The sequence below is a fragment of the Candidatus Beckwithbacteria bacterium genome, assembly GCA_012797845.1.
Lineage (GTDB): Bacteria > Patescibacteriota > Microgenomatia > UBA1400 > UBA1449 > JAAZOH01.
The window spans coordinates 1-46,730 of record JAAZOH010000015.1 but is presented as its reverse complement, the minus strand read 5'-3'; the positions used below and the strand labels follow the sequence as shown (position 1 = coordinate 46,730).

Genomic DNA, 46,730 nt, shown 5'->3' with positions numbered 1-46,730 from the left:
ACGCAATTTACTTTTAGACAATGTTGATACCCCATCAGAAGTGATAACTTATAATCCACAATTGATCTATAACCTTGCAAACTCAACGGCCTTGCAAGATCTTAAAGACTTTGATTACTCATGGCGGGAAGTGGCTCCATAATATTAAACACTCAATTTTGTTTGTGAATTTTTATCTTCTAAAGTATAGTTTGAGCTATGAAGTTAGTCGTTTTTTCTTGGCTACTACTTATTGGTTTTTGCTTAGTTTTATTGGCTCAATCTTTTCGACTACAAGTCGTTTTAGGAAAAGAGCAGTGGAAACGAGCCCAGCAAAATCGATTTCGGATCGTTTCACTGGAAGCTGATAGAGGTTTATTTTTTGATCAAACTGGTCAAGCCTTAGTTAAAACCCAAGATGGTAAGAGAACCTATCTATATCCTGAATTATTTGCTCACGTTTTGGGTTATGTGGCTGAGGCTGACAGTAAAGAATTGGAATTATTTGGATTGGATATTGGTAAAAAAGTGGGCAAGATGGGACTGGAGCGAGAAGAAGATGGTTTGCTACGAGGTAGTGATGGAGGCTTAGTTGAAGAATATGCAGCTGATGGCACAAAAATCAGATCTTTTTCCAAAGTTGAACCTATTGCTGGCCGAAATTTACAGCTTAATTTAAGTATAACTTTGCAAAAAACTGCTTATGAAGCTTTAACTAAAAATAATTATCGAGGGACAGTAATTGCTTCAACTCCTGATGGTAAAGTTTTAGCGATGGTTTCAACTCCTTCATTTGATCCTAATGTGCTGATGTATGGCTCTAAACAAGATCAATCAGTTATCTTAAATAATCAGGATCGGCCTCTTTTTGATCGTGGTATTGCTGGTTTGTATCCACCAGGCTCGACTTTTAAAATTGTCACAGCTTTGGGTGCTTTAGAAACTGGCAAAATAGATGCGAGTTGGGAAGTAGAAGATACTGGAGAAATTCGAGTAGGAGCATTTCGCTATGGTAACTGGTACTTTGATCAATATGGTCAAAAAGAAGGATGGGTCAATTTAATTAAAGGATTACAGCGCTCAAATGATATTTATTTTTACAAAGTTGGGGAAGAATTAGGAGCAGATCAACTCGCCAGCTGGGCGCTTAAGTTAGGTTTCGGTCATAAAACTATGATTGGTTTGGATGGGGAAGAACGGGGTTTGGTCCCAGATCCACAATGGAAGCAGCAAGCTAAAAATGAAGGCTGGTATTTGGGTGACACGTATATTACTGCCATTGGCCAGGGAAATTTGCAAGTTACTCCTATTCAGGTTCAACAGATGATGGCTATGGTAGCTAGCCGGGGCTACCTATGTCAACCTAAATTAATTGCTGCTACTGTCGACCGACCCAAAAGTAATTTTTCTTGGCAAAATTTGCAATATCAGGCTTGTAAACAAGCTCCAGTTAGTTCTGAACACATCAACCAAGTAATAACTGGTTTGCAAAAGGCTTGTGAACCAGGAGGGACAGGATATCCGCTTTTTAATTTCAGAGTTAAAAACCCAAATTCCAAAATTAAAGAAGACGGAATTAATTTTATAAAAGAAGCTAGTGGTTCGGCCCAAATGTTGCGAATTCCAGTGGCTTGTAAAACAGGCACTGCTGAAACCGGAGCTACTAATGACAAAGGTGAATATGTCAAAACTCATGCTTGGTTTACCACTTTTGCGCCAGTAGAAAAACCAGAAATTGTGGTGACCGTTTTATTGGAAGAAGCGGGGCAAGGCTCAGACAAAGCAGCGCCTATTGCTAAGGCAGTTTTGACTAAATGGTTTGAGGAAGTAAGAAAGTAATAATAGTAAATATTATATTGCTTTAGCTTAGATGACAGTGTCACAATAGAATCATGGAAACATGGAACGAATCTGATTACCATTTAGCTTTTCATTACTGTGAAGGAATTGGGCCAATCCGTTTACAACTGATTAAAAAAGTTTTTGATTCATTACAATCAGCCTGGCAAGCAGACAGTAAAACTTGGCAGGCTTATAATTTTCAACCCAGCTTAATTAAAGCTGTTATAACGCATCAACAAACTTTTAATTTAGATGAAACAAAAAAAGAATTGTCCAGATTGCAAATTAATTACATTAGTCAAAGTGATGAAAATTACCCCTATCTTTTGAGCCAAATCCCCAATCCTCCCATTGGTCTTTTTATAAAAGGTTTATTACAAGCTCAAGATAATAAAGCCTTAGCCGTAGTTGGAACCAGAAAAGTCACTCCATATGGTCGAGAAGTTACTCAGAAATTAGTCTCAAATTTAGTCAGTTTTGGCTTTACGATTGTTTCTGGTTTAGCTAGGGGAGTGGATGGTATTGCTCACCGCAGTTGCTTAGAACATGGTGGGCGGACAATTGCAGTTTTGGGTTCAGGCCTAGATAGTATTTATCCACCAGAACATCGCGGTTTAGCCGAAGAAATTATTAGAAACGGCGCGTTGGTATCAGAATATCCACCCCAAACTAAACCAGTGCCTGGCAATTTCCCGGCCCGTAACCGGATTGTTTCCGGACTATCATTGGGAGTATTGGTCACTGAAGGTTCTGTCAAATCTGGTACTAAGATTACGGCTTCACTGGCTTTAGAACAAAACCGGGAAGTCTTTGCTGTGCCTGGACCAATTACTAATCCGATGTCTGAAGGTCCAGGAGAACTGATCCAAATGGGAGCCAAGCTAGTTATGAATGCTAAAGATATTTTAGCTGAGCTGCAAATTGATGCTGCCAACAATACGGCTCAGACATCAGCCAGTGCTTTAAATGGTAACAATGACCCAACATTTGAAAATCCGGCTCAACAAAAAATATGGCAATATTTGCTTTCCGGTACTCAGCATATTGATGATATTTGCCGCTCAACTCAAATTCCTATTATTCAAATTACAACAGCGCTGACCTTATTAGAGTTGCGTGGGTTGGTAAGAAACTTGGGAGATGGAAACTACATGGCAATTTAATTTTTCCTATTTTGAAGTTGATAGTTTTAGTTTATAGTAACAACATTACATCTAGCCTTATGTGACCTAGATTTAGTAAAATAAAAATTTGTTATAATCAACAACGTCTTTTTTTATGCAACTTATTATTGTCGAATCACCAACCAAAGCCCGAACCCTAGGCCGCTACTTAGGCGATAAGTATAAGGTCGAAGCTTCTATGGGGCACGTTCGTGATTTACCCAAATCTAAAATTGGTGTGGATACCAAAAACAAATACGAGCCGACCTACGAAATTTCTGAAGGTAAAGAAAAGGTTATTAAACAGCTTTCAGCTGCTGCTAAAAAAGCCGATCACATTATTATTGCTACTGACCCGGACCGTGAAGGGGAGGCTATTGGTTATCATGTGCAATGGCTGCTGGAAAAACAAGCTAAAGTTGGTAAATCTAAATTTGTGCGAGCTACCTTTCATGAAATTACCAAAGATGCTATTTTGCATGCCCTCGAAAATACCGGCTCAGTCAATATGGCCTTGGTTGATGCTCAGCAGGCACGTAGAGTTTTAGACCGGTTGGTAGGTTACAAACTTTCACCAGTACTTTGGAAAAAAGTCCGACGGGGTTTATCAGCTGGCCGGGTGCAATCAGTGGCAGTGAAATTGATTTATGAGCGGGAAAAAGAAATCGAAGCTTTTAAACCAGAGGAATATTGGGAGATTGGCGCCAAACTTAAAAGTCAGAAGATTAAAGGTAAAGCTGGCGAATTTATCGTTGATCTTTATAAAATCAGCAATAAACTAGCAAAAGTTGGTAATACTAAAGATGCTAAAAAAATTGTAGCTGATCTTAAAAAAGCCAGCTACCAAATTGCCTCAGTTGCCAAAAAAGAACTGTCTCAAAATCCACTACCACCATTTATCACCTCAACGCTGCAGCGAAGTGCGGCCAACTTATTTGGTTGGTCATCCCGCAATACTATGCGCCAGGCTCAACAGCTTTATGAACGAGGCTATATTACCTACCATCGTACTGACTCACTGTCTTTATCTCAACAAGCTTTAGCCATGGCTGGAGACTATATTCCCAAAGAGTTTGGTGACCAGTACTACACTGGCCCCAGAGGTTATAAAACTACTTCTAAACTAGCTCAAGAGGCCCACGAAGCTATTCGGCCTACCAAAGTTGATCGGTCTTTAGATTTGATTGAAAAAAAATGTGGCGCTACTGGTAAAAAACTCTACCAAATGATTTTAAACCGCTTTTTAGCCAGTCAAATGGCTCCGGCTAAAGTTTCTAAGACGACCGTATTAGTTCAAGCTGGTAAAAACTACCAGTTGCGGGCAGTAGGGGAAATCCAAATTTTTGATGGTTGGCGTAAAATCTATGGCAAATATATAGAAGGTAATTTATTACCTGATCTTAGTGAGGGTGAACAAGCAGATTTAATGGAAGTGCTATCTCAACAGAAATTTACTCAGCCACCAGCCAGATACACCGAAAGCACGCTTATTAAAGCTTTAGAGCAGCGAGGGATTGGCCGGCCATCAACGTATGCACCCACTATTTCTACGATTCTAAATCGGCGTTATGTCGAAAAGCTGGAAAAGAAATTTTATCCTACTAGCGTAGGTATGGCGGTGACTGAATTTTTAGTTAAAAATTTTGACCAAGTGATGGACTATGATTTTACGGCTAAAATCGAAGAAGAACTGGACGAGATTGCCCAAGGTAAACGCAAATGGTATCCGGTGGTAGATGAGTTTTACAAACCATTATCTTCCAAAATTAAAGATGTAGAAAAAAATGCTGAACGAGTTAAGATTGCAGTCGAAAAAACCGGTGAGAAATGTCCTGAATGTAAAGAAGGCGATTTAGTCATTCGAGTGGGCCGTTTTGGTAAATTTTTATCCTGTTCCAGATTTCCGGACTGTAAGTACACTAAAAACTTTGTAGAAAAAGTTGAAGGCATGAAATGTCCGGATTGTGGTAAAGGTGACATTATTGTGAGGCGAACTAAAAAAGGTCGACAGTTTTATGGCTGTAGTGCCTATCCCAAATGTAAGTGGGCTAGCTGGACTAAGCCAAAGAAGTAGGCAAAAGAAACTACCACTTTGGAAAACGGTCTTCAAGAAGACTATTTTGTTCATAACTATTGTCTTCTAAGTTTCCCTCAGAGGAATACAGAAGACACTTTATTAAGGTATTCACAAAACAGCTTCTTGATAGCTGCGTTTTAAAAAAGTGGACAAAGATAAAACAGAAAGCAAAAATAAAATTTCAAGTCTTGAATTTGGGTCAGTCAAAGTAGTATAAAAGTAACACTCGTTTCTCAACTAATTTTTAAGTAAGGAAAATCATGTGGCAAGTCTCAAAACGATCAGGTAATCTTCAACCATTTTCTCAAGGTAAAATCGTTCGTTCCATTATTAGAGCTCAAGAAAACATCAGTAAAATTGATGAGGTTTTGGCTGATAAAGTTGCTAAATTAGTTGGTAAAGATTTAAAAAGTAAATATAGCAAAGAAACCGTGATTGGTAGTGATGATATCGGTGATTGCGTGGAACGAACCTTAATAGAACATAGCTACTACGATATTGCTAAAGCCTACATTATTGCCCGCGAACGCCAGCGCCAGGAAGCTCGAGCTGGTCGAGGTTTGGGAGTGACCAATGATCTAGGTTTGTCTTACAACCAATTAGTAGTAATCAGCAATAAATATCTGCAACGTGACGACGACGGCAATATTATCGAAACTCCTAAAGAAATGTTTGAGCGGGTGGCTAAAGCTTTGGCTAAAGCTGAACCAGCTAAAACGCGCAAAGAACATCAACAAGCCTTTTTTGAGCTCATGACCCAAATGCGCTTTTTGCCAGGTGGACGGACGCTAGCTAATGCTGGCACGATCAATAACCAACTAGCTAACTGTTTTGTCTTGCCCATGCCGGATAGTGTAGAAGGGATTTTTGAAGTGGTTAAAGAATCTTCAATTTTGAAAAAAAATGGTGGGGGAGTGGGTTTTTCCTTGGGCCGGATTAGGCCCAAAGGTGATAAAGTGGCGACTACAACTGGCCGGGCAGCCGGACCAGTGGCAGTTATGCACATTTTAAATCATGCTTCTGATATGCTCTTGCAAGCTGGGGGTCGGCGATCAGGTAATATGATCGTGATGCCGGTTTCTCATCCTGATATTTTTGAATTTTTAACTTGTAAAGAAGAGGAAAGTGCTTTGCCGCATATCAATTTTTCTTTGGGAGTAACTTCTAAATTTATGCAAGCGGTGGAAAAAGATAAGGTTTGGGATCTGATTAACCCCCGTGATGGTGAAGTAGTCAATCAAGTTGATGCCCGCTCAATTTTTGATCTGGCTACAACTATGGCTTGGAAAAATGGTGATCCGGGCATGGTCTTTTTAGACAAAATCAATCAGGATAATCCCACACCTCAAGTTGGACCGATCGAATCAGTCAATCTGTGTGGCGAGCAACCATTACTACCTTATGAGGCTTGCAATTTAGGCAGTATCAACTTAGCTGCTCACTTAAAATACCGACCTAAAGAAAAACCATCTCGAACTATTAAACTCCCTAAAAATACCAATTTGCATTCTCACTCAAATGTAGAAGTTGATTGGGATAAGTTAAGCCAAACTGTACAAACTGCTGTGCGGATGCTGGATGATGTAGTAGCTATTTGTACCTATCCACTCAAAAAAATTGATGATGTAGTTAAAGCTAACCGTAAAATTGGCTTAGGGGTTATGGGTTGGGCTGACTTACTGGTTCGTCTGGAAATCCCATACAACAGTTCTGAAGCGTTAAAACTAGCTGAGAAAATTTCTGCATTTATTCACGAAGAAGGCGTCAAAACCTCTCAAAAACTAGCTCAAGAAAAAGGCGCTTTTCCCAATTGGAAAGGCAGTGCTTTAGCTTCGAAAAAGCTTAAACCTCAACGCAATGCCACCATTACTACCATTGCGCCTACTGGCTCTATTGCCATGATTGCCGGCTGTTCGTATGGCATTGAGCCGCATTTTGCTTTAGCTTTTTACAAAGAAGCAATGGGTGGTTATAAGCTGCCGGAAATTAATCCAGATTTACTGAAACAACTGCAAAAAATTAAACTGGCAGATAATGGCTTGGTCGAAGAAATTATGGAAGCAGGATCCATTCAGCACATTTCCGAAATTCCTAAGCGAATCCAGGATATTTTTGTCACCGCTCATGATTTAGCCTGGGAAGATCATATTAAAATGCAGTCAGCTTGGCAAAAAGGAGTTGATAACGCAGTCTCCAAGACTATTAATCTACGCCATGACGCTTCAGTTGAAGATGTGGCTTCAGCATACAAACTGGCTTGGAAATTAGGCTGTAAAGGTATTACGGTGTATCGTGATGCTTCTCGTTCAGTACAAGTTCTCAATGTGGGCAATGTCAAATCAAAAAGCAAAACCCAGCTTAATAAACCTAAAATAAAAATACCAGATATAACTGGTAAAATGAAAAGTAGAGCAGCTGAAAAATGTCCACAATGCGGAGCTACTTTACAAATTCATGAAGGTTGTAAAACCTGTCCGTCCTGTGCTTTTTCGGCGTGTAGTTTGTAATAAATCTGAATAAATAACTTCTTTTCAAATATGGTTGAGATGGCTAATATTGCTCAGTTTGAAATTGTTGAAAGAGTTACAGAGGATAGAGCTGGCTCAGAAAAATCTGTCTGTAAGATTACTGATGGCAGAGCTTTTTTTGCTGCAAAGTTAATAAGAAAAGTTAATGAAAATGGGACAGTAATTCCAGACAGAGAAGCAGTTGCAAAAAAAGAATACGAAGCTTATTTGAGATTTAGGCGTTCAGAATTAGGTGTTTATACACCAGCTCCAGCCTTTTTGATTAAAGATAGAAATGATCAAGTAATGGGGCTTGCTATTGAATGGATTCGAGGAAAACTTTTGAGTCAATTTTGTCCCAAAAAACCTTTAAGAACAGAAGATATTGATTTATTAGAAAACGCACTTCTTTTATCTAGAAAAAAGGGATTAATTCCCCATCCTGATGTTTATACTGAATCAAATTTGCTTTTATCAACAGAAGGAAGGTTGTTTTTTGCAGAATGTGAAGTAGTTGAAGGAGAAAGAGCCGAATCTTTCTTTGATAGAACAATATCTGATGATATGAATTATTTAAGACAGGAATATTGTAATGTTTGAATCTCAATCCAAAATCAAAACCACCCCATTGCCAGTGGATTTATCCCACTGGCCAATTTTATATAAAGACATTTTAGTCAAAGGCGATATTAATTCATCGGTGGCAGTGTGTACGTTATGGACGGAGCGAAAGGTAGTTGAGCAACTTATCAAAAACCCCAAACTTTATTGTGTGATTGGTAATCTTTACTCTGGTCAGGGAGTCAATGCTATTATCCGTAACGTACTAGCTAATCCTCGAATTCGGACTATTATCCTCTGGGGGGCTGAGCTGTCTTTATCGGGTCATGCCTTGCTGCAATTTATGAAAGAGGGAGTGGATAGTAAGCGCAAAATCAAAAATGGACGAGGGGAGATCGAAGTAGAAATTAGCAACGAAGCGATTGCACTTTTTCGCAAAAGCGTAGAAGTGATTGATTTTAGAGGTAAAACTGCCAAAGAATTGATTACCAAGCTTAAACAAATCAAACAAAAACCACCCTTTGCTGCTAAGGCGCAAATTTTCCCACCCAGTGAGCCTAAAGTTCAAGTTTTACCATCAGAACAAGTTGGTTTTCGAGTAGAAGGTAAAACTGTCGCTCAAACTTGGCTAAAAGTTTTAAACGAAATTTACAAATATGGCCGTTATAAACACACTCGCTATGCTCAGCAAAACCAGCTGCGGGAAGTTTTAAATATGGTAGCCGTAGTGTCAGATGAAGACATGAGCGAGCCTTATTTTCCGGCTTACTTACCGTTTAGCAAGGAAGAGCTGATTGCTTATCTGCCAGAGATGACTTCAGCTCGTAAAATCCCAGGCACAGCTTACAACTACGGTCATCGGATGATGGAGCATTTTGGGGTCAATCAAATTGATAAAATCAAAGAGCTTCTCAAAAAACGCCCGGATTCTAAAAAAATGATTGCTTTAACCACGGATGTGGAGTTGGACTGGTCACATTCAGACACTGGTGATACACCATGTTTGGTGATGATTTTAGGTAGTGTCCAGGATCATAAATTTTTCCTCACCGCTCATTTTCGCTCTCAAGATATGGTTCATGGCTGGCCGCGCAATGCTTTTGGTTTGCGTAAATTGCAGGAAGAAATTGCCCAAAGCGGTGGCTACAAACTAGGCAAACTCACGCTCATTACCCATTCGGCTCATATGTATAGTGACGACTTTAAGATGGTCGAAGAGATTTTGAGTGATTTTTATGAGCAAGAACTGGGCTTTACACCCGCTGTCCATTTTACTTTTGATCCCAAAGGAAATGTCGTCATTGAAATTGATCAAAAAGCTAAGCTGATCAACGTTACCTTATATGAGCCAGATGGGGGACCGGCTATTAAAAGCTGGCAAGGCAAAAAAGCCCTTGAGCTAGTATGGAAAATTAGTGATTGGGGCTATATTTCTATGGCTGATCATGCCATGTATATTGGAACTGAACTCCAGCGGGCGCAGTATTGTTTACAACATAATTTGCCATATCACCAGGATCCAGCACCAAATACAGCGGATTTGTAAAATTAAAACCCACCTACCACGGTAATCTCGCCTTTGATAGCTGGGTGAGGGTTATAGCCCACAATTTCAAAATCTTCGTAGGTAAATTTATCAATATCTTTGATTTTAGGGTTGATTCTCATAATGGGTAGTTTGCGAGGTTTACGCTTCAACTGTTGCCGAACTTGTTTAAAATGATTGTGGTAGACATGAATATCGCCAAAGGTATGGACAAAATCTCCGGGCTTATAACCAGTAACTTGAGCCAGCATCATAGTTAGTAGAGCATAACTGGCAATATTAAATGGTACTCCCAAAAAAGAGTCAGCGCTGCGCTGATACATTTGTAAAGATAGCTTATGGTTGCTCTCATCAATATTGATATGGAAAAACGTATGACAGGGGGCAATTACCATAGAATCTTCGCGGGTTTTAGCCATTTCATAGATATAAGCTGCATTCCAGGCTGAAATGATGTAGTGCTTTTTATGAGGCTTTTCTTTAATTTTATCAATAGCCCATTTGAGTTGATCAATATGTCGACCGTCGCCAGTTGGCCAACGCCGCCATTGAGCACCATAAACTGGGCCAATCTCGCCCCATTTTTTAGCAAAAGCATCATCATCAACTATTTTTTGGACAAATTCCGGCATCTCCATTTTTTTGACCTTACCTAGTTCCATAGCCACTTTGTAATTTTTATACGCCCAATCATCCCAAATATGGACATTGTTCCGAGTCATGTAGGTAATATTAGAACTGCCAGAAATAAACCAAAGCAGTTCATGAATAATCCCTTTTAAATAGACTTTTTTAGTGGTTAAAAGTGGAAAACCTTTAGATAGATCAAAACGAATTTGGCGGCCAAAAACACTGCGCAAACCCATGCCAGTTGAGTGACTAATCTTCTCAACTCCATGTTTCATAATGTCGTCTAATAGATCGAGATATTGATATTCAGGGTGGCGTGGTCTGGACATAAGTTTTTTTGTAAAAATTTGTAACGGCCTAAATGTAACAAGTTAGCAAGATAAGAGCAAGAGGAAAAGAGTTGCTGTGTAAATTAACAATTGCAAAATTATGATGCTTGTGCCATATTGGCTCAAGTTAAAAGTGAATACCTTGTCATTTCGACCGAAGTGGAGAAATCTTATTGATAAGATCCCTCGACGTTGCTCGGGATGACAAAAAAACCATGTCGGACAAAATCTTTGACCTGATTAAGCAAGAAGCTAAACGCCAAAAAGAAATGATAGGCTTGATTCCTTCGGAAAATCATATTTCTCCAGAGGTTTCTCAAGTGTTATCTTCGGTTTTAAGCTCAAAATACTCTGAAGGTTATCCTGGTCGACGTTACTACGAAGGTAACCAAATTATTGATCAGATCGAAACCTTAGCTCAGAACCGACTCAAAAAACTCTTTGGCGTGCCCTACGTTAATGTACAACCATATTCTGGTAGTCCGGCCAACTCAGCCATCGAATTTGCTCTGCTTGAACCAGGAGATACGATCATGGGTCTTAATTTAGCTGGAGGAGGGCATTTGACTCACGGCCATCCTAATGTGACTTTTTCAGGCAAGTATTTCAAATCAGTGCAGTATGGTTTAGACAAAAACGCCCGAATTGATTTTGACCAAATGCTAGCTTTAGCTAAAAAAGCTAAACCCAAACTAATCATTGCCGGTACAACTGCATACCCATTTGTTTTAGATTTTAAAAAATTTAGACAGGTGGCTGACCAGGTTGGAGCTTGGCTGATGGCTGATATTTCCCACATTACTGGTTTGGTAGTAACCGGTGAACATCCTTCGCCAGTTCCATATTGCGATGTCATTATGAGCACGACTCACAAAACCTTTAGGGGGCCGCGAGGAGCTATGATTTTGGTAACTAAACGGGGACTGAAACAAGATTCCGAGCTGGGTCACAAAATTGATATGGCCATTATTCCCGGTCTACAAGGCGGGCCACACAATGCCACTACTGCCGGAATTGCTATTGCAGCTCGTGAAGCGATGAGTCCTAAGTTTAAAAGCTATGGCCATTGGATTGTCAAAAATGCCCAGACTTTAGCTACAGCTTTAAAAGATGAAGGTTTAAAACTAGTTGGTGATGGTACGGATAACCACCTGATTTTAATTGACTTGTCACCACTAGGATTAGGACTTGGTAAACAAGTAGCTTATGCTATGGACCTAGCTGGGATTTATTCCAATTTTAATTCTATTCCCAATGAACCTTGCTCACCTTTTTATCCATCGGGTGTACGAATTGGAACACCTTTGGTGACCACTCGTGGTATGCGAGGGATGCAAATGAAACAAATTGCCAAATGGATTGCCCAAATTATTGACCACGTCAAAGATTATCCTTTGCCAGAGAAAAAAGAAGAGCGGAACGAATTTATCAAAAAATTCCGAGCTAAAATGAATAGAGATCAATACCTGGTAAAAGTTCGCAAAGAGGTCAAAGAGTTGGCCAGTAAGTATCCGCTGTTTAAATGGTAGAAATGTATATTAAGCCTATTTTCTTTGACAGCAAAGCAAAATAAAACAAAAATTAATTAGATATGCGGGTTAAGGCTATTAAAACTAAGCTGGTTAAACCAGGTGATGATTTACTGCAAATTATTGAGCAGTCTATTGCTCAAATTCCGGAACAAAGTGTTTTGGCAGTTACTTCCAAAATTATCAGCTATGCCCAAAACCAACTAGTTCCCATTGCTGCTACTAAAAAAAAAGATAAAATTGCTTGGGTAAAAAAAGAAGCCGAATTGTATTACGGTCCTTATTCCAGTTATAAATTAATGTTAGCAATCAAAAACAACACGCTGTGTGTCAATGCCGGAATTGATAGTTCTAATGCTCAAAATCAGCTAGTTTTGTGGCCTAAAAATTTACAGCAAGAAACCAACCGAATTTGGCAATTTTTGAGAGACCATTATCATGTAAAGCAAGTTGGAGTGATTGTAACTGATAGCAAAACTACACCGCTGCGTTGGGGAGTGACAGGAACCTGTTTGGCTCATTGCGGTTTTAAAGCACTGCGTGAATGTCGGGGGGACAAAGATTTATTTGGATATACTCTGACTATGGTGCAAGTTAATGTGGCTGAAGCTTTGGCAGTTGCAGCCACTTTTGAAATGGGGGAAGTAGCCGAACAAACACCCTTGGCTATTATTAATAGTCCTAGCCAGGTTGAGTGGCAGGATAGAGTGCCCAGTAAAAAAGAGCTGGATGAGCTTCTTATTTCTCTTGATGAAGATGTATATGCACCAATGTTAACCGCTATTCCATGGCAAAAAGGTGATAAACTAGGATAGTTATGAAAATTTTTTTAATCGCTGCTATCACTCTTGATGGTTTTATTGCTCGAGAAGCTGGGCAATCTTCTTTTGATTGGACATCACCAGAAGACCGAACTTTTTTTATCAAAAAAACAAAAGAAGCTGGGGTAGTTATTATGGGAAAAACTACCTATCAAACCATCGGAAAACCTCTCAAAGATCGGCTTAATATTATCTACACCTCAAAACCCTTAAAAAGTAATTATGATAATCTCGTCTATACCAATCAAAAACCTCAGGCTTTGCTATCTGATTTTAAAAAACAAGGCTATAAAAAAATAGCTATCTGCGGTGGAGCTTCGATTTACTCTTTGTTTATGAAAAGTGGCTTAGTTGACCATATGTACTTGACAGTCGAACCGCACTTGTTTGGTCAGGGGGTAAAGCTGTTTAACGACCAACTTGACTGCAAATTAAAATTATTAAGCTCTAAAAAACTTAACGAAAGAGGGACTATGCTTTTAGAGTATCGAGTAATTTAATCTTTCTTTCACTCAATCTTCATAGACATTTAATTTCCATTTTGTATATTTTAGGTTCTTGAATAAAGTAATTTTTTGGTGTTTGGTGTAAAATAACGTTTTTCCGAAAGCAAAATAATATATTTTTATGAGTAAAGAAAGAAGTGCAATTACTGATTCCAATGCTACTGCAATTTTTCCAATAGGAAAACATACAAATTGGGAAACAGGCCATTTATGGATTAATGTTAGTGGAGAAATTCCTGATGATATCGAGGCTTTTGTACAAAGAGCTCATGATTCACTGCTCAATTCAAAATATTCAGGCGAATTGATGGTGGTAGATTTTTCCCAGGATAAAAATTCTGTTAAAGAAATTACAGATGATTTAATTTCTGAAGGATATGAAGCTGAAATTGTAACCTCTCTCTTTTCATATTTTAAGGAAAAGAAAGTAAAAGCTGTACACCTTTTTGCAAATAATAGTGTGAATGCTGCGCTGTTTTTAGTTGAAGGATCTAATCAAATCCCATCTTCCTTTAATAATCCTGATTTATTTGTTTTAACTAAAAAAAGGACCGAATTTTAAATCGGTTTATAATAGGTCTATGAAACTTTTAGTAATAGGCTGTGCAATCTTTATTTTAGTTATAAGTTGTTGTGGAGTTTATTTTCTCTCTAAATCTAATAGCGAAAAATCTCTTCTTTCTCCAGGAGGATTAAATTCAACCCCTCAACCAACTCCTAAACCACTACTTACATATACATTTACTAACTTAGCTAAAAGAAAATATCAGGCTAGTCAAATTAAGCTTGGGGAAACAGTGACTGAAAATAGCGCTTATATTTCTCAACTTTTTACCTACCAATCAGACAGTTATACCATTTCTGGTATTGCTAATTTTCCAGTAACTCCTGAGAGTAAAAAACGGCCAGTCATTATTATGATCAGAGGTTATGTTGATCAGGAAATGTATCGGCCCGGAATTGGGACAGAAAAAGCAGCTGCCATCTTTGCCCAAAATGGCTATATTACGTTAGCACCTGACTTTTTAGATTATGGCAGTTCAGATAAAGGTAAAGACGATGTGTGGTTTAACCGCTTTCATAATCCAGTTGACGTGCTGAATTTAATTGCTTCAGTAGGCTCTATTGGTATGGCAGATCCTACTAAAATTGGAATTTGGGCGCACAGCAATGGTGGTCAAATTGCGCTTTCAGTTTTAGAAATTTCTGGTAAAAACTACCCAACTACCTTATGGGCACCGGTTAGCAAACCATTTCCATACTCGGTACTTTATTACACTGATGAGTTTGATGATGAAGGCAAATACTTACGCCAAGAACTAGCTTACTTTGAACAGGATTATGATGTTACTGACTTTTCCATTACCCAGTATTTTGATCAAATCCAAGCGCCATTACAAATTCATCAGGGTGATAAGGATGAAGAAGTCCCAGTGTATTGGTCAAATACTCTAGTGGATCAGTTGAAAGGTTTAGATAAAGATGTGACTTATTTTGTTTGGGTAGGAGCCGATCATAATATGGTAGGAAGTTGGGGAGAAGTGGTAGAAAAAGATGTAGAGTTTTTTGATAAACACCTTCAGTAAATAATTTTTTTAGTATAAAATCTTGATGTTATAAAATTGATCACAAAATTATGGTGAAACAGAAAAAAGGCTATTTAATTTCATTTGAAGGTGGTGAGGGTGGTGGCAAAACTACTCAAGTTACTAAACTAGCTGAGTACATGAGCAAATTAGGTAAAAGTATTATTACGACTCGTGAGCCTGGCGGAACAAGAATTTCCGAGCAAATTAGAGAGGTAGTATTGGATACACAAAGCACTAATATGAGTATGGCAACAGAGGTCTTATTATTCCAAGCTGCACGGGCGCAAATATTTGCTGAGCTTATCATCCCAGCTCTTAGCGAAGGTAAAGTAATTTTGTGTGATCGTGGCCCTTATACTTCGGTTATTTATCAGGGTATTGTGCGAGGTTTTGGTGCCAAGATGATTGAAAAACTAAATGATTTATCTACTCAAAAAACCTATCCCGACCTTGTTTTCTTACTCGATGTACCTGTGGAAATTGGCTTAGCTCGAAGGGCACAATCAGGAGAGATGAACAGACTTGATAATGAAACCAAAGAATTTCATGAAAAAGCCCGGCAAGCATATTTAGAAATTGCTAAAAATGATAAAAGTGGCAAGTGGGTAATTATCGATTCAATGCAAAGTATTGAACGAGTATATACGCAAATTACAGAAGAATTGAAAAAAAGGAGAGTTATCTAGAGCTGCTTTCTGTATCTAGATATTCTTTAAGTTTTCCAGAAGCTTCAAAATCGCGATCAGTTACTATTTCCAGAACCTGACTTAAAGTCATGGTTATAACTATCTAAAAAACATTGGTAAAAATAAAAATTATTTAACTCCTAATTTTTATTTGCAATTTAAATCTCTTATTTAAGGAAATTATTTTTTAGTTATAATATCGAGGCTATGTCTACTTCGAAAGAAATCAGGGATAGAGAACCAGATTTTAGTAATGCTATTGAAATACTTTCAAGATATAGATTTGTACAGGTAGGACAAAATAATATTTTGTATGCTAATTTAGAACGTAATAGTCAACTTGAAGACAGAGCAAGAACTGCTCAAAATTTAGCATTGATTATCACAGGACCATCTGGCGTTGGTAAAGATGCGGTTGTTAATAAACTTTTGTCTCTAGATACAAACCCTCCTTTTTCCAGAGTTAAAACTGCTACTTCTAGAAAACCAAGAGATGAAGAAAAAGGATTAGGAAAAGTAAGACCTTATTTTTATATCCCTGGTCCAACTGAATTTATTGCAATGGTTGAAGAAGGTAAATTGATCGAATATGTTTCATATGGGGGGAATTATTATGGGTTACCTTGGCGGAATTTCAGAAAAGCTCATGGAATTCCTATTATAAGAGTTGATCCTAAAGGAGCAGAAACTTTAATGACTAAATGGCAAAATAGAGAAAATCTTTTTTCTAATTATCTTTTATTAGAATTTTTTATCCTTCCAGAAAGTAAAAACAGTTTAATTTCTTGCCTAAGAAATAGAGAAGGTTTTAATGCTGGAGCAAATGAAATGATTGCTAGGAGGCTTGCAGAGTTTAGCTCTGATATCTCTAGAATGCCTACAACTAGTTATGCAGTAATCAATAAATATGGATATTTAAACGAAACAGTGCAGGCTATTACTCATATTGCTAATCTTTGGCAAGGTGAATTAATAATCTAGGCTTTTAAAGGTATTTTAAATTAACGCTTGACAAAGCATATTAGGTGTGTAACAATTACTTATGGTTGGTAACTTTAAAGATTATTACCAAGCTTTTTTTGTAACCCGCAGGATTTTGGCGGGTTTTTTTGTAGTCAAAACCAAAGCATTAAAAACTATTTGGCTACTTGGTAGTCATCAACAACTTGCTTTGGCAAACATAAAAAATAATAGAACTCGGCTTTAAAGTGCCGAGTTTTGTGTATAAGGAAATATTTATGGGAAATGAGCAATTAGTAAGCCAAGGTTCAGATCAAATCACTATTGCTGATCCACAAGTAGATATAGTTACTGGCGGATTTGATGTAGCTACATCAATGATTCTAGCATTAGAATTTCTGGCTTCACAAGATTATCTTGATGGTTTAAGAGTAAAAAATTTACCAGAGTCATTAATTTTACAAACCGAAGAACTAGTTGATAATCCAAAAGCATTGCTAATGAGGTCTGAAGAACTTTTTAACCAGGCCTTTGATGCTTTAAGAGAATTCTATAGAGAAAGCGAAGGACCGATTTTGATTCCATATTCTGGGGGACGAGATTCAAGTTCAATTTTTGCTTTAACACTTCTTTTGAATAGCTTAGAGTTTGATAATAGTAGACGGATTATTTTAGTCACTGCTTTAACTGGATTTGCAGGTAATTTACAAGCGCCAAGAGAACAGGCAGAAAAAATAGTAGAGCAAATTCGAAGCTTAGGTATACAAACAAACATCGATTTAAACACAGATCATTATTATATGGATCTTTCTGGACCTTATAGTGAACACGTAGTTAGGTCTTCTTTAGAAGATAGAGATAAACTAGGCCATCCAGGATTGTGTTCTTCTTGTAAAATTACTATGGAAGCACATTTGGCCCAAGCTGCAAAGCAATTAGGTGCAGGAGCTGTTGCTTTGGGTTATACAGATTTACAAGCAATGCAGCAATGGCCAGAACAATCAGAGGCTCAACAAGCTGAAATGCAAACTTGGTTTAGAGATAATTATCCTGGTATTGTAATTGGTTCACCATTAAATCATGTCATTACTTTACCTCCGGATACTACATTATTACTTGCCGCATTAGGTTTGCCAACAGATCATCATAAACAAGAAATGCCTTGTGCGGCAGCACGAACAAATCCAATATCTATGGATCATCAAAACCACGCTGGTTTTGTGCGTGGTAAATTAAAAAAGATGTATCCGGGAGAAATATCATTATCAACAGAAATTCCTAAGAGAACTGACGTGGATCATGCGGCGGTAATAATGTCTTTAAAACAAGATTCAAATTTTATGAGTGGTGTTTTCCCTCAATAACCTTATGAAAAGAAAAAATATTCTTGTTAGTGCTTGCTTAGTGGGAGTAAATTGTCGTTATGATGGTAGTAATAAGCTAAATGAAAAAATAATTAAACTTTTAGAAAAAAAAGAACTAATTATTGTTTGTCCGGAATTATTGGGTGGTTTTCCTATTCCAAGAAGTCCTTGTCAAATTGTAGGTGGAGATGGGTATGATGTCTTGCAAAAAAAAGCCAAGGTGATGGGGGAAGATGGTATTGATTACTCGCAACAATTTATCAAGGGAGCAAAAAATGCTCTTAGAATAGCTAGAGAAAATAATGTATCAGTAGCTTATTTACGCGAAAAAAGCCCTTCATGTGGGAGTGGTGAGATTTATAATGGCAAGGGTCTTAAAAATGGCGATGGAGTATTTGCCGCTTTATTAAAACAGAATGGAATCAAAGTAGTTAGAATTTAACGTTTAAACATGACAGAAAACCCTTCTTCAAAGGAGATCTTCGAACCATTGCAAGAAAATAATAGTATTTTGTTTATAGCAGGTAATAATCAAAAAGCTGACTTATTATGCTTGCTAGGAGTAGGAGTGGTAAGAACTACTCTATTTCCTGATACTTTTAGTGAAGCAGATTGGCAAGCAGCATATGAACATGGGCCATTTTATGAATATGGTTATATACCTGAAGTTTTAGCCTGGCAAAAGGCAGTAGCTGCTCATCATGAGTTTCCGGATAGTCATGTTATAACCTCAGATACTTTAAAAGTAATTAGAAATAATGGAACTGTAACAGTATTGGAAAAACCTGCAAACAAAGAAGAAGCAGTAAAACAAATAATGGCTCAGTCAGGAAAAGAAATTATCCAAAAAGGAGTTTTAGTATATTGGGATGGTGTAAATTGGAAAATTGGTATAGTTGAAACAAAAATGAATATTGCAGAAATATCAGAAGGTAGGGCGCAAGTTTATGTGGAAGAGTATTTTGATAAAAAACTACACAATATTCCAGGTTCACTTCCCATTATGCATGAACCAACAAGAATTGAATTTTATGAAGATGGATTCGAGGTCTCTATGAGTTGTGCTACAGGATTTGAGCAAAATAGAGCTAGTGAGCCAAAATGGCAACGAAAATCACATATTTCATTGTCTGAAGATGGTTTGAATACAGTTTTTGCATATATTAATGGCTTTGCTCCTCCGCTTTTGGAAGAAATGGGACTTTTTTCATAGAAAACAACCTTGGATTGAATTTTTATTTTAGTAGGATATTTATAGTTTATATTTAAAATAAATGACTTATAAACCAATAACAGTGATAGGTAATGTAGGTTCTGGCAAGAGTACTGTGTGCGAACTTTTGGCAAAAAAGCTTCATGCCAAACTTATCCCAGCTGATGAATTTTATAAAACTAATCCATTTTTCCCATTAGCTTTACAGGATCGTAAGCGTTGGTCGTTTACTAGTGATTTATGGTTTCTAAAAGAACGTGCTAAGTTATTATCTAAACTAAATTCTGAACTCAATGATCAAAATATAATTATTGATAGCGGAATTGTTATGAGCTATGTGTATGCTCACAGCAGAATTAAAAGCGGTTATTTTACAGATGAAGAGTGGAGTTTATATCAGGAAATTTATACATTTTTAACTAAAAATATTAGCAACCAAGGAATCCTCATTTATTTAAAAGCACCGGTTAATTTTCTTCTCAAACGAATCAAAAAAAGAGGAAGAGAATTTGAAATAAAAAATCATAGTAAAGATTATTTAACCAGTTTGCAATCCAGTCTGGATTTTGTAGTTAAAAATTCTAATGTAAAAGTTATTACTATCAATATCTACGAAAAAACAGACATACATAATTTGATTAAAAAAATTATTAATAAGTTGCCTAATTTTTAACTGAAAACATAATATTGGAAAAGTTTTTAGTTTATAATTTAAACCATGAAACTTACACCCATTCAATTTTCCAATGAATCAATTACCTATATTGCTCCGAGCTGGAGCCAACTTGAAGATTTGAGCTTTATACTTGCTCAAAAAATTTTGAAAGATAAGCTCAGAATTGATCGTATTGTGACGTTAGCTAAAGGTGGTTGGCCACAAACCTGTAGTCTAATTGATTTTTTAGGAATTGATTATGTTGCTAGTATTGGTATTAAGTTTTATTCAGGGATTGGTAAGATGATGGATAAACCAGATATTTATCAAGATATTCCTCCTGTAATTCGTAACGAGACAGTTTTATTGTTTGATGATATTGCCGATACCGGCAAGTCTTTAGTTTTTACTAAAGACCACTTACGGGATTTTGCTGTCAAAAAAGTGTATACGGCCAGTTTGTTTTATCGTAACCATTGTAGTTTGACTCCAGATTATTATGCTCAAGAAGTGAATTCATGGATTGTTTTCCCTTTCGAAGCTCGGGAAACGATTGAACAACTTGGGCTAAAATGGGCAAAACAGGGACTTAACAAACAAGAAATTATTAAAAGGTTTAAGAAATTTAATTTCAAAGATGAAATTATTAATTACTATCTAAAAATATGATTTTAATTGTTGATTTTGGTTCACAAACAACTCATTTAATTGGTAGGAGGATTAGGGATTTAGGGGTAGAAGTTAGGATAGTTGATTCGGATAATGCTTTAGCTGGAATTTCTAAATATAAACCTGCAGGTATTATCTTGTCTGGTGGTCCAGCAAGTGTTTATGAAAAAGGTTCTCCTAGTATCGATCCCATAATATTTACATTTAAAATTCCAATTTTAGGAATATGCTATGGTTGGCAACAAACTGCAAGATTACTTAAAGGTAAAGTAATTCAAGGTCATAAAGAATATGGTCCGACTGAAGTTAAAATAAATCATAGAAGTCCTTTATTTGAAAATATAAAAGCCAGAGAACTTAAAGTTTGGATGTCTCATGGTGATGAAGTGGTTAAATTGCCTGTTGGTTTTGATTATCATGTATCTACTCCGACAGTAAAGGCAGCTGGGGTAGGTGATTTTGAAAGAAAAATTTTTGGAGTCCAATTTCATCCAGAAGTAGAACATACCCAAGAAGGTAAAAGAATTTTACAAAATTTTGTAGAAATTATCTGTGGTTTAAAAGTTTCTAAAAGAAAAATCAATGTTAATGACATTATCAAGCAAGTAAAAGATATAGTTGATCAAAAAGGAGAAAATGCCAAAGCAATTGCTGCGGTCTCTGGAGGAGTTGATTCGACGGTTGCTAGCACGATTGTGGCTAAAGCAATGGGCAAAAAATTTATTCCTATTTATTGTGATAATGGTTTGATGCGTGAAGGAACTACTGAGGAAGTCAAATATATTTTTGAAAAATTATTGAAAATAAAGCCAGTTATATTAGATTCAAAAAAAGAATTTTTAAGTAAATTAAAAAAAGTAACTGATCCAGAGAAAAAGAGAATCATTATTGGTAATTTGTATATAGATTTATTTCAACAAGAAGCTAAAAAAATAAAAAATACAAAATTTTTGGTTCAAGGAACGATTTACTCTGATGTTATTGAAAGTAAGGGTAGTAAAAATGCCAGTAAAATAAAAAGCCATCATAATGTTGGTGGTTTGCCAAAAAAAATGAATTTGGACTTACTTGAACCTTTACGCAATTTTTACAAAGATGAAGTTAGAGAATTAGGTAGACAGCTAGGTTTACCAGAAGATATTTTGATGAAACAGCCTTTTCCAGGCCCAGGCCAAGCGATTAGGATTTTGGGAGAGGTGACGGAGGAAAGATTAGCTAAGCAACAACAAGCTGACAAAATTGTTTTAGAAATTATAAAATCAAGTGGTTGGTATAACAAGATTTTTCAATCTTTTCCTATTATGACTGGAACGATGAGTACAGCAGTTAAGGGTGATGGTAGAGTTTATGGAGAAATAGTTGGATTAAGAGTTTATGATAGTAATGATATTATGACAGCTGGTTGGGCTCATTTACCATATGAACTGTTGCAAAAAATTTCTTCTAGAATAGTAAATGAAGTGCCCGATGTGTCTCGAGTTGTATATGATATTACCACTAAACCTCCAGCTACTATGGAGTGGGAGTAATTTTTATGTTTCAAGTTGATGAAATCATTGCTAAATTGCAAGCTTATCAGGACAAAGCTCATGTTTTAATGGTTTTAGGTTCTGGGTGGAATAGTGTGGTTGAAGGAATGAAAGTTGAGAAGCAGTTTGATTTTGCTCGAGTTTTTGGTGAAGGAGCTGGAGTGCTAGGTCACAAAGGCGCTTTACTTTTAGGCAAACTTAATAATAGGTCGGTTTGGATTATGGCTGGCCGTTTTCATACCTATGAAGGTTATAGTAGCGAAGAAGTAACTCGGCCATTGCAAGCCTTGGCCAAATTAGGGATTAAAATGGTTGTTTTAACTTCAGCTGTTGGGGGACTAAATAAAAATTATCAAGTTGGCGACATTATAGTTTTAAAAGATATACTGACTCTTTTTTGCCAAAGTCCTCTAACTGGTTCTAATTTTCAGGATCTGTCTCAAGCTTTTGATAAAAATTTACAAGATATTGCTTGTAATGTTTGCCAAAAATTTAATATTGCTTATCATCGAGGTGTTTACACCTATTACAAAGGACCAAATTTTGAAAGCTTTGCAGATAAGATTGCCTTAGAAAAGCTAGGGGCAGATGCAGCGGGTATGAGTACTGTACCAGAAACTATTATGGCTAATCATTTAGGAATTAAAGTATTGGGTTTGTCATGTGTGACCAATTTGGCTTTTGTTAAACATAATCATCAGGAAGTTTTAGCTAATGCTCAAGCTCAAAGTGAAAAAATGAGGAAATTGTTAGAAGGGATTATAAAAGAGATAAAGTAAATTTTTTTAAGCAGGAATTTTTCTCTAAATATTGAAACCTATTTTCTTTGTCTTGCCAAATGCTATTCCTATTTTTTCTTTCCTGCCTGCCGGCAAGCAGGGCTTGTCCAAAGTTACAAAAGCCTATTTCTTTGTGCCGACAAAGAAATAGGCAAAAGAAAACTCTCGCTTAGGTTAAAAAATGTTCAGGAAACAATTTTTCTCATTTTATGTCATCGAACTTGCCTTCTCAGAAAGGCAGCAAACATTGCGATGACATTATTAAAAAGAATTCGAAAAACAGTTTCTTGACTATTTTTTAAAAAAGCGATTATAAAGCAAGAATAAAATCTTAGTCTTTCACTTCTTCTACTACAAATCTAGGGCGATTAGGAGTAGGTTTAGATTGGGGAATTTGACTATTTTCTACCTGTTGATTGCGATTTCTTTTATATGGTTTATGGCGGTTTTTTGATTTTTTAGTTGCTTTTTGAGTTTCATATGTTGGTGAATTTACCTGATTTAGATTATGACTTTGACCGATCAGTTTGGCCATTGCTGCTTCAGCCTGATCTCGATGTTGAGTTGGTCTAGTTAATGGTTTGATAGTTGGAGCTTGGTTAGGTTGAACTGGCACTGGAACTGGCTCAACTTTTTGCTTGTCAGGTTTGCCATAGCGCTCAGCTGAAAGACGAATGGCTTTTTCCCGATTCTGATTGCGACAGTTTGGTAGTGGTAATGTTCGGGCTGGAAAAGCAGTGGAGGTTCGGTTATCAATTGAAATTTTGGTAATCGTTTCAAAATTATCCAAGCCGACTAAATCAGCTTCTTCATATAAATTGCCAAATTCTTGGTTGAGCATAGTAGCATCTGCGGCACCAACTAAAAATGAAATCAAGGTGCCAACATTACCAAAAATAGCTTTTTGAACATCTTCTTCGACTTGGCCCATATACTGATTAGCGACCATTAAATTGAGCCGGTACTTACGAGCTTCGGATAGGATTTTAATAAACGAAGAAGTGGCAAAATTTTGAAACTCATCAACATAAAGATAAAAATCACGGCGTTTGTCTTCGGGAATGCCAACACGGTTCATGGCAGCTAACTGGATTTTAGTGATAAACATGGCACCAAGGAGGGCGGCATTATCTTCACCAAGGCGGCCTTGGGCTAAATTAAGCAGTAAAATTTTGCCGCTGTTCATAACATCTTCTAGATCAAGACTGGAATGGGGCCGCTCCAGAATTGTCCTAATTTTGGGTGAGGTGATAAACTGACAAACTTTATTTAAAATTGGAGAAACAGCTTCAGTCCGAGCCCGATCATCAAGTCGACCAAACTCATCCAACCAGAAGTTTTTCAAAACCTGATCGTCAATTTTTTCAACTATCTGTTTACGATAGGCGCTATTAGTTAGCAGTTTAGGCACATCCAAAAGCGTGCTATTTGGTACAGCTGTAAGAGTTAGTATAGTATTGCGTAAAATGTACTCTAGCCGTGGTCCCCAGGAGTAGCCAAACAGTTTATGGAAAATAGAAACAATCCCAGAAGCTACCAACTCGGCCTGCTCAGGAATAGTAATTTCTAGAGGATTCATCCGAAACGGATACTCAACATTAGTTGGATCAAGATAAACTACATCATTAAGTCGAAACTTAGGAATATAGTCGAGCAAAGTTTCACACAGATCACCATGAGGATCAATGACTGCCAAACCTTCTCCATTACGCATGTCATTAATACCCATATTGGCAATCAAGGTTGATTTCCCAGTACCAGTTTTTCCGATCACATAGATGTGTTTACGTCGGTCAATGCGTTTGATCCCAAACACCGTTGGTTTGTTTTTGAATTCGGTTTTTGCAAAAAAGTTGATATCCCGCTTTTGTTCATCTGTCAAACCAGCAGCAATAACTAAATTTTCGGGGGGTTCGCCTTTAAGGGTGCCGCCCCAGGCAATATTTTTAATATTGATTAAATTTTGGTTAGGTAGATGAAATAAGGTAGCTAGTTCATCGCTGGTAAAAACTTGAGCATTACTACCATAAGTCGGCATACGACTCATAATACTGGTAAACCAGCCGGTTTTATCCCAAAACATTGGTCTAGATAGCTTTAGACTATTGCCTTCACCATGAGACAGGCTAGCAAAGGCTCCAGCTAAATTGGTCAAAACTAGTTCTGATTGGTATTTATTTTTGCTGTGGACCAAGACATTAATATCAACACCAAATCCAGTTTGACTGCATTTTTGCTCAATCAGAGTTTTTTGGGGATGAGGCATAACTTTATCTGGTTCGCCAGTAGAAAAGGTTTTATTAGCTATACTTTGGCCATGAACTTGCCAATTGCCTTTGGGAGCACTGATAAGGTATTGAATCAAAACTTTGTCAGTTGGATCAGTTTTAGCCAGTGTTCCTAAAACGGTTGATAGGGGGTCAACATCCTTAAAGTCAGCATACGTTTTTAAAGGCAAATAAAACGGCTTTTCCAGCCTAATTTTGCCAAAACTGGCATGATCCATTTGATCTTTAAAACTGCTTTGTTTGCCAAAAAAGAAAGGCAGAAAATCGCCAACTGGAGAAATCAAAGCTTGAGGATATTGTGCAGTTAACTGACTAGTAAAATAAGAGCCAAAGGTAGTTGGACAAGCTGCCATAAAATAAATGCGTTGATTCCAAGCAATAATTTCAAAAGACAAAGCTTGAGATTTTCCGAACAACCGTTTGAGTAAAGAATTTTTAATCCGAGGTAAAGCTTTGAGACAAGCGGCCATAGCTTCAGGTGAAGTTTCAGAGGTTTTGGGAACGCGCAGCTCAAAAAAAGTTAAAACTGGAGCTAGTACTTGATTGGCAGCCATACGTTAGTTATTCAAAAAAGCACATCTATGCTTCTTATACTTAGTAATTATAGCGGGTTGGGAAAAGATAGTGTAGAGAAGTAAATCTTTATTGACCGAATCATTCTTGTATTACATTTTTATTTGTGTCTACAATAATATAATTATCAATTTTTGAAATATATGGAAAAAAATTCTATCCAAAGCGAAATCGTAAATCACAATACTATAAAATCTGAAGAATTCATGTCTATTGGACAGCTTTTATCAGAATCTTGGCTTACCTTTAAAAAGAGTATTTTGAATTTGTTTTTAATATCTCTGCTGTCTTTTGTTTTAAGTCTAATTTCAATTGGAATTATAGGGTTAGTGGTGATAATAAGTATTGGTGTTAAAATCTCTTCTTTGAGTTCCTTTAATTTTAGTAATCTGTTAACAAGTAATTTTTCTACATTGCTCGTTCCTTTTATAGCTTTAGTTTTAGGTTTCTTGCTTTTTGTGATTATTCAAGCAGCTCTACAAATTGCTTCAATTATTGTCATTGATAAAAAGGGAGAAGAAGGAAGTTTTGGAAAAGCACTTGGAATAGGGTTTAGTCTAGCGATTCCTCTTATAGCAACTCTAATCTTAACTCAAATTATTATTTTAGGTGGTTTGTTTTTGTTCATTATTCCTGTTTTAATTTTTGGCTTGATGTTGATGTTTGTTCCTTATGAAGTAGCTCTATCTGGGAAAAGTCTTTTTAAAGCAATTAATGGAAGTTTGAAAATAACTATCCAACATTTTGGCGAAATTTTAGTACGTTGGTTGGTTATGGTTGGGATTGTATTAGGAATAATGATTTTCTTACCTTTGTTGCTGGAAGCTGTGAATAAAAACTTGGGATTGATGTTTAGGTTTATTATGATTTTTGGAAATATGTTAGTGTCTTGGTACTTTATGGCCTATTCGGTAACTTTGTACAAGGATGCTAAAGAAAAAACTGATTGGACTAAAAAAACTAACACTATCTGGGTTTGGCTTATTGCTATTTTCGGTTGGATAATGGCAGTTACATTAGGAATCCTGCTTTATAACACAATTCAAAGCAAGATTCCGGATATCGAGAAACTCATACAGAATAAGGAAAAAATTGAAAATCTTGAACAAAAAGAGGCAGAAAGGATTACTTCATATATACCCTCAGCATGTGGTTTATCTGTTCCGGTAACTAATACTAGCGATACTTATGAAGGAAAAGACAGAAAATGGATCTTTAAAGAATATCCCTTAAAACCAGAAGCCTTTATTACGTTAGATCAAAATGTTTTACCTCATGAAGTAGCTTGGGGGTCATTTTTATTTTATAAATCACAAGATGATGAAAGTGGTATCAACCCAGGTTTTGAAATTATTTGTGTTGATAATACTAAGTCTTTAACACAAGAAGATTACCTAGCTTTGGCATTAGCTAATAAAGATTATGAAGTCAGTCATGAAGATTCGCTGAAATGGGGAGAAGTACCATTAGATTTGGTTTATGTAAAAGGAACGAATTCTGAAGGAGAAGAATTTAGAGATGTACAATATGTAGGATTGAGCAAGGATGAAAAAAAACTGTTTTTAATCAAGTGGTGGGGAGTTGACGAGGAAAAATTTGCTACTATCAGTGCTCAACTAGATGAAGATATGCTGATGATGAGGAAAAATTTAAAATATCGTGATGTAAATGAAACTATATCTGATTTAACAACCCAGTTTCTTAATAGTAATAAAAGCAACAATCAGCAATCGACTAATACAAATTCACAGGTTTCCAGTTGTACTCCATTTAATATTCGAGAAGGGGAATTTGCCAGTAATAAATGTTATAGCCAACAAGATTATGATGATTTGCAATATTATCTGCAACGATTCAATAGCTCTGCTGCAACGTATAATGGAGCAGTAGCATCGATGAGTATAACTTGTAATGGAAGTGATTTTTTTAAAGATCAGTGCGAACAGGATAAAAAAGATAAAGAACAAGCTGAAGCAGATATTAATAATTACCGTAATACCATTAATGGGATTATTGCTAAAGGAAGATAGTTTTTTGCAAAACCCCGTTTTTTAGGCTATAATTCCATCCATTACTCACACACCTTGAAAACTCCTTGACTCATTGTGTCATTTCGAGCGAAGTCGAGACCTGCCTGCTGGCAGGCAGGAATCTTATTAACAAGATTCTTCGACTTGACTTTCAGTCAAGCTCAGAATGACAAAATGGTTATTTTGTCAGGTGTGGCGGCAACCCGAACAAACATTATTATTTTATTTCGGGATTAAAGGAGATTTACTATGTCTTCAGACAAGACTGATAAATCTGTGGTTTCATTAGAAAAAATGCTGGAAGCTGGGGTTCATTTTGGCCATCAGGCTAAAAGATGGTATCCCAAAATGGCTCCTTACATTTGGCAATCCAGAGATGGAGTGCATATTTTTGATCTTTTAAAGACCCAACAGCTTTTACAGGAAGCTTGTGAAGCAGTCAAACAAGACATGATTGCTGGCAAAACTATTGCTTATGTAGCCACTAAACGTCAGGCTGCTGCTATTGCTAAAGAAGAAGCTAAACGAGCTGGAGTTCCCTATATTGTTTCCCGTTGGGCTGGAGGAACTATTACCAACTGGCAACAAGTTAAACAAAGTATTGATAGGTTAAAAAAACTTAAATCTGGTCTCGAAAGTGGTGAATTTAAACAATATACTAAAAAGGAACGAGTTTTGCTGGATCGAGAAGTGACCAGATTGGAACGACTTTTTGGCGGAATAGTTGATCTTGCTCAACCACCCCAAATACTTTTTATTATTGATATTAATCGGGAAAAAGCTGCTGTAGCCGAAGCTAAACACAATGGAGCTAAGCTATATGCTCTAGTTGATTCCAATGTTGATCCTGAACCAATCGATCATCCAATTCCTTGTAATGATGATGCCGTGCGCTCAATCAAACTTATGACTGAAGCCTTTACTAATGCGGTGATTGAAGGCAAAGAACTAGCTGCTAAAGCTAAAATTGAAGTTACAAAATAAATAGTATTGTCATTTCGAGCGAAGTCGAGAAATCTTATTGATAAGATCTTTCGTTCTTCGATAAACTCAAAACTCAAGATGACAAGAGCATATGAGCATTTCTGTTGATCAAATCAAAAAATTACGAGCCCAGACCAAGGCTGGAGTGATGGAAGTTCGCCAAGCTCTAACTGAAAGTAATGGTGATATTGCCAAAGCTAAAGATTGGCTTAGAAAAAAAGGTTTAGATAAAGCTGCCAAAAAAGCTGATCGGGAAACTGGCGATGGTTTGGTAACGGCTTATATCCATGCTGGCGGTCAAATTGGAGCTTTAGTTAAACTAGGTTGTGAAACCGATTTTGTAGCTAAAACTTCTGAATTTCAAACCTTGGCTTCTGAAATTGCAATGCAGATTGCTTCGATGGAGCCAAAAGATGTTAAGCAGCTTTTAGCTCAAAGCTATATTCGGGACAGTAAAAAAACGATTGATGATCTTATCAAAGAAGCTATTGCCAAACTAGGAGAAAATATTCAAATAATTGAGTTTAAACGATTGGCAATTTAATACTTAATTTTTAAATAAATATAATAAGCACACCAGAAAAGTGTGCTTATTATTATCTCTCCTAGAGACTTTGTTTAAAAAAGATTATTGTTGTTGATTTGGTATTTCCTTATCCTCTTTTTTTGAAGAGAGGGGAAATTCATTAGCTATTTCCCCTAATAGTGCAAACAGATCTGCTCCAAAGTGAGCTAAACTTTCAGTCATTTCTTTTCTTTTGACCGGATCTTCAATTGCACCTCTTATTTCTTCTGCCATTTGTCTAAAAGTGCTGGGACTTGTCATCCATTTCAATACGTTTTCCCATTGCGGCTTGCCATCTGGTCCAAAAAGCTGATCTCTATCATTTCCAGTTTGTTCTGAAGTTTGTATTTGGGGAGCTGCTGGCACACTTTCTATTTCTGGGACACCTGATGTAAATTCACTCATAGAAAATACCTTTCATGAATAAATATTTATAATATTTAAAATATAACATAAAATTCTTTTTACAAAAACAGAGCAACCTGATAAGATAAAACCAAACTTAAAAGTCTAGTTTAAAAGTTGGCATCTTATATATTTTAAATCAAAATTTATCGCTCTAACTTTACAACTTTGATTTTTAGTTATACTTATGAATCCTATTTTGACAAGCTTCCAAGAAAAAGCTGAAAAAGTTGTTCAACTTTTGACTGATGATTTAGCGACTATGAAAACCGGTCGGGCAAAACCCAGTCTAGTCGAGCATATCAAAGTAAGTGTATATGGCGGCACTTGGATGGAAGTGCGCGAACTAGCTTCAATCTCAGCGCCTGATGCCAATCATATTATAATTTCACCTTGGGACAAGAGTGTTCTAAAAGATATGGAAAAGGGATTAGCAGCTTCGGAGGCCAGACTCAATCCGGTGGTTGATGGCGATATTATCCGGATTAATATTCCACCACTGACAGAAGAAAGACGTCAGGAATTTGTCAAACTGGTTCACCAAAAAGCCGAATCACACCGAGCAATGGTACGTAATGAACGCAGACAAGCTAAAAGTGATATTGAAGCTCAAAAAGATCAGGCTGGAGTGAGTGAAGATGATATTCATAATGATATTGAGCAATTACAGAAAATTACCGACGATATTATTGCTAACATTGATGGCTTAGCCAAAGCCAAAGAAGAAGAATTAATGCAAGTCTAAGATTCTCAATTCTCAATTTTCCAATCATATTTATTGGTAATTGGCGATTGATTATAAACTGTCATGATTCCATCAATCATTATTTTTCTTATTGTTCTTTCTATTGTAGTTTTGATTCATGAACTAGGTCATTTTGTGGCAGCCAAACTGGTTGGTATTAAAGTTGAAGAGTTTGGGTTTGGGTATCCGCCAAGAGCAGTGGGTAAAAAAATTGGCGAAACTATTTACTCTTTAAACTGGTTGCCATTTGGCGGTTTTGTCCGGATGTTTGGTGAAGAAGAAGGGCAAATGGACTCTAAACAAAAACTATCAGCCAAACTTTCCAAAAGAGCTTTTTATCACAAAAGCAAACGACAGCGGTCACTGGTTATTTTAGCTGGTGTTGCGATGAATTTGCTTTTAGGTGTTTTCTGTTTTTCTTTAATTTACTCAACCGTTGGTATTCCTCAAGAAGTTGACTATATTACAGTTCAAGGTATAGCTGCCAATTCTCCAGCTCAAGCTGCTGGGGTTTCCGAAGGTGATAGAGTATTGGCTATTGATGGTATTGCTATGGATCAAACATCAGATTTTGTTGATTATCTGAAAGATAAAAAAGGGGTTCAAGTTACTGTTACTTTAGAACGTGATCATAAAACCTTACAAATCCCAGTTACTCCTCGGACTTCCTATCCACCAGAAGAAGGAGCAGTGGGAGTACTGGTTTCCAATTATGACAATGTTTTTTATCCAGCTTGGCAGATGCCGTTTCGGGGTGTTTGGGTAGGAGTCCAAGAAACGTATGCTTGGACTAAAATGATGCTTGAAGGATTGGGAACGATGGTAAGTGGTATTTTCAAAGGAGCAACTCCGGAAGTTACTGGCCCAGTGGGAATTTATCAAATTACCTCAACAGTAGCCGAACAAGGGATTTTGCCGCTGATCAAGTTTATCGGGATTTTATCGATCAATTTAGCAGTGGTAAATATCTTACCGCTACCGGCTTTAGATGGCGGTCGATTTGTCTTTATTATGATCGAAGGCATCATTGGCCGAAAGATCAAACCAGCTATTGAAGCATATATCAATATGGCGGGAATGGCAGTACTTATTGGCTTAATGGTTTTAGTTACTATTGGTGATGTGATACGGTTGATAAGAGGATAAAGTAATTTTAATAATTCCTATTTTTTCTTTGTTTGTCCAAATAAAAAATAGGATAAAAAAGAAAAGACAGCTCGTTACAACTTAGCCAGTAAATTATAGATTCGAAAAACTGGGAAAACCCTTCTGAAATTTACCCTCGACAAGCTCGGGTTCAGTTTCAGCTTTCCCTTAGTTTTTCTCATCAAATTTAGCTGGCAAAAGTTGCAAAAGAGCAATAAATAAAACATGAAATATTCGCAACTCTTTGGCAAAACGGTCAAATCAGTTTCTAAAAATATCAAGCTTGATTCGCACCGTTTACTAGTTCAAGCCGGTTTTATTCGCGAAAGCGTAGCTGGCCGCTATTTTATGTTGCCTTTGGGGATGCGGGTACGAAACAAAATCATTGGGATTATTCGAGAAGAGATGGATAAATCTGGCGCTCAGGAGATGATCACTCCAGTTTTACATCCGCTGGAGCTGTGGCAAGAGAGTAACCGCGATAATGCTGGTAATTTTGGACTGATGTTAGTCGAGGATAGACGCGGAGCTAAATTTGCTTTGGGTGGGACGGCTGAAGAAATGTTTGTGGATGTGGTACGTAAATTTCCGCTTTCTTATAAAGATTTACCTTTCAATATTTACCAGTTTTCTCAAAAATTCCGTGATGAGCTGCGGGCTCGAGGAGGGCTGCTCAGAGTTCGAGAATTTTTAATGAAAGATGCATACTCTTTTGATAAAAATGCTGAGGAATTTGCGAAAACCTATGAGACTATGGGGCAGACGTACCAAACAATTTTTAACCGGATAGGTTTGGAAACAATCAGAGTTGCCTCAGACAATGGTTATATTGGCGGCGAATATTGTCATGAATATGTAGCTGAAAGTGAAATTGGCGAAAGCACCTTTTTAGTGACTGAAGATAGCAGTTACTGTGCCCATCAGGATGTAGCGACTTTTAAACTGGAACCAGTTAATCCTGATGATCCTGAAAAACCCATGGAAATTATTGACCAGCCTGAGTGGGTTCATACCATGGAAGATAATTTAAAACATTACCAATTGCCGCAGGAACGGTTTTTGAAGAATGTGGTGTATAAAAATATCACTACTGGCGATATTATCATTGCTGTTATTCGTGGGGATTTAGACGTTAACGTCAAAAAACTGGAACATGTTGTTAATGCAGTTGAGCAGCTGGAAGAGGCTAAGCTTGAAGATCTGGCAGCTATTGGGACTAAACCTGGCTATGTGCATTCTTGGGGACACAGCTTTAAGTCAAAAGGCAAAAGCAAGAAGGCAAAAGTGATTTATGTGGTGGATAAGTCACTTTATACAGTTAAAAATTTTATTGGCGGGCAAAAGGAAGAAACTACCGATTCTATTAACGTCAATTATGGTCGGGATTTTAAACACGATTTAGAAGCTGATATAGCTTTGGCTAAACCAGGCTTAAAAACTCCAGATGGAAAAGTTCTAGTAGAGAAAAAAGGCATTGAAGTTGGTAATATTTTTCAACTTGGCGAACATTACAGTAGGCGGATGAATGCTACCTACACGGCAGTTGATGGAAGTCAGGCTTATTACTATATGGGTTGTTATGGAATTGGAGTAGGTCGGAGTATGCAGGCGGTAGTGCAAATCCATCACGATGAGCGGGGTATTATTTGGCCGGAAAGTGTGGCTCCATTTCAAGTCCATCTTATTAGTATTCAAAATGCTGAAAACAGCATCCAAGCAGAAGGCATACATCAAAAGCTAATTGAAGCAGGGATTGAGGTTCTTTGGGATGACCGTGAAGATGTTTCCCCAGGCCAAAAATTTGCCGATGCCGATTTGATCGGTTGCCCGGTTCGTTTGGTAGTTTCTGCTAAAACTGGAGATAAGATTGAACTCAAAAAAAGAACGGAAAAAGAGGTTGAACTATTGAGCCTGGAAGAAGTAATTGAAAGACTTAAATAATTTGAAATTTTAACTTTTCAATTTAAAATGAATTTGAAATGAAAAAATTTGAAAACAATTATGATTTGGAAGATAGAACATTAGATTTTTCTAAAAAATTGATAAAACTGTTACAAAAAATCCCCAAAAATCTTATCTCTTGTCCACTTATAGATCAATGTTTACGATCAGGTACAAGTGTTGGAGCTAATTACCGAGAAGCTAATGGAGCTTCAAGTAAAAAAGATTTTCAAAACAAAATTTACATCTGTAAAAAAGAATCCAAAGAAACCCTGTATTGGCTAGAACTAATTGCAAGTACTGCAAATTCTGATGAAATAAAAACCGAATTAAGAGAACTTTGGCAAGAAAATAAACAATTTATCTTAATATTTAGTAAAATAGTGTCCAGTATTAGAAATAAAAATTAAAACTTAAAAAATTGAATTCAAATTAAAAAGTTTAAATTTAAAATTAATTGATGTCGGATAAATTGATTATTACTCACACCAACCCTGATCCAGATGCAATTTGCAGCGTGTGGTTGCTGCGGCGCTTTGATCAAGAGATGATTGAAGCTGGAGTAGCTTTTGTTTCAGCCGGTAAAACCTACCAAGACCAAACGGCTGACAGTGATCCAGACGTTATCCATGTTGATACGGGGATGGGCCAATTTGATCATCACCAGACTGGAGAGCGCACTTGTGCTGCTTTACTGGTGTTGGAACAGCTTAAAATCAAATATGACTATTTACAGGAAGATGAAGCTTTGGACCGACTAGTTCAAGTGATTTTGGCTGACGATCATTTTGATGAGTGCTGTTGGCCGGAAGCTTCGGCTGACCGCTACCAATTTATGTTTGGGGAAATTCTTGATGGGCTTAAACACAATAATACGTTAACTGATCAAGGTCTTATTGATTTTGGTTCAACTTGTCTGGATGGGATTTATACGATGATGAAGCTAAAAGTTGACGCCGAAAATGAAATTAATTCTCAGGGCAGAGAGTTTCAAAGCCAGTGGGGAAAAGCTTTAGCTATTGTTTCTAAAAATGACGAAGTTTTACCAATTGCTCAGAAGCTCGGCTATGTTTTAGTGGTTCGTAAAGATCCCGATGGTATGGTGCGGATCAAAGCCAATCCCAGTTCGGAAGTAGACTTGGCTCAGGCTTGTCAAAAAGCTAAAGAGCTTGATCCGGAAGCCACCTGGTTTTTGCATGCTAGCAAAAAAATGCTTTTAAACGGCAGCTATAAAAATCCTGACTCTAAATTTTCTAAACTAAGAATTGAAGAACTAATAGGTTTATTTAATCATTAGTAGCCATTTTCCTCATAGCAATTTCAGCGCTTGTTTAGTACAATAAGCCTCATAAATAAGTTTGCATGATTAATACCTGGAGAGGAGGTGTTTTTTGCTATGGCAACCGTAGTTGTTGCTGGGCCACAAGATACAAACGATCAAGTTATCAAGAAGTTTAAGAAAAAAGTTCAGCAGGACGATATTTTAAATAAGCTCAAAGAAAAAGAGTTTTTCAAAAAACCATCCCTCATTCGTAAAGAAAAGAAAGACGAATACCGGAAACGGCGCAAACGCCGTCTTCAAGCTGCTAGAAGGGGATAAGCTATGCTAAGAACTACAATACGAAATAACTTTTTGGAAGCTGTTAAAGCTCGAGATAAAAAACGGGCTGATGCCTTGCGGTCTTTAGAAGTGGCTTTAAAACAAGTAGAAATTGATAGTAGAGCAGAAGTAACTGATGAAATAGCTGTCAAAATTTTGCGTGGTGAACTCAAAAAACGAGAAGAGTCTATTGCCATGTTTACAAAGGCTAATCGTCAGGATTTGATTGATAAAGAAAGCTATGAAGCCGAAACTATCAAAAACTATCTACCAGCTCAAATGGATACGTCTCAGATTGTCCAGCTCGTTGATGAGACCTTAGCTTCCTTAGGTGATCAGGCTAATTTTGGAGATGTTATGAAACAAGTCATGGCTAAAACTAAAGGTCAGGCTGATGGCAAATTAGTAAGTGATGTAGTTAGAGAAAAATTGGGTTAAACATGCTTCATGTCCTTATTACCGCTAGTTCCAGGTACCCTATTCGCCGCCGCCAAATTAAAGAAGTGGTGGCTCGGGTTCTTTCCGAAATGAAGATAAGTTTTGATGTGGAAGTAGAAATTAATGTCATAGGTGATCGCAAGATGACTCAACTACACGTTAAACACCTACATGAACCTGGAACTACTGATGTTCTATCTTTTCCTCTCAATGAAAAACTAAACAAAAAAGATAATTTTGTGAGTTATCCAGATAAAACCCTGCGTTTAGGGACGATTTTTATTTCTTATCCTCAAGCTAGACGCCAGGCTAATAAACACAAACTTCTTGTTGATCAAGAAGTGGCTCAACTAGTTGAGCACGGCATGTTTCATCTTTTAGGAATTCATCACGAGTAAACTATTCCCAGTTTGTATTTTCCTCAGATATTTTGTAGTATGTCATTGGATTTGAAATAGTATTTTGATTTCATTTTTCTATGACGTTTTATCTTAAATACCGACCGCAAACCATTGACGAACTGGATTTAGCAACCGTTCGCAAACAATTAGGTGATGTTTTAAAATCAGACAGCATTCCCCATGCCTTCTTGTTTTCCGGAGCTAGAGGTTTAGGTAAGACTTCAGCAGCTCGGATTGTAGCCAAATCTATTAATTGTACCAATAAGAAAAAAGGAAGCATCGAACCTTGTAATCAGTGCGATGCTTGTACCTCAATTACCAAGGGTATGGCTGTTGATGTAGTTGAAATTGATGGAGCCAGTAACCGTGGCATTGATGATATTAGAGCTTTACGCGAGACCATTGCTCAAGCCCCCTTAAATTTAGCTAAAAAAGTGTATGTGATTGATGAAGTACACATGCTGACCAGAGAAGCTTTTAATGCGCTTTTAAAAACTTTAGAAGAACCGCCGGAGCATGTGGTTTTTATCTTAGCGACCACCGAACCGCAAAAACTACCGGAAACCATCATTTCTCGATCCTTTCATGTCCAGTTTCAAAAAGCCAGCCATGATGAACTAAAGCGGTCGTTACAACGGGTGATTATAGGGGAGGAGCTACAAATCTCTGATGAAGTGCTTGATAAAATCATTGTCAAAGCTGATGGCGGGTTTCGCGATAGTACTAAAATGCTGGAGCAACTGTCTTTTGCTGGGAAGAAAATTGATGAGCAGACTTTAATAGCTGTTTTTCCTCAAGTTAGCAGTAGTGAATTTTTACAGTTTTTACAAAAGCGTCAAGCTAATTCTGCCTTTGACTGGATTGCCCAACAGGAGAATCAGGGAACTGATTGGGAGAATGTTATCCGAAGTTTACTAATAGAATTAAAAGAATCATTGTTGGCAAATTACGGTGTTAATTCAGGTAAAAAATCTTTATTCTCTGAAGCAGAACTACAGGAATTGATCACTTTACTTCTCCGAGCTGGTTGGCAACTTAAGAATGCTTTGGTCCCAACTTTACCTTTGGAGTTAGTAGTAGCGGAATGGTGTCATCAAGAACTAAAAACTAAAAGCGAAAAACTAAAAATTGAAGAAGAGTTGGAAATTAAAATGCAAAAGCCAGAACATAAGTCAGAAATCAAAGACCAAAATTCAGAAGAACAGGTAGTAGTGGCTATAAAACAGACAGCCTCATCAAAACAAGAACCAGCAACTACTAAAGCAGTTAATTGTAATTTTTCGTTGGATGATCTGGTTGGTAAGTGGGAAACATTACTAACTATCATTAAACCTCAGAATCACTCAGTTGAAGCGCTGTTGCATAGTGCCAGGCCACACCAGGTTAGTGGCAACGAAGTCCAGATTAAAGTTTTTTATGAATTTCATAAGGGTAGATTGGAAACTGATAAAAGTTTGCAAATTGTGGAAGAAGCTTTTATTAAGCTTTATCAGAGTAAACCAAGAATAGTATATGTTTTGGGAGAAAAACAAGAAAAACAGGAACTGGACGAGAAAAAAGACCAGAATTTAGCTAAAATGGCAGAAGAAATATTTACATAATAAATTTGAAATCCGCAAATAACAAATAGTAAATTAGTTTCTAATTTTCATTTGTAATTTGTCATTATTTTATGGGTATTTTTGACACAGTTAAACAAGGTGGTGAACTAATGAAGATGCGCCAACAGGCTATGCAAATCCAGAAAGCCTTAGCTGCTGAAAAAATTGAAATTGAAGAAAGTGGAATCAGAATTGTGGTTTCAGGTGATCAAAAAATCCAAGAACTTCAAATTGACGGAGCCAATAACCAGCGTCTTGTTGATACGATAAATAAAGCCTTGAAAAAATCTCAGGAAGTGGCGGCTAAGAAAATGCAAGAAATGAGTGGAGGTTTATCTGGCATGCTAAAAGCAATGGGGCAATAGTAATAATTTATTATTTGAAATTCACAATTTTTAATTGCTTGTAAATTAAAATTTCAAAATTTCAAACCTGTCTATGCAAATTATTGTTTCTGGGTCACTGGCTCATGACCAGATCATGAATTTTCCCGAGGCATTTAACGATCACATTATGCCGGACAAACTTCATGTCATGTCGGTTTCTTTTTTAGTTAATCATTTGCAAAAAAATTTTGGTGGTACAGCTGGGAATATCAGCTATAATTTGGGGATTTTAGGAGAAAGTCCGATTTGTATAGCCACATTAGGGAAAGATGCCCAAGAATATATTGAACTTCTGAAAAAACATGGCGTTAATGTTGCTTATATTCAACAATTGGAAAATGATTATACCAGTAGTTTTGTAGTGATTACTGATATTAAAGACTGTCAAATTGCCGGTTTTTATCCTGGAGCTATGCAGAAAGATGTGGATTTATCAATAGAGCCCATTTTAAAAGAGCAAAAACTGCAAGCCTCAGACGTTTTTTGGGTAATTGCCCCAACAGACACTAAAGCTATGGCTAAGTTTGTCAAACAGGCTCACGAACTTGGAATTAGATATCTTTATTCACCAGCTCAGCAAATTCCCCAACTGACCAAAGAAGAACTGCTGGAAGGGATTAGTAAAGCTGAAATTTTGATAGGTAATGATTATGAATTAGCGCTTTTAGAAAAAAAGATTGGTTTAAGCAAGGAAGAAATTTTATCTCAAGTTAAAATTATGATTACCACGCTCAATGATCGTGGCTCCATGATTGAGCAGACTGGAAAAGAAGAAACTATGATTGGAGTAGCTAAGCCGCGGGCTTTAAAAGATCCAACTGGAGTAGGTGATGCCTATATTGCCGGATTCTTATCAAGGTATCTTAAGGAAAAATCTTTGGCAGAATGTGGCCAAGCTGGGGCAATAGCAGCTACTTATGTACTTGAGGAATATGGAACTACTTCTCATTCTTATACTCTGGATTTATTCCAAAATCGGCTCAAAGAGAATTTTGGTTAAAACTCTCTTGATGTCAGTTATGTAGGACTGAAAATGTGTTATGATTTTGAAAATTAAGATTTAATTAACTATCTGTCATCATGAAAACTCCCAAGAGCATTGAACGACTCACTAACGCTTTTCAGCGCTTACCAGGTATTGGCCCTAAGTCAGCCCAGCGGCTAACGTACTATCTACTTCATGTTCCTCAAGAATATTTGGATGAATTTGGCGAGGCGATAAGTTCACTTAAAAAACAGACCAAAGTATGTTCAATTTGTGCCAATATTAGCGAAAGTGATCCTTGTCCGATTTGTGCTGATCAAAATCGCGACCATGCTCAGATTTGCATTGTTGAACAGCCTCTCGATATTTTGGCTATTGAACGTAGTGGGACCTTTAATGGCGTATATCATGTGCTTCATGGAGTTATTAATCCTCTAGACAATATTGGACCTGATCAGCTTCATATTCACGATCTACTGCCTAGGCTAAATAATGGCATTAAAGTTAAAGAAATTATCATTGCTACTAATCCAACCATGGAAGGTGAAGCTACAGCTCTTTATATGCAGCGCCTTTTACAAAAACATAAGCTAGATGTTCAAGTCACCAGAATTGGTCGGGGATTGCCAACCGGAGCAGATATTGAGTACGCGGATGAAATTACCTTACAGCGGGCTTTTGAAGGACGGAGGGAATACTAATTAATGAAAAAACAAAATTTAAAATTTCTTCGAAAGAATATCTACTATGATTCCCAATTAGATGAATATTTAATTGGAGAATATTGTAGAAAATCTCCAATTCCTTTATCGGTTTGTCTTGAAGTAACTCGAGCATGTAATTTCAGATGTAAACACTGTAGCGAAGTAGGATCGATGAATGATATGAGTACTAAAAATATTGTTAAAATCATTGACGATTTAGCAGACAATGATATAAAACGAATTAGTATAAGTGGAGGTGAACCTTTGATGAGGAAAGATTTATCTGAAATTATTCAAATTATATCTGATAAGAAAATGATAATTAGCTTATCTACTAATGGATATTTACTAAATGAAGAAATTATTAAAAAGTTAAAGGGTAGAGTTGCTAATCTAAGAATTAGTTTACATGGTAAAGAGAAATTTCATGATAACTTTGTTGGTGTAAATGGGGCATATAAAAAAGTAATACAAAATATTAAACTTTGCGCTAAACATTCAGTACCAGTAGGACTTGTCTGTACTGTGATGCAAAGTAATCTCTCCGAACTAGTTGATGTAATAGAAATTGGAAAAGAAATAGCAGTTAATAAAATCACTTTTTATTCATTGTTTAATAAAGGTAGAGCAAAAGAAATATTTGACACAGAGAAAATTGCTATCAACACAATTAATCAAGTTCTTGGACAATATAAACCTAATCTGAATTCTAAAAATAGTGAATTATGTATTAAATTAGTTAATTGGGAAAATGGCTTAAGAAAATCATTAATCATATTACCCAATGGAAATCTTATTGCTTCGCCTTTTTTAGAAAAATCAAACTTAGTATATAATATTGGAAATTTATTAAATGATAATTTTGCTAGCTTATGGAAAAAATTTCCTTTTAAACAAGATTATTATGCAAAACATTTTTCAGATACTTATTATTAAATTTAAAACCGCCTTATGAAAATTTATTTTTCTGCGTCAATCTCCGATAAGAAAAATTTAATAAATAATTATAAGTTTATATACAAAACACTTGAAGAGATAGGGGTTGAAATTATTAGCGATCATGTTTTAAAGGATACGGCAGAAACTATAAAGTTAAAATCTCATGAAGAAGTTGTCTTGTTTTATAAAAAAATTGTAAAACTTATTAATAGTAGTGACATAGTAATTATTGAATCATCGGCATCTTCTACAAACTTAGGGCATGAAATTTCACTTGCATTAGAAAAAAATAAACCAACTATTGTTCTAGTTGAAGAGCAGGCTAAGACACCAAGATTATTAGAGGGAAGCAATGATGAGAAACTAATCATGGTTCGATATCAAATGAATACTTTGAGAAGAGAATTAAAATTTGCACTTGAAGAAGCAAAATCACAATCAGATGTACGATTTAATTTTTTCGTTTCGCCAAAAATTGTTAACTATCTTGATTGGATTGCTAAAAAGAAAAAAGTGCCGCGGGCAGTCTACTTACGTAGATTAATAGACGAAGATATGAATAAAAATAAAGAGTTTTTAAATGAAGAATAGTAATCTCTTCCCATTTGCTGTAGCATATTGTACAAACAAATAGACTATGAAAATCTACTTCACCGCCTCAATCTCTCAAGGTAAGGATCTAGAAGAAAATTATAAAAAAATTTGTCAGACTATCAAAAAATTAGGCCATACGCTTTATGGCGAAGATATTTTAGATGATATTAAACTATATGCTAACAAAGTCAGAGATCCGAAAGAACGAAAAAAATGGTATACCGTGGCCATGAAAAGTATCAATTTAGCTGATGTAGTGGTTGTAGAAATATCATATCCTTCAACAGCTAATGTTGGCCATGAATTAACAACTGCCTTAGAAAAATCCAAGCCAGTAGTAGCTCTTTATAGAGAAGATCGCGAGCCGGCTTTTTTAGAGGGTATTAAAAATGACCGTTTATTTTTAGTACCTTATGAAGAACATGATTTAGAAAAAGAGTTAAAATATGCTCTAGAGGAAGCTACTAACCAAATGGATGTGCGATTTAATTTTTTCGTTTCGCCAAAAATTGTTAACTATCTTGATTGGATTGCTAAAAAGAAAAAAATGCCAAGAGCAGTCTACTTACGCAGGTTAATTGAAGAAGATATGAGGATAGATAGAGAATTCGAAAAAGAAAAATAATAGGAATATTTATGTCTAATATAATTTAAAAACCCAGCTGCTAGCTGGGGTTTTGTGTATGAAAGTATTTTTTCTTGCCTCTCCTTCAAAGATAAATATATATAAATTAAATTATCAGAAAATTGCAGAGTTAATTAAAAAACTAGGCCATGAACATACTTGTCAGTTCATTATTAATTTTAATAAATCATTTTTCAATCTCCCTAAATCCGAATGGTCAAAGCATTATCAAACAGTAATAAATAGTCTTCTAGTATCAGATGTAGCAGTTTTTGATATAACAGTATCTTCTTTAGCAATAGGCCAATTATTGCAATATGCCCTTATTAATGGGAAACCAGTGATTGCGCTTCATACAAAAGCTTATAATCCAATCTTTTTATCAGGAGCAACTGATTCTGAATCAAAATTACAATTTTTAGAATATTCTTTAGAAAATATAGACAGTGTTTTAAAAGAAGCTTTAGTCTATGCACAAGAGTGGTTAGAGTCTAGGTTTACATTAATATTAACCCCAAGTATAAAAGGATATTTAGATAAGATGAACCAAAAAGGAGTGTCTCGTTCAGAATATATTCGTCAGCTAATAATCAAGGATATGAAAGAAGAAAAGATATGAAAGTTCATTTTATTGGTCCACTAGAAGGTGATCAACAGTATTACAAAAGCATCATTAAAACTATTAAAGATTTGGGTTATAAAGTTATTACTAATCATTCAGCGACTAGGGATTTAAATTATGTTCATCAAGAACCAAAAACAGAAACAGAACTGTATGTCCAGAAAATGCAAAACTGGATTAGAAAAAGTGATATTGTGGTAGTCGATGTAACATATCCAGGGTTTGGAGCTGGTTTTGAGATAGCTATTGCTTTGCAATATGGCAAACCAGTAGTTGTTATCTATCAGCCAAATCCCAAAAGTGGAGCCCATACAGTGCTAAAAGGCATAAACTTTGATCGGCTTCAAGTTTTAGCTTATGCTAAAAATACGCTCAAACAAACTCTTAACATTGCATTGAAATATGCCAGCGAGCAAGTTGACACTCGGTTCACTATGGTTTTGCCCGCAGATATTAATAGCTATCTCAATCAGTTGGGACAAAAGGGAATCAATCGGTCTGAATATATTCGATCTTTAATTAGAGAAAAAATGGAAGAGAAATGAAATTTCATATGTTTGCTTCATTGTATGGAGATAAACAGGCTTACAAAAACATTTTTAATGTATTAGAAAAATTAGGCCACAAAGCAATTACATACCATCTTTTAAAACGGGAAGTTACAGATATTAAAGCGGAAACTCCAAGGCAATCTCGGCAATATTTTGTAAAAATGCAAAATTGGATCAAGAAAGCTGACTTTATTGTATTTGATGTGACCATAGAAGAAGTTAGTATTGGTTTTGAGCTCAATTTGGCCTTGGAAAATAATAAGCCTGTCATTGTGTTATATGAAAAAAATCATGGAATTGTTCCATTTACTCTAAAAGGAGTGGTAATGCAGAAATTACAAATTTATGGGTATGATATTCATGATATCAAAGATTTAGAAATAACTTTGAAATTGGCAATTGAGGAAGTAAAAAATCAAATTGATAAAAGATTTACCATGTTAATGCCACCAAAAATTATTACCCATCTCGAAGCAGTAGTTAAAAAAGGAAAATCTCGGTCTGAGTATATTCGAGAATTAATTGAAAAAGATATGAAAAAAACTAAATAGTAGGTATCAACTCCCACATAGTTTTATGCAAATTTACAAAACCATCGTAGAGATGTTTAGAATAAATTAAGATTGCTCTAACTTTCCGCGGTTCGAGTTCTATTAGAGCAATTTTATAATTATAAAACAGATAATCAGCGTAATTACCAGCAAGCAAAGCATTGCTTTGTGGTAAAAATTTATAATGATAACGTTTGACTTGTTTCATAATCGGCTCTAGTTCTTTTGCAAAATTAGTATTTAGCGTAATGTCCCAGTACTGTCTTGTCGAATTAGTGATATAAGAATCTACCCAATTAGAAACACTATCAGGAAAAACTTCATAATATTTTTCTAAATTTGAGAATGAAAAAACTAGCTCTGAATTCAAAACTTCCTGATAAATTGATCTTTGAATACTATCTTTGCCTTCAAAAACTTTGACTTCAAAATCAGATTCATAATCAAAGGTTTGAGCTGATAAGGAGCTAATAATACTGGGAAGCTCTTTTTCTAAATCAGCTAATTTTTTAGTTTGGTTTTTAAGCTGAATTTTTTGGTCAAACAACAATTTCTCAAATTGTATCGGGTGTTTAGCTAATACTTTTTTATTAGACTCTTTTACAAGGTAATTCACTAATCTTTTATGAATTAGTTTTTCAATATTTTCGTATGTGGTGGTGCGGGGTATATGACATTTTTTGGCAAGCTGGGTTATTGATATGGGGCCAGTTTTGAACAAGGTTTGATAGAGAATAATTTCAGTGTCAGATAAACCAAGTTTTTTTAGAGTTTGCATATTTATTAAAATAGTGTTGACTCTGGAATCATCTGCCAAATAAACTCAAATAAAGATTTAGCGTTTTGATAAAAAGGTTGATTGTTTATAACAATACAAGTTGGGTTTTCAACTAGATTTATAACTGCAACTTTTTGATCATAAATCAAATAATCAATTGAAAGTGGTAGTTTAAGGTTTTTGGGAGCAAGTTTGTATTTATATCTTTTCATATCAAGTTTGCTGAGGTAGATTTTATAAAAATCAATTGGAGGAATTATAATTTCCCACATAATCATTTGTTTGTTTTCTTTGTGCGCTTTGGTAAATAAGTCATAGTTTTCTGGAAAAAACTCACTTATTCCCTTAGAATCACAATAAGCTCTAATTTCAATAGCTTTTAAGATATCCAAATATACTTTTTGAATTTGGCTTTTGCCTTTATAAATTTTGACATCAAAGTCAGTATTTTTTTCTAAATCTGAAACTGAATTTTGAATAGATGAAATTAGTTTAGGCAAGCTTTTTTCAATACTGCTAATATCCTGACTTTGGGATTTGAGCTTTACTTTTTCTTCAGCTAGTAGCAGTTCTAATTTAGTCGGTTTTTCAGCAATCAATTTTTTCCTAGCTCCAATGATTGTTCGACTGACTAAGCCTTTTTCGATCAATTTTTCACTGTTTTCATGAGTTGTGGTTCGGGGAATGCACACTAATTTAGCCAGTTCAGTGATAGAACTTGGACCATTTTTAAGAAGAGCTAAGTAGATTCTGGTTTCGTTGGGAGAGATATTGAGCTTTTGTAAAGCCTGAGTAATACCATCCATATTTGTTGATATAAGTGTGATTATACAATATCGGATTATTCCGATACAAATTTTAAGATACAAACTATTTTTAAAGTATAAAAATTGTTGTTTCTAGACCGATATGAGGAAGATATATATCATACATATGTAATATGAAAGTCTACTTTTCAGCTTCGCTCTCAGGCTTGGCTGGTAAGGAGCGGGCACTAAAGCTCATTAATCTCATTGAAAAATCTGGTCATACTATTTTGGGAAAAAAACAGTTGCTTGACCAAAATACCTCTTGTTCAGTTTGTTTTAGTCAAAAAGATCACCATATGCAATGTTGTGAATTGGCTGTTTTAGAAGGAAGTATGCCAGTTTCGATAGCTGTCAGCTATGATTTGGGACGGTTGATTGAACGGTCAAAACCAATCATTTTTTTGTATGAAAATGAAACTGACAGGCGATTATTAACAGCTCGGGATAAAATGGTAGTTTCTCAATACAGTCAGGAAGATTTAGGAGAGGTTTTGGATTGGGCTTTTAGTGAGATAAAACATAATCTTTATAGACGATTTACTTTTTTTATTTCTCCTAAAATTGATACTTTTTTGGATTTTGTAACTAAAAAACAAAGAATTTCCAGAAGTGAATATATTAGAGATTTGATAGAGAAAAACATGCTTGATTCATATCCGATATGAATTGCAGATCCTAGTTTTTCATTTTACGATTAATATCGCAAAGTAGAAAAAGTAAACTCTGGCTTTGGACGGCGCAAGATGTTTGCTTTTCTACATAACGCAGCTGGGTGAGCTTTTTTGCACATTTAAAACAAAAAAATAGAATCAAACTTCTTCCTCCGCAGCGGGCGGAAACTACGCTATCAATCCTAATGGCTTAAAGTTGAGCATGGTCAATCGTTAGGTGATAGAAGTAGACTAACTTTGTTGTAGGCAATCCGTAAGTGTTGGGTAATTACGAATTGCATTCTCTTGAAGGAGAAATGTCATGGATGAGGGAAATCTTCCTGATAAGATCCATTTCAATATCACTCCTGACGGACAACACATTGTTGAGGATTATTCTGGCATTGGTCGGACTTCTTACGACCTGGATCAGTACGGTAATCCGATCAATGTTCACTCCACTCTCTATGGAGTTGATCCCCGTCGCCATGGTATTTTCCCAGGCCACATTGACTTCGACCAATTTCGTCGATAACCCCAATGTATCCTGAGAAAAGCTAGCTGCAAATAAGTGAGAGAGGGAATATTTCCCAACAAAATAATTTCCTCTCTCGCGACTTTTTTTGTAAAATAGTTAAAATATTTTTATATGAGTTTTTCTTCAGATTGGAAAATACTATTTAAACTTTATCTTCAAGAATACTGGCAAACGTTTAAGTTTGTTCATCCAGATGCTGTTTGGGTAGGTAAGTATAGATCATATCTACGGAATATGATGCAAAAATGCTTTAGGTCATTAGAAAATAGAGATCAGAGTTGGCTTGATTTTTCCACCAAAGAAGCAAAAATAATAGAAAGCAAGCCTTTGAACATTAATTTAATCGT

48 protein-coding genes are annotated in these 46,730 nt (G+C 36.1%); 43 read left to right on the top strand and 5 right to left on the bottom strand.

Annotated elements, in window-relative coordinates:
- The first annotated feature begins 198 nt into the window (after positions 1-198).
- The 6 genes from GYA49_02150 to GYA49_02125 all read left to right on the top strand — a co-directional run bounded on the left by GYA49_02150 (position 199) and on the right by GYA49_02125 (position 9,675).
- On the top strand, positions 199-1,818 hold the full coding sequence (locus GYA49_02150) for a hypothetical protein (protein NMC35824.1): 1,620 nt from the start codon (positions 199-201) through the stop codon (positions 1,816-1,818).
- 53 nt (positions 1,819-1,871) lie between these two features.
- Positions 1,872-2,984 carry a DNA-protecting protein DprA gene (gene dprA, locus GYA49_02145; protein ID NMC35823.1) on the top strand — a complete coding sequence of 371 codons (1,113 nt, stop codon included), beginning with the start codon at positions 1,872-1,874 and terminating at the stop codon, positions 2,982-2,984.
- Positions 2,985-3,099: 115 nt separating this feature from the next.
- The gene (gene topA, locus GYA49_02140) at positions 3,100-5,058 is read left to right on the top strand and encodes a type I DNA topoisomerase (protein NMC35822.1); all 1,959 of its coding nucleotides are present in this window, start codon (positions 3,100-3,102) and stop codon (positions 5,056-5,058) included.
- Between the two features lie 263 nt (positions 5,059-5,321).
- Positions 5,322-7,568 (top strand): adenosylcobalamin-dependent ribonucleoside-diphosphate reductase, encoded by a 2,247-nt coding sequence (locus GYA49_02135; protein ID NMC35821.1) that lies wholly within the window; start codon positions 5,322-5,324, stop codon positions 7,566-7,568.
- 30 nt (positions 7,569-7,598) lie between these two features.
- Complete coding sequence (locus GYA49_02130) at positions 7,599-8,168, top strand: hypothetical protein (GenBank protein ID NMC35820.1); 570 nt, start codon at positions 7,599-7,601, stop codon at positions 8,166-8,168.
- The gene (locus GYA49_02125) at positions 8,161-9,675 is read left to right on the top strand and encodes a DUF4346 domain-containing protein (protein ID NMC35819.1); all 1,515 of its coding nucleotides are present in this window, start codon (positions 8,161-8,163) and stop codon (positions 9,673-9,675) included. Before GYA49_02130 ends, GYA49_02125 begins: the two co-directional genes overlap by 8 nt.
- Before the next feature lie 2 nt (positions 9,676-9,677).
- On the opposite strand, the gene thyA is transcribed toward GYA49_02125, so the two are convergent.
- Positions 9,678-10,634 (bottom strand): thymidylate synthase, encoded by a 957-nt coding sequence (gene thyA / locus GYA49_02120; protein ID NMC35818.1) that lies wholly within the window; start codon positions 10,632-10,634, stop codon positions 9,678-9,680.
- A 215-nt stretch (positions 10,635-10,849) separates the two neighbouring features.
- Here thyA and GYA49_02115 point away from each other — a divergent pair, with 215 nt between their 5' ends.
- The 15 genes from GYA49_02115 to GYA49_02045 all read left to right on the top strand — a co-directional run bounded on the left by GYA49_02115 (position 10,850) and on the right by GYA49_02045 (position 22,934).
- Entirely contained in the window at positions 10,850-12,163 is a 1,314-nt protein-coding gene (locus GYA49_02115; protein ID NMC35817.1) for a serine hydroxymethyltransferase, read from the top strand.
- Positions 12,164-12,225: 62 nt separating this feature from the next.
- Complete coding sequence (locus tag GYA49_02110; GenBank protein NMC35816.1) at positions 12,226-12,978, top strand: putative folate metabolism gamma-glutamate ligase; 753 nt, start codon at positions 12,226-12,228, stop codon at positions 12,976-12,978.
- Between the two features lie 2 nt (positions 12,979-12,980).
- Positions 12,981-13,484, top strand: a complete 504-nt coding sequence (locus GYA49_02105) for a dihydrofolate reductase (protein NMC35815.1) — start codon at positions 12,981-12,983, stop codon at positions 13,482-13,484.
- Between the two features lie 127 nt (positions 13,485-13,611).
- Positions 13,612-14,052 carry a hypothetical protein gene (locus tag GYA49_02100; GenBank protein ID NMC35814.1) on the top strand — a complete coding sequence of 147 codons (441 nt, stop codon included), beginning with the start codon at positions 13,612-13,614 and terminating at the stop codon, positions 14,050-14,052.
- 19 nt (positions 14,053-14,071) lie between these two features.
- Entirely contained in the window at positions 14,072-15,076 is a 1,005-nt protein-coding gene (locus GYA49_02095) for a prolyl oligopeptidase family serine peptidase (protein ID NMC35813.1), read from the top strand.
- A gap of 50 nt (positions 15,077-15,126) precedes the next feature.
- Entirely contained in the window at positions 15,127-15,765 is a 639-nt protein-coding gene (locus tag GYA49_02090) for a dTMP kinase (protein NMC35812.1), read from the top strand.
- Between the two features lie 207 nt (positions 15,766-15,972).
- Positions 15,973-16,746, top strand: a complete 774-nt coding sequence (locus GYA49_02085; GenBank protein ID NMC35811.1) for a hypothetical protein — start codon at positions 15,973-15,975, stop codon at positions 16,744-16,746.
- 61 nt (positions 16,747-16,807) lie between these two features.
- Complete coding sequence (locus GYA49_02080; GenBank protein NMC35810.1) at positions 16,808-16,972, top strand: hypothetical protein; 165 nt, start codon at positions 16,808-16,810, stop codon at positions 16,970-16,972.
- Between the two features lie 31 nt (positions 16,973-17,003).
- Entirely contained in the window at positions 17,004-18,089 is a 1,086-nt protein-coding gene (locus tag GYA49_02075) for a hypothetical protein (GenBank protein ID NMC35809.1), read from the top strand.
- Between the two features lie 4 nt (positions 18,090-18,093).
- Positions 18,094-18,531: a DUF523 domain-containing protein gene (locus GYA49_02070; protein NMC35808.1), complete on the top strand. Its 438-nt coding sequence runs from the start codon at positions 18,094-18,096 to the stop codon at positions 18,529-18,531.
- 9 nt (positions 18,532-18,540) lie between these two features.
- On the top strand, positions 18,541-19,302 hold the full coding sequence (locus tag GYA49_02065; protein NMC35807.1) for a hypothetical protein: 762 nt from the start codon (positions 18,541-18,543) through the stop codon (positions 19,300-19,302).
- Positions 19,303-19,363: 61 nt separating this feature from the next.
- Complete coding sequence (locus tag GYA49_02060; GenBank protein NMC35806.1) at positions 19,364-19,975, top strand: deoxynucleoside kinase; 612 nt, start codon at positions 19,364-19,366, stop codon at positions 19,973-19,975.
- A gap of 45 nt (positions 19,976-20,020) precedes the next feature.
- Positions 20,021-20,626 (top strand): hypothetical protein, encoded by a 606-nt coding sequence (locus GYA49_02055; GenBank protein NMC35805.1) that lies wholly within the window; start codon positions 20,021-20,023, stop codon positions 20,624-20,626.
- Complete coding sequence (guaA, locus tag GYA49_02050; GenBank protein ID NMC35804.1) at positions 20,623-22,155, top strand: glutamine-hydrolyzing GMP synthase; 1,533 nt, start codon at positions 20,623-20,625, stop codon at positions 22,153-22,155. The genes GYA49_02055 and guaA overlap by 4 nt, the downstream gene beginning before the upstream one ends.
- 5 nt (positions 22,156-22,160) lie before the next feature.
- Positions 22,161-22,934 (top strand): purine-nucleoside phosphorylase, encoded by a 774-nt coding sequence (locus tag GYA49_02045; GenBank protein NMC35803.1) that lies wholly within the window; start codon positions 22,161-22,163, stop codon positions 22,932-22,934.
- A 331-nt stretch (positions 22,935-23,265) separates the two neighbouring features.
- On the opposite strand, the gene GYA49_02040 is transcribed toward GYA49_02045, so the two are convergent.
- Positions 23,266-25,776, bottom strand: a complete 2,511-nt coding sequence (locus GYA49_02040) for an ATP-binding protein (protein NMC35802.1) — start codon at positions 25,774-25,776, stop codon at positions 23,266-23,268.
- A 162-nt stretch (positions 25,777-25,938) separates the two neighbouring features.
- Here GYA49_02040 and GYA49_02035 point away from each other — a divergent pair, with 162 nt between their 5' ends.
- From GYA49_02035 to tsf, 3 genes are all read left to right on the top strand, one after another.
- On the top strand, positions 25,939-27,825 hold the full coding sequence (locus GYA49_02035) for a hypothetical protein (protein ID NMC35801.1): 1,887 nt from the start codon (positions 25,939-25,941) through the stop codon (positions 27,823-27,825).
- A 249-nt stretch (positions 27,826-28,074) separates the two neighbouring features.
- On the top strand, positions 28,075-28,809 hold the full coding sequence (rpsB, locus tag GYA49_02030) for a 30S ribosomal protein S2 (protein NMC35800.1): 735 nt from the start codon (positions 28,075-28,077) through the stop codon (positions 28,807-28,809).
- A gap of 91 nt (positions 28,810-28,900) precedes the next feature.
- Complete coding sequence (tsf, locus tag GYA49_02025) at positions 28,901-29,353, top strand: translation elongation factor Ts (protein NMC35799.1); 453 nt, start codon at positions 28,901-28,903, stop codon at positions 29,351-29,353.
- Positions 29,354-29,437: 84 nt separating this feature from the next.
- On the opposite strand, the gene GYA49_02020 is transcribed toward tsf, so the two are convergent.
- On the bottom strand, positions 29,438-29,779 hold the full coding sequence (locus GYA49_02020) for a hypothetical protein (GenBank protein NMC35798.1): 342 nt from the start codon (positions 29,777-29,779) through the stop codon (positions 29,438-29,440).
- A gap of 187 nt (positions 29,780-29,966) precedes the next feature.
- On the opposite strand from GYA49_02020, the gene frr reads away from it, so the two are divergent.
- From frr to GYA49_01930, 18 genes are all read left to right on the top strand, one after another.
- Positions 29,967-30,524 carry a ribosome recycling factor gene (gene frr, locus GYA49_02015; protein ID NMC35797.1) on the top strand — a complete coding sequence of 186 codons (558 nt, stop codon included), beginning with the start codon at positions 29,967-29,969 and terminating at the stop codon, positions 30,522-30,524.
- 63 nt (positions 30,525-30,587) lie between these two features.
- Complete coding sequence (rseP, locus tag GYA49_02010) at positions 30,588-31,670, top strand: RIP metalloprotease RseP (protein NMC35796.1); 1,083 nt, start codon at positions 30,588-30,590, stop codon at positions 31,668-31,670.
- Positions 31,671-31,895: 225 nt separating this feature from the next.
- A complete protein-coding gene (locus tag GYA49_02005; GenBank protein NMC35795.1) occupies positions 31,896-33,611 on the top strand; it encodes a proline--tRNA ligase in 1,716 nt (571 codons plus the stop codon).
- Positions 33,612-33,649: 38 nt separating this feature from the next.
- Positions 33,650-34,021 (top strand): four helix bundle protein, encoded by a 372-nt coding sequence (locus tag GYA49_02000; GenBank protein NMC35794.1) that lies wholly within the window; start codon positions 33,650-33,652, stop codon positions 34,019-34,021.
- A 50-nt stretch (positions 34,022-34,071) separates the two neighbouring features.
- Positions 34,072-34,908, top strand: coding sequence for a chromate resistance protein (locus GYA49_01995; GenBank protein ID NMC35793.1), 837 nt, complete (start codon positions 34,072-34,074; stop codon positions 34,906-34,908).
- Between the two features lie 99 nt (positions 34,909-35,007).
- On the top strand, positions 35,008-35,211 hold the full coding sequence (rpsU, locus tag GYA49_01990) for a 30S ribosomal protein S21 (protein NMC35792.1): 204 nt from the start codon (positions 35,008-35,010) through the stop codon (positions 35,209-35,211).
- 3 nt (positions 35,212-35,214) lie between these two features.
- The gene (locus GYA49_01985; GenBank protein ID NMC35791.1) at positions 35,215-35,649 is read left to right on the top strand and encodes a GatB/YqeY domain-containing protein; all 435 of its coding nucleotides are present in this window, start codon (positions 35,215-35,217) and stop codon (positions 35,647-35,649) included.
- A 2-nt stretch (positions 35,650-35,651) separates the two neighbouring features.
- The gene (ybeY, locus tag GYA49_01980) at positions 35,652-36,047 is read left to right on the top strand and encodes an rRNA maturation RNase YbeY (protein NMC35790.1); all 396 of its coding nucleotides are present in this window, start codon (positions 35,652-35,654) and stop codon (positions 36,045-36,047) included.
- Positions 36,048-36,127: 80 nt separating this feature from the next.
- Positions 36,128-37,651 carry a DNA polymerase III subunit gamma/tau gene (dnaX, locus tag GYA49_01975; GenBank protein NMC35789.1) on the top strand — a complete coding sequence of 508 codons (1,524 nt, stop codon included), beginning with the start codon at positions 36,128-36,130 and terminating at the stop codon, positions 37,649-37,651.
- Positions 37,652-37,722: 71 nt separating this feature from the next.
- Complete coding sequence (locus GYA49_01970) at positions 37,723-38,016, top strand: YbaB/EbfC family nucleoid-associated protein (GenBank protein NMC35788.1); 294 nt, start codon at positions 37,723-37,725, stop codon at positions 38,014-38,016.
- Positions 38,017-38,089: 73 nt separating this feature from the next.
- Positions 38,090-39,037 (top strand): carbohydrate kinase family protein, encoded by a 948-nt coding sequence (locus tag GYA49_01965; protein ID NMC35787.1) that lies wholly within the window; start codon positions 38,090-38,092, stop codon positions 39,035-39,037.
- 80 nt (positions 39,038-39,117) lie between these two features.
- Positions 39,118-39,723 carry a recombination protein RecR gene (gene recR, locus GYA49_01960; protein ID NMC35786.1) on the top strand — a complete coding sequence of 202 codons (606 nt, stop codon included), beginning with the start codon at positions 39,118-39,120 and terminating at the stop codon, positions 39,721-39,723.
- 3 nt (positions 39,724-39,726) lie between these two features.
- The gene (locus GYA49_01955) at positions 39,727-40,662 is read left to right on the top strand and encodes a radical SAM protein (protein NMC35785.1); all 936 of its coding nucleotides are present in this window, start codon (positions 39,727-39,729) and stop codon (positions 40,660-40,662) included.
- Positions 40,663-40,677: 15 nt separating this feature from the next.
- Positions 40,678-41,256: a hypothetical protein gene (locus GYA49_01950; protein NMC35784.1), complete on the top strand. Its 579-nt coding sequence runs from the start codon at positions 40,678-40,680 to the stop codon at positions 41,254-41,256.
- A 46-nt stretch (positions 41,257-41,302) separates the two neighbouring features.
- Positions 41,303-41,884 carry a hypothetical protein gene (locus GYA49_01945; protein NMC35783.1) on the top strand — a complete coding sequence of 194 codons (582 nt, stop codon included), beginning with the start codon at positions 41,303-41,305 and terminating at the stop codon, positions 41,882-41,884.
- Between the two features lie 58 nt (positions 41,885-41,942).
- Complete coding sequence (locus tag GYA49_01940; GenBank protein ID NMC35782.1) at positions 41,943-42,503, top strand: hypothetical protein; 561 nt, start codon at positions 41,943-41,945, stop codon at positions 42,501-42,503.
- Entirely contained in the window at positions 42,500-43,051 is a 552-nt protein-coding gene (locus GYA49_01935; protein NMC35781.1) for a hypothetical protein, read from the top strand. The genes GYA49_01940 and GYA49_01935 overlap by 4 nt, the downstream gene beginning before the upstream one ends.
- An 8-nt stretch (positions 43,052-43,059) precedes the next feature.
- Positions 43,060-43,608, top strand: a complete 549-nt coding sequence (locus tag GYA49_01930; protein ID NMC35780.1) for a hypothetical protein — start codon at positions 43,060-43,062, stop codon at positions 43,606-43,608.
- Here GYA49_01930 and GYA49_01925 read toward each other — a convergent pair.
- Together GYA49_01925 and GYA49_01920 are read right to left on the bottom strand one after the other, a co-directional pair.
- Entirely contained in the window at positions 43,601-44,386 is a 786-nt protein-coding gene (locus tag GYA49_01925; GenBank protein NMC35779.1) for a hypothetical protein, read from the bottom strand. The genes GYA49_01930 and GYA49_01925 overlap by 8 nt on opposite strands.
- A gap of 5 nt (positions 44,387-44,391) precedes the next feature.
- Complete coding sequence (locus tag GYA49_01920; GenBank protein NMC35778.1) at positions 44,392-45,192, bottom strand: winged helix-turn-helix transcriptional regulator; 801 nt, start codon at positions 45,190-45,192, stop codon at positions 44,392-44,394.
- 134 nt (positions 45,193-45,326) lie between these two features.
- Between GYA49_01920 and GYA49_01915 the strand changes: the two genes are divergently transcribed.
- Entirely contained in the window at positions 45,327-45,860 is a 534-nt protein-coding gene (locus GYA49_01915) for a hypothetical protein (GenBank protein ID NMC35777.1), read from the top strand.
- The last annotated feature ends 870 nt before the right edge of the window (positions 45,861-46,730 follow it).

What these genes read in the sequence shown, in the direction of transcription:
- GYA49_02020 (NMC35798.1), bottom strand. Translation starts at nt 29,779, where the DNA reads ATGAGTGAATTTACATCAGGTGTCCCAGAAATAGAAAGTGTGCCAGCA.
- GYA49_02005 (NMC35795.1), top strand. Translation starts at nt 31,896, where the DNA reads ATGAAATATTCGCAACTCTTTGGCAAAACGGTCAAATCAGTTTCTAAA.
- GYA49_02045 (NMC35803.1), top strand. Translation starts at nt 22,161, where the DNA reads ATGTTTCAAGTTGATGAAATCATTGCTAAATTGCAAGCTTATCAGGAC.
- GYA49_02070 (NMC35808.1), top strand. Translation starts at nt 18,094, where the DNA reads ATGAAAAGAAAAAATATTCTTGTTAGTGCTTGCTTAGTGGGAGTAAAT.
- GYA49_02085 (NMC35811.1), top strand. Translation starts at nt 15,973, where the DNA reads ATGTCTACTTCGAAAGAAATCAGGGATAGAGAACCAGATTTTAGTAAT.
- ybeY (NMC35790.1), top strand. Translation starts at nt 35,652, where the DNA reads ATGCTTCATGTCCTTATTACCGCTAGTTCCAGGTACCCTATTCGCCGC.
- dprA (NMC35823.1), top strand. Translation starts at nt 1,872, where the DNA reads ATGGAAACATGGAACGAATCTGATTACCATTTAGCTTTTCATTACTGT.
- GYA49_01985 (NMC35791.1), top strand. Translation starts at nt 35,215, where the DNA reads ATGCTAAGAACTACAATACGAAATAACTTTTTGGAAGCTGTTAAAGCT.
- GYA49_01920 (NMC35778.1), bottom strand. Translation starts at nt 45,192, where the DNA reads ATGGATGGTATTACTCAGGCTTTACAAAAGCTCAATATCTCTCCCAAC.
- GYA49_02095 (NMC35813.1), top strand. Translation starts at nt 14,072, where the DNA reads ATGAAACTTTTAGTAATAGGCTGTGCAATCTTTATTTTAGTTATAAGT.
- GYA49_01955 (NMC35785.1), top strand. Translation starts at nt 39,727, where the DNA reads ATGAAAAAACAAAATTTAAAATTTCTTCGAAAGAATATCTACTATGAT.
- GYA49_02055 (NMC35805.1), top strand. Translation starts at nt 20,021, where the DNA reads ATGAAACTTACACCCATTCAATTTTCCAATGAATCAATTACCTATATT.
- GYA49_02135 (NMC35821.1), top strand. Translation starts at nt 5,322, where the DNA reads ATGTGGCAAGTCTCAAAACGATCAGGTAATCTTCAACCATTTTCTCAA.
- GYA49_01995 (NMC35793.1), top strand. Translation starts at nt 34,072, where the DNA reads ATGTCGGATAAATTGATTATTACTCACACCAACCCTGATCCAGATGCA.
- GYA49_02100 (NMC35814.1), top strand. Translation starts at nt 13,612, where the DNA reads ATGAGTAAAGAAAGAAGTGCAATTACTGATTCCAATGCTACTGCAATT.
- topA (NMC35822.1), top strand. Translation starts at nt 3,100, where the DNA reads ATGCAACTTATTATTGTCGAATCACCAACCAAAGCCCGAACCCTAGGC.
- rseP (NMC35796.1), top strand. Translation starts at nt 30,588, where the DNA reads ATGATTCCATCAATCATTATTTTTCTTATTGTTCTTTCTATTGTAGTT.
- GYA49_02105 (NMC35815.1), top strand. Translation starts at nt 12,981, where the DNA reads ATGAAAATTTTTTTAATCGCTGCTATCACTCTTGATGGTTTTATTGCT.
- guaA (NMC35804.1), top strand. Translation starts at nt 20,623, where the DNA reads ATGATTTTAATTGTTGATTTTGGTTCACAAACAACTCATTTAATTGGT.
- GYA49_02115 (NMC35817.1), top strand. Translation starts at nt 10,850, where the DNA reads ATGTCGGACAAAATCTTTGACCTGATTAAGCAAGAAGCTAAACGCCAA.
- GYA49_01935 (NMC35781.1), top strand. Translation starts at nt 42,500, where the DNA reads ATGAAAGTTCATTTTATTGGTCCACTAGAAGGTGATCAACAGTATTAC.
- GYA49_01930 (NMC35780.1), top strand. Translation starts at nt 43,060, where the DNA reads ATGTTTGCTTCATTGTATGGAGATAAACAGGCTTACAAAAACATTTTT.
- GYA49_02125 (NMC35819.1), top strand. Translation starts at nt 8,161, where the DNA reads ATGTTTGAATCTCAATCCAAAATCAAAACCACCCCATTGCCAGTGGAT.
- GYA49_01950 (NMC35784.1), top strand. Translation starts at nt 40,678, where the DNA reads ATGAAAATTTATTTTTCTGCGTCAATCTCCGATAAGAAAAATTTAATA.
- GYA49_01945 (NMC35783.1), top strand. Translation starts at nt 41,303, where the DNA reads ATGAAAATCTACTTCACCGCCTCAATCTCTCAAGGTAAGGATCTAGAA.
- GYA49_02000 (NMC35794.1), top strand. Translation starts at nt 33,650, where the DNA reads ATGAAAAAATTTGAAAACAATTATGATTTGGAAGATAGAACATTAGAT.
- GYA49_02130 (NMC35820.1), top strand. Translation starts at nt 7,599, where the DNA reads ATGGTTGAGATGGCTAATATTGCTCAGTTTGAAATTGTTGAAAGAGTT.
- GYA49_02110 (NMC35816.1), top strand. Translation starts at nt 12,226, where the DNA reads ATGCGGGTTAAGGCTATTAAAACTAAGCTGGTTAAACCAGGTGATGAT.
- GYA49_01965 (NMC35787.1), top strand. Translation starts at nt 38,090, where the DNA reads ATGCAAATTATTGTTTCTGGGTCACTGGCTCATGACCAGATCATGAAT.
- GYA49_01925 (NMC35779.1), bottom strand. Translation starts at nt 44,386, where the DNA reads ATGCAAACTCTAAAAAAACTTGGTTTATCTGACACTGAAATTATTCTC.
- GYA49_02065 (NMC35807.1), top strand. Translation starts at nt 18,541, where the DNA reads ATGACAGAAAACCCTTCTTCAAAGGAGATCTTCGAACCATTGCAAGAA.
- GYA49_02150 (NMC35824.1), top strand. Translation starts at nt 199, where the DNA reads ATGAAGTTAGTCGTTTTTTCTTGGCTACTACTTATTGGTTTTTGCTTA.
- rpsU (NMC35792.1), top strand. Translation starts at nt 35,008, where the DNA reads ATGGCAACCGTAGTTGTTGCTGGGCCACAAGATACAAACGATCAAGTT.
- GYA49_01970 (NMC35788.1), top strand. Translation starts at nt 37,723, where the DNA reads ATGGGTATTTTTGACACAGTTAAACAAGGTGGTGAACTAATGAAGATG.
- GYA49_01940 (NMC35782.1), top strand. Translation starts at nt 41,943, where the DNA reads ATGAAAGTATTTTTTCTTGCCTCTCCTTCAAAGATAAATATATATAAA.
- GYA49_02090 (NMC35812.1), top strand. Translation starts at nt 15,127, where the DNA reads ATGGTGAAACAGAAAAAAGGCTATTTAATTTCATTTGAAGGTGGTGAG.
- recR (NMC35786.1), top strand. Translation starts at nt 39,118, where the DNA reads ATGAAAACTCCCAAGAGCATTGAACGACTCACTAACGCTTTTCAGCGC.
- GYA49_02080 (NMC35810.1), top strand. Translation starts at nt 16,808, where the DNA reads ATGGTTGGTAACTTTAAAGATTATTACCAAGCTTTTTTTGTAACCCGC.
- GYA49_02040 (NMC35802.1), bottom strand. Translation starts at nt 25,776, where the DNA reads ATGGCTGCCAATCAAGTACTAGCTCCAGTTTTAACTTTTTTTGAGCTG.
- GYA49_02035 (NMC35801.1), top strand. Translation starts at nt 25,939, where the DNA reads ATGGAAAAAAATTCTATCCAAAGCGAAATCGTAAATCACAATACTATA.
- rpsB (NMC35800.1), top strand. Translation starts at nt 28,075, where the DNA reads ATGTCTTCAGACAAGACTGATAAATCTGTGGTTTCATTAGAAAAAATG.
- frr (NMC35797.1), top strand. Translation starts at nt 29,967, where the DNA reads ATGAATCCTATTTTGACAAGCTTCCAAGAAAAAGCTGAAAAAGTTGTT.
- GYA49_01915 (NMC35777.1), top strand. Translation starts at nt 45,327, where the DNA reads ATGAAAGTCTACTTTTCAGCTTCGCTCTCAGGCTTGGCTGGTAAGGAG.
- thyA (NMC35818.1), bottom strand. Translation starts at nt 10,634, where the DNA reads ATGTCCAGACCACGCCACCCTGAATATCAATATCTCGATCTATTAGAC.
- GYA49_02075 (NMC35809.1), top strand. Translation starts at nt 17,004, where the DNA reads ATGGGAAATGAGCAATTAGTAAGCCAAGGTTCAGATCAAATCACTATT.
- dnaX (NMC35789.1), top strand. Translation starts at nt 36,128, where the DNA reads ATGACGTTTTATCTTAAATACCGACCGCAAACCATTGACGAACTGGAT.
- tsf (NMC35799.1), top strand. Translation starts at nt 28,901, where the DNA reads ATGAGCATTTCTGTTGATCAAATCAAAAAATTACGAGCCCAGACCAAG.
- GYA49_02060 (NMC35806.1), top strand. Translation starts at nt 19,364, where the DNA reads ATGACTTATAAACCAATAACAGTGATAGGTAATGTAGGTTCTGGCAAG.